Below are 56,090 nucleotides of genomic sequence, written 5' to 3'. Positions count from 1 at the left end.
GGACATCTTCGAGCTGGTGGTGGATGAACGGCCCAAACCGGGTGTGCGCTTCACCCACTGAATCACCAGGTGGCCGTGGAACCGCGCAAGTCGAGGGTACCGCGGTCGACGAAGCGCACGGTGCCGAACACTCCGCCGGCGAGCTTGCCCCTGAGCACATAGGGCAGGTTGTCCAGGCGCTGGGTCTGGCTCAGGCCCAGGGTCTGGCGCAGTACGGAAAACGCCGAGATGCTCACCGGCACGCTCACGATCGTTTCGGAAAACCGTGGGAGGGAGCCGCTCTGGTCGCTGACTCCCGAGGCCAGGGCCCGACCGTTGACCTCCAGGTCCAGCGCCACGCCGTTGTAGTCGATCGTGGTTTCGTTGGGGTTCTGCACCCGCAGCTTCACGGCAAAGCGCATCTCCAGCTCCTGGCTGGGAAGAGGCTCGATGCCCACCACGTTGATGTTCACCGGGTCGCGCTGCGGGAAAAGGGCACAGGCGCTCAGGCTGAGCAGCATCAGTAGGGCGGACAAGCCGAGGATCTTGCGCATGGTCAACTCTCGCGATGGCTATCAGGGGGAAGCACTACCGTAGTGAATGGGACAGGTAGCTGATCATGAAAATGCTGGGCTCCTGTCAATTTCTGACACCAGCCTCTGCTAATCTGCGGCAATTTATTTCCGGCGGATCCTCCATCGTGTCGCGTACTACCCGGCTGCTCACTTTGCTGCAAGTCTTGCGGGGCAAGCGTTGCCCGGTTACCGCCGCGACACTGGCCGTCGAGCTGAAGGTGTCCGAGCGCACCTTGTACCGCGACATTGCCGAGCTGACGGCCCTTGGCGCGCCGATCCAGGGCGAGGCGGGCATCGGTTATGTCTTGCGCAGTGGCCTGTTCTTGCCGCCGTTGATGTTCACCGCCGATGAAATCGAGGCCATCGTGTTGGGGCTGCGCTACGTGGACCAGCGTGGCGACGACGTGCTGGGCAAGGCCGCCGCCGACGCGCTGGCGAAAGTGGCCGCGGTGCTGGCCCCCGACGTGCGCGACGCCTTGCGCAATCCCACGGTGCTGCCGGGGCCGCCGGGCTACGGCTATCCGCAGAACACCGTGGAATTGAACGTGTATCGCCAGGCCATTCGCGCCCAATCCAAGCTGCACATCGATTACGCCGACGTCAACAAGACCCCCAGCCAACGGCTGATCTGGCCTCTGGCCCTGGGCTTTTTCAACGAAGCACGGGTGGTGGTGGCCTGGTGCGAATTGCGTGGCGCCTACCGGACCTTCCGCACCGACCGGATTGCCTCGGCCACCGCACAGGGCGAGCGCTATCCGGGCCGCCGCAGCGACCTGTTGCGCGCCTGGTTCGCGCTGATGCAACTGGATGAAACCGGGCGGTTCACTCCTGACAAAAACTGACACAACGCTGTTTTAGGATGAGGCCAGATCGATAAAACAAGGAGCCTTGCCAATGTCCAACCCCGTCTCTACCCTGGCCCCGGCCATCGCCGGCTACATTGCGGCCGCCAATGCCCGTGACAGCTCGGCGGCGACGCGTTTCTTCGCCGAAGACGCCAGCGTGTTCGATGAGGGCCACCACCGCCTCGGTGCCCAGGCCATCGCCCAATGGATGGAAGACACCGCCCAGCGTTACCAACCGCGGGTGGAGGTGCTCAACGTGCAGCAGCGCACCGGCAAGGTGCTGGTGCAGAACCTGATCTCCGGCACGTTCCCCGGCAGCCCGCTGGAGTTACGCTACACCTTCCGCCTTGATGCGCAAGGCAAGATCAGCCGGCTGGATATCTCGATCTAGCAGCTACCGGCGTTTGCGGTAGCCGTGCAACCCAGCACCAACAGGCCCCTCGCCACGGGGGGCTGCGTTGTTCATGAGGCCAGCGTGATCGCTGGCTCATCAACATGGCATACTCCCCACCTTCGTTTTCCGGACCTGGGCCGTATGACTTTCGACTCCCCCTTGAATGCCTGGCAGCACGCCATCGAACACCACGGCTTCGTCCAGGACGAGGCCCAGGAATTGGCGATCATGACCCTGGAGCAATGCCACCAGGCGTTGGGCGAGGGTCGCAAGTCGATCAAGGGCGTCTACCTCTGGGGCCCGGTGGGCCGTGGCAAGACCTGGCTGATGGACCGTTTCCATGAAAGCCTCAAAGTGCCGGCGCGCCGTCAGCACTTCCATCACTTCATGGCCTGGGTGCACCAGCGCTCGTTCCAACTGACCGGCACGCCGGACCCCTTGCAGGCCCTGGCCCGGGAATTGAGTGCCGAAGTGCGGGTGCTGTGCTTCGACGAGTTATTCGTCTCTGACATTGGCGATGCGATGATTCTCGGGCGGCTGTTCCAGGTGATGTTCGATCTAGGCATGGTGGTGGTGAGCACGTCCAACCTGCCGCCGGAAGAGCTCTATGCCAACGGACACAACCGTGACCGCTTCCTGCCGACCATTACCGCGATCAAGCAACACATGCAAGTGGTGCCGGTGAATGGATGGCAAGACCATCGCCAGCACCCGGGCGCGGTGCAGCAGCGCTACTGGGTACGTAACCCCGGGCAACCCGACCCGCTGGCCGCGGTCTTCGATCAGTTGGCCGCCGGGCAAGCCGTCGCCGCCGGGCCGATCGAAGTCGGCCATCGCCTGCTCGAACCGGTCCGGGCGAGCGACACGGTGCTCTGGAGCCGTTACGCCGACCTGTGTGAACAACCGTTCTCGGCGGTGGATTTCATGGCTTTGTGCGACCGCTTCGGCGTTATCCTGCTCGGCGACGTGCCGTGCCTGAGCGCCGAGCAGCGCGAAGGGCGCATCGCCCGTGGCACCGAGGACGGTGTCGAGCGGGTCGAGGCCGGTGACCGCGAACTGCCGCAATTGTCCGTCCATGACGACGGCGTGCGGCGCTTCATCGCCCTGGTGGACGAGTGCTATGACCGCAAGGTGCCGCTGTACCTGTGCGCCGAGGTGCCGATGGAGGGGTTGTACACCGAGGGCTACCTGCAGTTTCCGTTCCGGCGCACCCTCAGTCGCCTCCAGGAAATGCAGATGCAACGTTTTGGCCAGCCCGCCTGACCTGGATCCTGCCAGCGGGCTGCCAACCGTTTTCGATCACTTCTGGACGATTTCAGCCGCCGGTGCCTTGGGTTTTGGCTTGATCAGGCTGAAATCGATCAGGCCCTTGTGCTGGCCTTCGTAGGGATTGCCGATCATCAGCGGGCGCGCCTTGAACTGATCGCTGACCAGGCTCTTGCTGTGGTCCAGCTCGTCGAAGCTCAGGCCCGCCAGGTCGGCCCAGGTGTGGATCAGCTGAGAACTGCTGTAGGGCCGCGACAGGTCGCCGGCAAAGTTCCAATCATGGCTTTCGCGCCACTTGGGCGAGGCCCAGGCCATGAACGGGATGGTGTACATCGGCGCGGTGGGCTTGGCTTCGTTGCGACCCAGGGTGTCATGGCCCTGGGAATCGAAGACGTCCTCGCCGTGGTCCGACAGGTACAGCAGGAAGCCGTTGGGATCGCTCTTGGCGTAGTCCTTGATCAGGCTGGACACCACGAAGTCGTTGTACAGCACCGCGTTGTCGTAGCTGTTGTAGGTCGGCAACTGGTCGTCGCGTACACCGGCCGGCACGCCCTGGCGGTCGGTGAACTTGTCGAACGTTGGCGGATACCGGTACTGGTAGCTCATGTGGGTGCCGAGCAGGTGCACCACGATCAGCTTGCGCGGGGCGCTGTCGGCCAGGGCCTTGTTGAAGGGCTCGATCACGTCGCCGTCATACTGGGCGGCGTTCTGGTTGCGGTTGTTGTTGAGGTACACCTGCTCGTCGGCCTGCTGGGAAAAGGTCGTGAGCATGGTGTTGCGCTTGGTCATGGTCTGCTGGTTGGTGATCCAGAAGGTCTTGTAGCCGGCCTGCTTCATCATGCTCACCAGCGACGGCGTGCTCAGGTACAGGTCCGGGTTCTGCTCGTCGGCGAAGGTCAGCACCTGCTGCAACGCTTCGATGGTATAGGGGCGCGGGGTGATGACGTTGTCGAACACCGAGAGCTGGTCCTTGAGCTTGTCCAGTTCCGGGGTGGTTTCCCGCGGGTAGCCGTAGAGGCTCATGCGCTGGCGGTTGGTGGATTCACCGATCACCAGCACCAGGGTTGCCGGCTGGTTGGCCATGGCGTCCTTGAGGTTGTTCAGGGGCGCGATCTTGCTGGCGCTGTGCAACATGCCCTGCATGTTTTCCAGCTGTTCGCCATAGCGACGGTACGCCACGACCATCTGCCACGGCACGGCGGGCTCGATGCGGTCTTCGAATTTCTCCAGGCCACCGGCGAAGCTGCCGGTGCGCTGGGTCTGCTTGATCAGCGGATAGCCGACCACGGCTACCACGATGGCCGCCGCCGCGACCATGGCTTGCCCACGTGGCAAGTGCACCGGGCGCAGGCGGGTCCAGAGCAGGTAGCCGACGACGGTATGGGCGAGGAACGCCGGCACCATCCACCAGGCAAAGTACTGGGTCATGTATTCGCCGGCTTCGGCCACGTTCGATTCGAACATGATGAAGATGACGCTCTGGGAAAATTCCTGCTGGTAAATGAAGAAATACCCCAGGCTCGCCATGGAGCAAGCCCACAGCACGATCCCGATCAGTGCCGCGAGCAGGCGGGTGCGGTTGGGGAAGAGCAGCATGGGCGCCAGCCACAGGGCGCTCATCACGAAGGCCTGGCGAAACCCGGTGAAGCCGGACGTGTCGCTGAGCAGGATGAGCAGCTGGGTAATGCCCGAAAAATACCAGAAGAACAGGAACAGCCAGCCAAGCCCGGCCCAGTCGAAACCTTTCGCAGTCGTTGTGCTGCGTTTGAACACACTCATCAAGCGCTCCAGCCTGTTATCGACGAGCCTGCCGGTACCGGATTGGTGACCGCAGCGCCCGCCGAGCAACCCTAAAGGCGGGAAGTATCGCGAGCCGCTTGTGAAAACTTCGTGAGTTTTTTGCTTATAAAATGCTGACTTGGGCGCAGGCACACAGGAATTCGATGGGGGCGCCAAACCCGGCCCAGCACAAATCCCCTGTGGGAGCGGGCCTGCCCGCGAAGGCGTCGGGCCCAGGCGACATCAATGCAAGCTGACCTACCGCTTTCGCGAGCAAGCTCGCTCCCACACTGGATGTCGGTTGCTCACAAACCTGCGGCCCACCGCAAATCCCCTGTGGGAGCGGGCTTGCCCGCGAAGGCGGCGGTACAGGGGACATCGAGGCAAGCTGACCCACCGCCATCGCGAGCAAGCTCGCTCCCACACGGGATCTCGGTTGCTTACAAACCTGCGGCCCAGCACAAATCCCCTGTGGGAGCGGGCCTGCCCGCGAAGGCGTCGGCCCAGGCGGCATCGATGTAAGCTGACCCACCGCCATCGCGAGCAAGCTCGCTCCCACACGGGATGTCGGTTGCTCACAAACCTGCGGCCCACCGCAAATCCCCCTGTGGGAGCGGGCCTGCCCGCGAAGGCGTCGGCCCAGGCGACATCAATGCAAGCTGACCTACCGCTTTCGCGAGCAAGCTCGCTCCCACACTGGATGTCGGTTGCTCACAAACCTGCGGCCCACCGCAAATCCCCTGTGGGAGCGGGCTTGCCCGCGAAGGCGGCGGCACAGGCGATATCGATGCAAGCTGGCCCACCGCCATCGCGAGCAGGCTCGCTCCCACAGTGGATCTCGGTTGTTCACAAACCTGCGGCCCAGCACAAATCCCCCTGTGGGAGCGGGCTTGCCCGCGAAGGCGTCGGCCCAGGCGACATCAATGCAAACTGACCCACCGCCATCTTGAGCAGGCCCAGCGGATTCAGGTCATGGGGTCAGCAGGCGGATGGGGTTGCCGGCGGCCCAGGCCAGGAGGTCTTCGATCATCAGGGAGTAGAAGCGCTGGTAGTTCTGTCGGGTGACGTAGCCCACGTGCGGGGTGGCCAGTACGTTGTCCAGGCGGCGGAAGGGGTGGTCGGCGGGCAGGGGTTCTTGGGCGAAGACGTCGAGGGCGGCACCAGCCAGGCGCTTGTGTCGGAGGGCCTCGATCAGCGCGGCCTCATCGACGATCGGCCCACGGGCGGTATTGACCAGCAGCGCCGAGGGCTTCATCCAATCCAGGGCCTGCGCATCCACCAGGCCGCGGCTGCGCTCGCTGAGCACCAGGTGGATCGACAGGACGTCGGCCTGTTCGAACAACGCCTGCTTGCTCACATAGGTCACGCCCGCTTCGGCGGCGCGTTCCGCCGTGAGGTGTTGGCTCCAGGCAATCACCCGCATGCCGAACACCTGGCCGAACTGCGCCACCCGCGTGCCGATGCTGCCCAGGCCAAGGATCCCCAGGGTCTTGCCATGCAGATCGCCACCCAGGCCTTGCTGCCACGCGCCGGCGCGCAGGGCATTGGCTTCCTGTACCAGGTTGCGGGTCAGCGCCATGATCAGCGTCCAGGTCAGTTCGGGCGCGGCGTGCTTGTAGCTTTCCGTGCCACACACCTGGATGCCCAGCGCGGCGGCGGCTTCGAGGTCGAGGGCGGCGTTGCGCATGCCGCCGGTGAGCAACAGCTTGAGACGGGGCAGGCGTCGCAGCAGGGCTTCGTCGAAGAGGGTGCGCTCGCGCATCACGCAGATCACCTCGAAGGGCTGAAAGCGCTCGGCCAGGGTGTCGCGGTCGGCCGGGTAATCGTGGAGGAAGGTCACCTGGCCCACCTCGTCCAACAGCGACCAGTCGACCACGTCCCGGGCCACGTCTTGCCAATCGTCGATGACTGCTATCTGCACCGTCATGGAACACCTCGTCAGGGAATGGGTTTGTCCAGCCAGCCGAGCAAGGCCTGGTGGAAGCGCGCCGGCTCTTCCATCTGCGGCGCGTGCCCCAGGTTGGGGAACTCCACCAGGGTCGAGCGTGGAATCAGTTGCGCGACCTGCTTGCCCAGCACCTCATAGCGGCCCAGCCGGGCCTTCACCGCGGGCGGCGCGATGTCGCTGCCGATGGCCGTGGTGTCGGCGGTGCCGATCAGCAGCAGGGTCGGGACGCTCAGGTCCTTGAACTCGTAATAGACCGGCTGGGTGAAGATCATGTCGTAGATCAGCGCCGAGTTCCACGCCACTTGCGCGTGCCCGGGGCCCTTGTTCAAGCCGGCGAGCATGTCTACCCAGCGATCGAATTCAGGCTTCCAGCGGCCATCGTAATAAGTCTTGCGTTCGTACTCGCGGATGCCCTCGGCGCTGAGCTTGAGCTCGCGCTGGTACCACTGGTCGACGCTGCGGTAGGGCACGCCGAGGGCCTTCCAGTCTTCCAGGCCAATGGGGTTGACCAGCGCCAGGCGCTCGACCTGCTCGGGAAACTGCAAGGCATAGCGGGTGGCGAGCATGCCGCCGGTGGAGTGGCCCAGCACGCTGGCTTTCTGCACGCCGAGGGTCTTGAGCAGGGTCTGGGTGTTGCTCGCCAGCTGCTGGAAACTGTATTGGTAATGGTCGGGTTTGCTCGACGTGCAGAAGCCGATCTGGTCCGGCGCGATCACCCGGTAGCCGTGCTCGCTGAGGGCCTTGATCGAGTCGCCCCAGGTGGCGGCGCAGAAGTTCTTGCCGTGCATCAGCACCACCGTGTGGCCATTGACCTTGCCTTGGGCGGGCACGTCCATGTAGCCCATCTGCAAGGATTGGCCCTGGGACTGGAAGGCGAAGTGCTTGAGCGTATAGGGGTATTCGAACCCCTCCAGCTGCGCGCCGTAGGCGGGGCCTTCCGGCGGATTGGCCGCCTGGGCGAGCCCAGGCAGCGCGACGGTCAGCAGCAGGCTTGGCAGCCAGCGGGTGGGGGAACGCGGCATGGTCAATCTCCTTGGGGGCCAGCGCCGATCCTGGGGCGGCCCGATTATGGCGACATTAACCACAGGCAACCGAACCGTCCGAACGTTCCCCTGCGCCCTTATTGGGCCGGGTAGTCCGCCACCACGGTTTGCGTCCCGTCCTTCTTCAGGCCGATCACCTGATAGGCATCGCCCATGCCGTCCATTTCCATGCCGGGCGACCCCATGGGCATGCCGGGCGCGGCGACCCCGAGCAAATCATCACGCTTGCTCAGCGCCAGCACCTGGTCGGCCGGGACATGGCCCTCGACGAATTTGCCGTTGATCTCGGCGGTGTGGCAGGAGCGCAGGTTGGGCGCCACGCTCAGGCGTTGCTTGACCGAACTCATGTCGGCCTCGACGTGGTCGTTGACCTTGAAGCCGTTGTCTTGCAGGTGCGAGATCCACTTTTTGCAGCAACCACAATTGGCATCGCGGTGCACGTCGATGGTTATCGGTTCGGCGGCCTGGGCCAGGGTGGTCAGGAGCAAGGCGCTCAAGGCGAGCAGGTGCAGGGGCTTGGCCATGGGAGGGCTCTCATGTCGAACGAATGGCGGGAGGATAGCAGAGTAGCAAGGGGCAGCTGACAGGGGGCTGAGGGGCGGATGACAGAATTGTCAGCTTGGCGGGACGGGGAGGGTAGAAAGCCCTGGCGGGCATGAGCCCTTTGCGAAGCAAACCCAGTGGGAGCAGGCGCCCACTGGGTTCAACCGGGTAGACGCGCCTGTCAGCGCACCTTGAACCGGCCCATGATCGCATTCACCCGGCTGTTCGCATCCAGCAGTTGGCGGGTGTTGTTTTCGCTGGCCAGGCCGCTTTCCACCAGTTCCTCCACCATGTGGCGGATCTGCACCATGCTGCGGTTGATTTCCTCGGTCACCGCGCTTTGCTGTTCGGCGGCGGTGGCGATCTGGGTGCTCAGGCTGTTGATCTGGCTGACGGAGCCGGCCATTTCGTCCAGGCCGGAGTTGACCCGGGAGGTCGCATCGGCGGCCGACTGGCAACTGGCCTGGGTGTTTTCCATCGCCTGCACCGACGAACTCACGCCCTGGGTCAACCGGGTCAGCATTTCGTTGATCTCCGAGGTGCTGGCCTGGGTGCGGGCGGCGAGGGCGCGGACCTCGTCGGCCACCACCGCGAAGCCACGACCCTGCTCGCCGGCCCGGGCGGCCTCGATGGCCGCGTTCAGGGCCAGCAGGTTGGTCTGCCCGGCAATGGCGCCGATCACGCCGAGGATCTCGGTGATGCGCTGGGCGTCCTGCTGCATGCTCTCGACCTTGCGGGTCGCGCTGGACACTTCGTCGATCAGCGCCACGACGCTGTTGGACGCCTCGCCGACCACCACGCGGGAGCGATCGGCGTGCTCGTTGGCGCGCTGGGTGAAGGCGGCGGTCTCGGCGGCATTCTGTGCCACGCTGTCGGCCGTGGAGCTCATCTGGGTGATGGCGGTCACGGTCTGGTCGGTTTCCGAGGCGTGGCGCATCAGGATCTCGCTGGTATGGGCCGAGGTCCGTTGCAGGTTTTCCAGGCTCGAAGCCATGGCACCGGTGGCCTGGGTGACTTCGCCAATCATGTTCTGCAGGTAGGCGATGAAGCCGTTGACCGAGTGGCCGATGGCGCCCAGTTCATCTTCGGCGCGGATGGTGATGCGCCGGGTCAGGTCGGCATCGCCCGTGGACAAGGCGTCGATGTTGCCCTTGAGGATCTTCATGCGGTGGGTCAGTTGACGGATCGCGTACAACTGCATCAGCACCAGCAGGATCACCATCGGGATCTGCAGCAGGCTCAGGGTGTTCAACACGTCGTCGCGCTGGGCGGTGATCAGGCGGGTGGGCAATGCCGTCGCCAGGAACCACGGCGAACCTTCGATGGGGCGCATGAAAAAGGTGCTGGCCTCGCCGTTGTTGTCGAACTCGACCCGTTGCAGCGGCTGGTCACGATGGGCCAGGCCGGCCTGGACCTGGGCGGCGAATGGCGAGCTGGCGGCCAGTTCGCTGATGTTCTTCAGGACAATCGGCCCGTTGATACGCGTGCTGTTGCTGATGATCTTGCCGTCGCCTTCGACGATCAACATCTCGGCGCTCAGGTCGGCTTCCTTGCGCGCCACCAGGTCGTTGAAGAAGCCCAGGGTCACGTCGATGGTCGACACGCCGTAGGGCACGCCGTTCTTCTGGATGGCCATGGCGCAGTTGGTGCGCGGCTCGGCGCTGGCGTCGTCCTTGTAGGCCGCGGCCCAGGCACATTTGCCCGGTGGCGTGGCCATGCCGCCCTTGTGCCAGGGTTGCTCGTAGTAGTTCGGCGCGGCGTCGCTGTTCCAGAAGGTGTTGACCATCAGCTTGCCGGAGGCATCGCGGTGCCAGAACGTACTGAACTTGCTGCGCCCCTCGGCGCGCTGGTTCGGCAGCGGCCAGATCCCGCCGCCGAACACTTTCAGTTCGCCGTACTGGTCCACCAGCCCTGGCAGGACCTTGTCGATGGCATCGCTGTCGAGCAATGGAATGGTCTGGGTGATGCTGCGTTGCTGGGCCTGCACCTTGTTCAGTTCGCCCTGGATCTGCCCGGCGACTTCGCCAATGCGGTTGAGGACCACCTGTTCTTCGGTATGGCGCAACTTGGGCGCGACCAGGTAACTGATGCCCACGACCGTCAGGATGGACAGCACCAGGATGAATAGAACCAGGAACAGCGTGTAGCGAGCCTGAATCGTTCGGAATGCGGGCATGGGGGTGGTTCCTTGCACGGAGGCGTCTTTCTAGGACAATTGGTATGAACGTACCAGTTTGTATCGGCTGGCTGGTGCCAAGCTTGAATACCGCGCATCGGCGGGGCGGTGGGCCTGCGGGCAATGATCGCCACCGGTGGCATAGGCGAAGAGGCAGGTGGGGCTGTACCATGGGCCGCCCGTGCGCTGCCCATCGTCGCTCGATGCGGTGCCGGCCCGGCAGGCCCGGGCTACAGAACGGAAACATTCAGGAAATTGGCAATGACTCATTCACAACGCTTGAAATACTCGATTCTGATCGTCGTCGTGGTCCTGGCGATCATGCTGGGCCTGTCCTGGATGCAGGGCAAGGGCATGATCAGCGAGCAGCTGTTTCAGTACATCGCCATTGCCGTGGCGGTCATCGTGGTGGTGATCAACGGCGTGATGCGGCGCAAGGTCAAGCCCTGAGGCCAGGCGTCATTCGCCTGCCTCGATCACGGCCATGGCCTTGGGGTGCAGGCAATAGCTCTTGTCGGGATTGAGGACGATCACCCCCTCGCTGCACAGGCGCTTCAAGACCTCGCGCACGCTGAGGAAGGACAACGGAATGTCCAGCCCCAGCAATTGGCTGTGTACGCCCCGCACGCCCAGGCCTTGATTCTCGTCGGCCGCCTTGAGCAGCGCATCGATCACCTTGAGGCGAATCAGGCTGGTCCTGAGCCCGAAGCTCTTGAGCAGGCGCCGGATCTGTTCATTGCCGGCTCGCTCGGCGGGCCGGGCGAAGACGGGAGGGTGGGCGCCCAGCGAGACGCCGGTCGCTCGTGGCTTGCCCTCCATGGGCAGTTGCGCGTTACGCATGCAGAAACTCCTTACCAGCCTGTTCAGAAAAGGTCACGGATACTCTCCTGTAATAGGACGAACGAGGGCGGGCAATCATGAAGGTCGGGATGTGAAAAAATTGCCCAGGTTTCGTCAACGCTTGTGATCGGGCGCCGGTCGGGCGATTAATTTTTTTTCATCCGGTTCGTTTTCAGGGGAGGCACATTGCGCTGCAACGGGCGGTATGTGGGTGTTCCAGGCGGGCCGCCGGTGATCGTCGCGATTGCCGGTAGCCGCCTGGGTTTCTGAAGCAGGAATCTGGAGTGAACGTGAGAATGTCCGGGCAGTTATCGAGGATGGCCCTCGCGGGCGCGGTGATGGGCGTGGCCCTGGGGCTCAGCCCGGTGGTCGATGCGCAGGATGACCTGGCGCAGGCCAGCGCCGAGATCCGCCGTACCCAGTTTGGCGTGCCGCATATTCGCGCCCAGGATGAGCGGGGCCTGGGCTACGGCATCGGCTATGCGTACGCCCAGGACAATCTCTGCCTGCTGGCGAACGAGATCGTCACCGTCAATGCCCAGCGCTCGCGCTATTTCGGGCCCGAACAGCTCACGCTGGAGCAGCGGGAGAACCGCGTCAGCGATGTGTTCTTCAGTTGGCTCAACACGCCGCAGGCGGTGTCCGGCTTCTGGCAGGCCCAGACGCCGCCGGTCCAGCAACGGATCGAAGGCTACGTGGCGGGCTACAACCGGGCGCTGGCCGAACGCAAGGCCAAGGGCCTGCCCGAGCAGTGCGCCAGCGAGTGGGTACGGCCGATCACGGCGCTGGATCTGGTCAAGTTGACCCGGCGCTTGTTGGTGGAAGGCGGTGTCGGCCAGTTCGCCGAGGCCCTGGCCGGTGCACAGCCACCCCAGGCCACGGCACTCGAAGGTTCGGCCGCCAACGGTTTCGCCGGGGCCGCGGCGCGGCAGCAGCGCTTCGCCCTGGAACGCGGCAGCAATGCGCTGGCCATCGGCAGCGAGCGCTCGTTCAACGGTCGCGGCATGCTGCTGGCCAACCCGCATTTCCCCTGGATGGGCGGCATGCGTTTCTACCAGATGCACCTGACCATTCCCGGCAAGCTGGATGTGATGGGCGCGGCGCTGCCAGGCCTGCCGGTGATCAATATCGGCTTCAGCCAGCACCTGGCCTGGACCCACACCGTCGACACCTCCAAGCATTTCACCCTGTACCGCCTGCAACTCGACCCGAAGGACCCGACCCGCTACCTGATCGACGGGCAGTCGGTGCCGATGAGCCAGCAAACGGTCACGGTGGACGTCAAGCAGCCCGACGGCCAGGTGCGGACGGTGTCCCGGGTGGTCTACGCCTCGCAGTTTGGTCCGATCGTCCAATGGCCGGGCCGGCTGGATTGGGACAACCGCTTCGCCTTCAGCCTGCGGGACGCCAACCTGGACAATGATCGCGTGCTGGAGCAGTGGCGCGCCATGAACCAGGCGGTCACGCTCAAGGACCTGCAGGACGCCGTGCACCGGATCCAGGGCATCCCCTGGGTCAACACCCTGGCGGTGGACGACCAGGGGGAGAGCCTCTACATGAACCTGTCGGTGGTGCCGAACGTCGATGCCGCCAAGCTGGCGCGGTGCAGCGATCCCCGGGCCGGGCTGCAGCTGATCGTGCTGGACGGTTCGCGCAGTGAGTGTGCCTGGGACGTCGATCCGAAGGCCGCGCAGCCGGGTATCTATGCCGCTGATCGATTGCCGCAGCTGCTGCGGCGCGACTACGTGCAGAACTCCAACGATTCGGCCTGGATGGTCAACCCCGCGCAGCCACTGTCCGGCTACTCGCCGCTGATCAGCCAACAGGGCCAGCCGCTGGGCCTGCGGTCGCGGTTCGCCCTGGATCGCCTGGGCGCCCTGGCCAAGCAAGGCCCGGTGAAGGTGCAGGACCTGCAGCGCATGGTCATGGACGATCGGGTCTACCTGGCCGACCAGGTCGTGCCGGACTTGCTTGGCGCGTGCGCCGCCGAGGCCGGGGCGGGCGCGGCGGCATTGGCCGAGGCCTGCGCCAGCCTCAAGGCCTGGGACCGCACCGCCGGACTGCATAGCGGGCTGGGCTTCGTCCACTTTCAGCAGATCATGGCGCGGGTGCAGGCGATGCCTGACGCGTGGCGCGTCGCGTTCGATCCGAAAGACCCGCAACACACGCCGCGAGGCCTGGCAGTCGAGCGGCCGCCGGTGCTCAAGGCCGTGCGCGAAGCCATGCTCGCTTCGGTGGAAGCGGTGAAAGCGGCGCACTGGTCCAGGGATCACCAGTGGCAAGACATTCAAGTCGCCAGCAGCGGCGACCGGCAGACACCGATCCACGGCGGGCCGGGAGAGCTGGGCATCTACAACGCCATCCAGAGCGTGCCGGCGGCGAATGGCAAGCGCGAAGTGGTCAGCGGCACCAGCTACCTGCAAGTGGTGACGTTCGACGGCAAGGGCCCCCAGGCCCAGGGATTGCTGGCATTCTCCCTGTCCAGCGACCCGGCATCGCCGTACTCGGCCGACCAGACCCGGGCGTTTTCGCAGAAACAATGGAGCGTGCTGCCGTTCACCGAGCAACAGATCAAGGCCGATCCGCATTACCAGGCCCTGATCATTCGCGAGCGTGACGAGACAGGCCGGGTGGCCACGCACTAGTTCGCGAGCAAACTCGCTCCCACACTGGGCCGGTGTCGTGGTCACGACACCTGGGCCCACCCGCAGTGTCAATCGGGTGCCTTACGGCGCCGCGAAGGGCGGGGTCAACGCGTTGACCGCCTGCCTGGCCTTCGAAACGGCGGGACGCGGCATACGGGTCAACGCCACGGCGCCCGGCGGCACCGAGGCACCGCCGCGGTTGATTCCACGAAACGGCGCCGAGCAGAGCCCGGAGGAAAAAGTCTGGTACCAGCAGATCGTCGACCAGACCCTGGACAGCAGCTTGATGAAACGCTACGGCACCCTGGACGAACAGGCGGCGGCGATCCTGTTCCTGGCCTGCGATGAAGCCTCGTACATCACCGGCGTCACGTTGCCGGTGGGCGGTGGCGACCTGGGTTGAAAGCCGGTTCGGCCTATGCCTCAAGTCCTGAGGGCTGAGGCCTTTGAGCCGTCGTGTTACCCATACACCGTGACCCGATTGCGCCCGGTCTCCTTGGACGTGTACAACGCGTGGTCCGACCAGGCGATCAGGTCCGCATGGCTGTTGGCGGGCTGGCTGAGGTCGGCGACGCCGAGGCTGATGGTGAAGCGGATGCTCTGGTCGCCGTGCAGCACCTCCAGGCCTTCGATCGCCTTGCGCAGGCGCTCGGCAAACACTTGGGCGCCGGCCTTGTCGGTGTCGGACAGCACCACGCCGAATTCTTCGCCGCCGTAGCGCCCGGCCGCATCTGAGTCGCGCACGTGTTCGCGCAGGACCCGGGCGACCTGCTCGATCACCTTGTCGCCGGCCTGGTGACCGTAGGTGTCGTTGACCCGCTTGAAATGATCGATGTCGAACATCACCAGGCTCAGCGCGTTGCCATAGCGCAGGTGCCTGGCGTAGGCGGCCTTGAGGTTTTCCTCCCAGTGGCCGCGGTTGTACAGGCCGGTCAGGCGGTCGATGCTGGAGAGCTGCTGCAGTTGGGCATTGGCGGCCTGCAGTTGATGGCGATTGGTGGCGACGTCGGTGACGTCGTAGATCACCAGGCAGATGTGGTTGATCTTGCTGTCGGGGGAGTGCAGTGGCAGCAGCGTGGTGTTCTGGTACATGAACTCTTCTTCGCCGGTGATCGGCTGGTAGTTCATGAAGCGCACCAGGTACGGGCGCTGTTCCCAGATGGTGAACGCCGGCGTGCCCAGGGTGGCGACACTTTCCACCTTGCGGCTGAACCATTGCCGGTCGACTTCCGGAAACAGGCTGAAGAAGTGCTGGTTCTGGGCATCCTTGGGCTGTATGCCGGAACGGTTCTCCATGAAGGTGTTCCAGACCTGCACGCGGTAGTCGCGGTCGAGCACCACCACCCCGACGTCAATGCTCTGGACGACGGCCAACAACCAGTGGAATTCGTTCAGATCGATAGAATCGTTCATGGCTCAGTTCATCAAGTAGGCGAGTTTGTGGGTCAACCGGGGGATGGAATCCTCGGTGAACAGCAGCAACAGGTCGAAGCGGATATCGTGGCCCTCCAGGCTGTAGCTGATTTCCACGGCCAGGGTCTTTTTCCAGCGCTTGCGGTTGACCCGGATCAGCTCGTCGATGGCCGCGTGCTGGCCAAGAATCTGCGGGTGGCCCTGGGAAAAGCCCACGTCGACCTGTTCGGCGATGCTGCTCAGGCAGGCGCCGATCAGCACGCTGGAGAGGTCCAGCAGCATTTCCAGGTCGGAATAATCGGCACTTTCGCGCTGCATCAGCTGGGCGATGTCGGTGATCTCCGAGTCGTGGAACATCAGCAGCGCCTCGCCGGCAATGCCACCGCCGATGAAACCCTGGCAGATCGCGGTCAGTTGCTGGGAGTTGCTGGCATCGGCCAGGGCCATGTGCAGTTCGCCGACTTCGAGGATGTTCACGTTGGGTACCGGCAATTGCACGAACACTCCGAGCACCCTGGCGATGAGGGCGGCGGCGCGGCCGATGGCGACGTTGACCGTCTCGCGGAATGCATCGTGGAAACTGATCGCCGTGTTCGCTACCGCGCGCGGCGGCGGCAACTGCCCGGGTTTCGCCAGGAGCCCCAGCTTGCCCAGGGTGCGGCGCAATTCGGCTTCGTCGAAGGGTTTTTTCAGGAACGCCAGCGCGCCCAGTTCGTGCACGCGGCGCACCGCTTCTTCCTGGACGTCACCGGAGATCACGATGACCTGGGCCTTGAGGCCCTCATCGCGCAGGGCACCCAGGACCTGGTAGCCGTCCATTTCCGGCATGGTCAGGTCGAGCAGCACCACCTGTCCCAAGCCCTGGCGGATAGCCTCCATGGCCTGGCGGCCATTGGTTGCTTCGGTGATGGAAACCGGCCAATCCGCCGGCAGTGCCCGCAGTACCTGCTTGCGGGCCATGTTGGAGTCATCGCATACCACTAGGGGAATCACTGACACAGGAGACGCTCGCCAAGGGTTGGACATCAGGGAAAATCCTATGGGCATCATGCCACAGGCTTAACTGTTCCGACCGCGCTCGCGTTCACGAATTCAGCAAAGTTGCATCCTTGCCTGGGACGGGCCAGGCCTGCCGTCAGGGGGTGGGGGCCGATCAATCGATAACCCCGCCATCGCCTTTGAGCACCAACAGGTGATAGACGCCGTCCTCTGCCTCGATCCCGTGGGTGTCATGGGTGAAGCCGGGAAAGGACCGGTCGAAGGCTTCCAGCGCTTTCAGGTAGGCCAGCAGCGGTCCGTCCGCCGGGCCGGCATTTTCGCCCGGCATCAGTAGGGGAATCCCTGGTGGGTACGGCACGATCCCGGTGGCGGCGATGCGTCCGGCGGCGTGCTCCAGGGTGACCTTCTCGATGTCGTTGCGCACCAGTTTCTCGTAGGCCTCGACCGGGCTGTACTGGGCTTGGGGCAGCATGCCGAACGCCTGGGCCATGGAGGCGGTGGTCTTGTGTTTCTTCATGGCGGCGAAGATCTCATCGGCCAGGTCCTTGAGGCCCATGCCGGCGTAGCGCTGCTGGTTGGCGGCCAGCAGGTCCGGCAGGCACAGCTCCAGTTCGAGGTTTTCGTCATAGTCGCGCTTGAAGTCGAGCAGGGCGTTGACCAGGGTGCCCCATTTGCCTTTGGTGATGCCGATGGAGAACAGGAACAGGATGGTGAAATCGGTGGTTTTCTCCACCACGATGCCCTGGGTCCCGAGGTAGGCGGTGACGACGCAGGCCGGTATGCCGAAATCCTGCAGCTGGCCGTCATCACCCATGCCCGGGCTCAGCACCGACACCTTGATCGGGTCGAGCATGCAGTAGCCGTCCTCGATGTCGCCGAAGCCGTGCCAGACTTCGTTCGGGTGCAGCACCCAACAGTCCGGGTCGGTCCGCAGCATCGCCGGGTCGGCGGCATGGAACGGCACTTGGGCGCCGTCCACCCGCACCGATGGCGGCTGCCAGCAGGTGAAGAACCACTCGTCCTTGCCCTGCATCTCATTGTGCATGCGCGACAGGACCTGGCGGAACGCGACGGCTTCCTCGATGGATTCGCTGGTGAGGATCCGCCCGTTCGGCGCTTCCATCATGGCCGAACTGACGTCGCAGGACGCCATGATCGCGTAGTTGGGCGAGGTCGAGGCGTGCATCATGAACGACTCGTTGAAACGTCCGTGCTCGATCGGGTTGCGACCATTGCGCACGTGGATCATCGAGGCCTGGGACAGGGCGGCCAGCAGCTTGTGCGTCGACTGGGTGGCGAACACGGTCGGCTTGGAATCATCGTGGTCGTCGGGGCTGCCGTGCATGGCGAAGCGCTCGCGATACAGCGGGTTGAAACGCGCATAGCCGTACCAGGCTTCATCGAAATGCAGGCGGTCGACGCTCTGCCCGAGCAGTTCTTCGACGCGGGTGACGTTGTAGGTCAGGCCGTCGTAGGTGGAGTTGGTGATGATCGCGTGCACCGGCGTCGGGTCGATGCCGGCCTTGACCATCGGGTTGTTCGCGATGGCCGCCTTGACCCCTTCGGCACTCAGCGTCTGCGGCAGGATCGGGCCGATGATGCCGTAGCGGTTGCGGGTCGGCACCAGGTAGGTGGGCAGGGCGCCGGACAGGGTCATCGCATGCTCGGCGGACTTGTGGCAGTTGCGGTCGCAAAGGGCGATCTGGTTGCGTGTGACGCTGGCCATCAGGATCACCCGGTTGGACATCGACGAACCGTTGGTGACGTAGTAGGTGCGGTGGGCACCGAACACCTTGGCGGCGTAGCGCTCGCCCTGGCCGATGGGGCCGCTGTGGTCCAGCAGCGACCCCAGCTCGCCGACCGAGATGGACAGGTCCGAACGCAGCAGGTTTTCCCCGAAGAACTCGTAGAACGCTCGCCCGGCGGTACTTTTCAGGAACGCCGTGCCGCCGGCATGCCCGGGCGTGTGCCAGGAATACTCGTAGGACCGGGCGAACTTGACCAGGGCACCGAACATCGGTGGCAGGGCCGCCTTGCGGTAGCGTTCGATGGCCGCCAGGATCCGCCCGCTGAGGAACCGGCTGGTGTCCTCCGGCAGCCAGATGAAGTCGTCGGCGTGCTGCATCACCACCAGCGGGATGCTGGACGCGGTGCTGCGATCGCTGATCAGGAACACCGGTACCCGGGTATTGCGTTCGCGCAGGTTGGTCAGCAGCTTGATGCACTCCTCGTGGCTTTCGCTGGTGTCCATTTCCCAACTGAGCAGGACGCATTGGATGGCCGGGTCGGAATTGAGGATCGATGTCGCATCGGCCAGGGACTCCGACACCAGCACGCTGATGGCGCGCTGCTCGACGTCGCTGATCAACTGGTTCAGGGCACGGCCGAACACCGTGCGCTTGTCCGGCGGGCTGCTGACCAGCAGGGTGAGCATCCCGAGGGTGTGGGTACTTTCCGTCATGATTGAGCCTCCAGGATGCCTTTGTTCAGATGGTTCACCGGTACGGGGTCACCCACCAGGTGCTGCGCGCTGACGGTTTGCGTCGGAACGCTGTTGTTGAGGGCTTCAAGGCGAATGAGCCGGTTGTTGACGAAGCCGAACAGGGTGTAGCCGAAGATGGTCGCCACGCCGCCGAGCATCAGCGCCTGCTCGCCTGAGCTGTACAGCGCGAGGTAGCTGTAGGCGGCCGCGACCCAGGCAATGATGTTGGTGACCAGGGCCTTGCCAGGCGGCACGTTGGAAACCTTCTGCAAGGTCATCAGGGCCGCCATGGACAGGATGTAGGGCACCAGGTTGGTGACCACCGCGAGGTTGACGAGGGTGTCGAACTGCTTGCTCAGGTCCGGGCTGATGGTCAGCAGCCCCAGGGCCGTCTGCGCGGCGAGCAACACCAGCATGCCGACGATCGGCGTACCGGCCTTGTTGGCCTTGGCGAAGATCGCCAGGAAATACCCGGTGTCCGCCGAGCTCTTGTAGACCTGGGCAATGGTGAACTGCCAACCAAGCAGCGAGCCGACGCACGCCAGCACCATCAGCCCCATCACGACGTTGCCCACCATTGGGTTGAACATCTTGGCGAACGCCAACCCAAATGGCGCCGTGGACGCCGCCAGTTCGGCGTTGTCGACGATGCCCGCGATCACGTTGGTGGACACGATATAGAGCACGGCCGCCCCCAGGGTCCCGCCCAGCACGGCGATCGGCACGTTCCTTTCGGGGTTTTCCACCGCATCGGTGTTGGCGCAGGCCGACTCCAGCCCGAGGAACGCCCACAAGGTGATCGCCACCGACGCGCCGGCCGCTTCGTACCAGCTCTTGTCGTGGGGGTTCCAACCGGCGGCGTAGACACTGCTGTCGAACCAGAACCAACCGATGGTCGAGACCAGCACCACCGGCGCGATCACCCCCCACACGGTGACGGCGCCGATCCGCCCGGTGATCCGCGCACCGCCGAAGTTGGCGAAGGTGGTGATCCACAGCAGCGCAATGGTCGCCAGCCCCACTTGCAATGAGTCGAGCTTGAGCTGGAACAGCTCCTGGATGTAGCCGACGGCGGTGATGCTGATCGCCACGTTGGCAATCAACAGCGACAGGCCGTAGGTGTAGTTGGTGATGTAGTTGCCGGCCTTGCCGAAGGTGTATTCGGCATAGCCCCCCATGCCGCCTGTCTTGCGACTGAGCATCCCACAGCGGGCGAACGCGTAGGCCAGCGCCAGGGAACCGGTGGCGGTGACGAGCCATGACAGGATGGAAATGGCGCCCACTTCGGCCAGTTTGGTCGGTAACAGCACAATGCCCGAGCCCAGCATGTTGACGGCGGTCAATAGGGTCAACTGCGCCACCGTCATTTTCTTAGCGACTGACATTCCATGCCTCACTCGATCCCGGAGTAAAGGTTTAGCTATAGCTAATTATCCGGATGTCGCAATGTTCTCGGCGTTGGCACGGTGTTACTTGGCTACCGTGCTGCACACTCAAGAGGCAGGCCTGAGCCATTCGGTAGCACCTCGCGGCCAAATAGAATCCGTCCTCTGTTCCCTGCCAGCGATGAGCTTTTCAAGCAAATCAGTCATTTACCTAGAGGGGTGGGTAGATTGGCACGCATTCTGCTTTTTTGAATCCATGGATAATTGGATACAAAAATACAGAGGGTGCCGCCATGCAATTCGCTCCGACGTTCGCCGAGCGTCCACCGATGACCGCCGAGGAAGAGGCGTACAACTTCCTGTTGGAAGCCATTTGCGGCGGGCGCTTTCGCAAGGGTGACCGGTTGATCGCCGAGGACATCGCCAGCGAGATCGGCATGAGCCGGATGCCGGTGCGCGAGGCGTTTCGCCGCCTCGATGCCCAGGGCCTGGTGACGCTGCGGCCCAATCGCGGGGCGGTCGTCAGTGGCCTGGACATCGACGAACTGCAGGAAGTCTTCGAAATGCGCAGCGCCCTCGAAGGCCTGGCGATGCGTGTCGCGGTCGGGCGCATTGGGCCCCGGCAACTGGCGGCCCTGGAGCGCCTGCTGGATGAAATGGATGACTACCGCGACGAAAGCGCCGAGTGGGTCAGCCGGCATCGCGCGTTCCATGAATACCTGTGCAGCCTCAGCGGTCGCCCTCGATTGCTGAAGCAGATCAGTGCCCTCTACGCGCTGGTGGAGGCGCCCATGCGCCTGTGGCTGCAGCATGTCGACAAGCCCTTGAGCGCGCGCCAGGAACACGCGGTGATCCTGGAGGCGATCCGCGCCGGCGATGCAGAAAAGGCCGAGGCGGTCGTGCGTGCGCACATCGAAGGCACAGTTCCTGAACTGATCCGTTTCCTGCAATCGAAAAAATAACCAGAGCAGGCCCGAGCCTGCCGTGTTTTGACGCTGAGTACTGCCCGTTACCCACCGAACTGGAGTGTCTGGTCATGCATAAGCCTCGCCTGTTGATCGCCGCAATATCCTTGGGATTCTGTACTCAGTGGGCGCAGGCCGCCCCGGTTGTGCCGGAGCGTTTGCTCCAGGTCGACAAACTGGTCTATTGCTCCGGTATGGATTCACCGCCGCTGGTGGCCTTCGATGAGGCGCAGAAGCCCAGGGGGCTGACGGTCGACCTGGGCCTGGAAATCGCCAAGCGCCTGGGGAACAAGAAGGTGGAATGGCGGGTGATTCCGTTCTCCGGGTTGCTCCCGGCGCTGTTGGCCAAGCAATGCGACATGATCGTCGACCAGCTGTTCGACAAGCCCGAGCGCCGCGAAGTCATCGACATCGTCAACTACATGTACTCCAGCCAGGCGGTGGTGGTGCCCAAGGGCAACCCGAAGGGCATCAAGACGCTGGCGGACCTGTCCACCCGCAAGGTCGCGGTACTCAATGGCTCTACCATCAAGACCCTGCTCGACGCCGAGAACGAGACGCTCGCCAAGGCCGGCAAGCCGCCGATGAAGCTGGTGGTCTACAACACCGACACCGATGCGTTCCAGGCGCTGCGCATCAGCCAGGTCGATGCCTACGGCACCACCGTGGAAACCGCCGGTTACTACGCCGCCATGGCCCCCGACCTGTTCGAGGAGGGTGTCCCGGCCTTCAGCCGGATCCTCACCGGCCTCGGCATCCGCAAGGACGACCCGCAATTGAGCGCCGCGGTGCAGCAGGTGATCAACGACATGCGCAGCGACGGCAGCTACCGCCAATTGCTCGATCATTGGCACGTCGCCAGTGACACACTCGATTGAGGGAAGGCGTCGATGAATTTCAATTGGGATGTGTTCTGGCAGTATCTGCTGCAGCCCAGTGGGGTCTACCTCACCGGGCTCTGGCTGACCTGCGTGATCAGCGTGCTGGCGATGCTGCTGGGCTGCGTGCTCGGGTTGGCGGCAGCGCTGCTGCGGTTGTCGAAGAACCCGTTGCTGCACATGCCGGTGCGCTTCTACGTGTGGCTGATGCGTGGCACGCCATTGCTGGTGCAGATCGTCTTTCTCTACACCGCACTGGCCGCCGGCGGGGTCTTCCGTTTCGAAGACATCGAGCTGTTCGGCCTGGTGATCCCCGGCAATATCCAGGCCGCGATCATTGCTCTGGGCCTCAATGAAGGCGCCTACATGGCCGAGATCATCCGGGCCGGCATCGGTGCGGTCGACAAGGGCCAGTATGAGGCCGGGCGTTCACTGGGCATGACGTTCGCCAAGCTGATGCGCCGGGTCATCCTGCCCCAGGCGTTCCGGGTCATCGTTCCGCCGCTGGGCAACGAGTTCAACGTGATGCTCAAGAACACCACGCTGGTCAGCGTGATCGGTGTGCAAGAGCTGCTGCTCAGTACCCAGATGGTGACTTCCGCGACGTTCCGGGTGTTCGAGTTGTACCTGGTGGTGGCGATTTATTTCCTGTTGCTGACGACCCTCTGGGGCTTCTTCCAGCGCTGGCTGGAGGCCCGTTTCGGTCAATCCGACCGACCGTCGTCACCGCCACCCGCCGCGACCCGGATGTTCGGGCGCAGCAGCCTGAAATTGCTGAGGGAACGTTAACCATGGCGCACAAGAGCGAAGAACTGATCATCGAGGCGCTGGACGTGCACAAGTCCTTCGGCGACCTACAGATTCTCAAGGGCATCTCCCTGCAGGTGCGACGTGGCGAGGTGGTGGTGCTGATCGGGGCGTCCGGCTCCGGCAAGACCACCTTCATCCGTTGCATCAACCTGCTGGAAGACATCCAGGCCGGACGCATCCGCGTCAACGGCCGGGCCATGGGCTACCGCGAGCGTGCCGATGGCAGCCTGGTGCGGGATTCGGAACGCAACATCGCCCGCCAGCGCCGGGACATCGGCATGGTGTTCCAGCGCTTCAACCTGTTCCCCCACATGACCGCCCTGGAGAACATCATCGAAGCGCCGATCCAGGTGCTCGGCACGCCACGCGGCGCGGCCCTGGAGCAGGCCCGCGGCCTGCTGGAACGGGTCGGCCTGGCGGACAAGGCCGACCACTACCCGTCGATGCTCTCCGGCGGCCAACAGCAGCGCGTGGCGATCGCCCGGGCCTTGGCGATGAAGCCCCAGGCGATGCTGTTCGATGAGCCCACCAGTGCCCTCGACCCGGAAACCGTGGGCGAAGTCCTGGAGGTGATGAAGGAGCTGGCGGAGGAGGGCATGACCATGGTGGTGGTTACCCACGAAATGGGCTTTGCCCGCGAAGTGGCCGACCGCGTGGTGGTGCTGGATCAGGGCGAACTGATCGAGCAGGGACCGCCCGAGCAGATCTTCAGCCATCCCAGCCATCCGCGTACCCGGGCTTTTCTCAGTCGCGTGCTTTGACTCATTTCGTTGGTGAAGAGATTTTGTCATGTTGAAATTTTCGGCTCATGAATACCCTTACCCCTCGCAACGCCAGAGCGTCTTTGCCCGTCGCGGCATGGTGGCGGCCTCCCAGCCCCTGGCCGCCCAGGCCGGTATCGAGATCTTGCAGAAGGGCGGCAACGCCATCGATGCGGCCATCGCCACGGCGGCGGCGCTGACGGTGGTCGAGCCCACCGGCTGCGGCCTTGGCGGCGACGCCTTCGCCCTGGTCTGGTGCAAGGGGCAACTGCACGGCCTCAATGGCAACGGCCACGCGCCGGCGGCCCTGGATATCGACGCGGTCAAGGCCGCCGGCCATGGGCAGATGCCGCTCTATGGCTGGACGCCGGTGACCGTGCCGGGGTGTCCGTCGGCCTGGGCCGAGCTGTCGCAGCGCTTCGGCAAGTTGCCCTTTGCCGAGTTGCTGCAACCGGCGATCAGCCTGGCGCGGGACGGCTTTGCGCTGTCGCCGGTGGTTGCCCGGCAATGGCAAGCGGCCCTGGACGAGTTCACGCCCCATCGCGACTCCGTGCTGGAGGCGTGGTTCGAAACCTTCCTGATTGACGGCCGGGCGCCTCGGGCCGGGGAGGTGTTCTGCAACCCGGCCCAGGCCCGCACCCTGGAAGAACTTGCCGCCAGCCGCTGCGAAAGCTTCTATCGCGGAGCCCTGGCCGAGCGCCTGGACGCCCATTCGCGCGCCAGCGGCGGCTATTTGCGCAGCGCCGACCTCAAGGATTATCGCGCCCAGTGGGTCGAGCCGATCCACGTCAACTATCGGGGCGTGGATGTCTGGGAGATCCCGCCGAGCGGGCAAGGCCTCGTGGCCTTGATGGCGCTGAAGTTGCTCGAAGGTTTTCGCTTCGATCACCGTGACAGCCAGCAGACCTGGCATCGCCAGCTCGAAGCGATGAAGTTGGCCTACAGCGACGGCCTGCACTACATCACCGACCCCTTGCACATGCGCGTGGCCGTGGCCGACCTGCTCAGCGACGACTACAGCGCCCGGCGCCGCCAGGAGATTGGCGAGCAGGCCCAGCCCCCCACGCCTGGCGACCCCCACGCCAGCGGCACGGTGTACCTGGCGACCGCCGACGCGCAAGGCAACATGGTCTCGTTCATCCAGAGCAACTACCACGGCTTCGGCTCCGGCGTGGTGCTGCCCGACAGTGGCATCGCCCTGCAGAATCGCGGGCAGGAATTCAGCCTCGATCCGGCCCACGCCAACAGCCTGGCGCCGGGCAAGAAAACCTTCCACACCATCATCCCCGGTTTTCTCACCCAAAACGGCCAGGCCCTTGGGCCCTTTGGCGTGATGGGCGGCTACATGCAGCCCCAGGGGCACGTGCAAATGGTCATGAACTTGGTGGATTTCGGCTTGAATCCCCAGGCTGCCCTGGACGCACCACGCTGGCAATGGCTGGGCGGGATGAACGTCGGCATCGAGCACGGCGCGTCGCCGGACCTGGTCAACGCCCTGGCCCGGCGCGGGCACCAGGTGCAGGTCAGCAGCGACCTGACCCACTACGGTCGCGGCCAGATCATCCTCCGCGACCCGGTCAGTGGCGTGCTGTGTGGCGGGACCGAGCCACGGGCGGATTCGCACATTGCGGTATGGTGATCCAGGCCGCGACCGGATCTGGCAGGGCCAGCCGGTTCAGCGCACGCGCTCGCGGCTCTGCACCGCCAGGTCCAGCGCCTTTTGCATGTCCAACCGTGCCGAACGGCCAACGTCCCGGTCGTTGAGCTGGTAACGGCGCTCCGACGGCAGGATGGGCGCGGTGAGGTCCTCCGCATCCATCCTTTCGAAGTCGTGATTGTCGCCGATGGTCATGGCGCTGCGACGCAGCAGCATGCGCAATTGCTCGGGTTGCAGCTGCGGGTTGATGGACAGCATCGCCGCCAGCAGGCCGGCGACCATCGGCGTGGCGTAGGAGGTGCCGCAATGCACGGCGCCGGTCTCGCCGGCGCGGCTGGTCGAGGCGTGGGCACAGGCGGCCGCCGTGATGTCGACGCGCATGTCGATGTTCGAGGAGCTGCGCTTGACCGCATAGCCGGGGTCATCCACGGCGACGTCGGCGCGCTCGCTGCGTTGGTGCCCGCCGACTACCAACAGTTGTTCGGTGATGAAGGAGGACGGCAGGCGATACTCATCGGTGCCCGAGAACGAGGCGCCATTGCCAGCGGAGTTCACCACGACCACATCGGGGTGTTCCTTGCGCAGCCAGAGGAAAAACTCTTCCAGCAGTTCCTCGTAGCCGCCCATGGCGATGCCCGAGCGCAGCAGGGAGTCCACCTCATCGCCCTTGACGTCCTTGGCGCCGACGCGGTGGATGCCCCAGCTCCAGTTGAGCACGCGCACGCCGTCTTCCACCAGGTTGACCGAGGCGGCGATGTTGGCAGTGATGCCAGCATCGGAATCGCGTTCGACGATGACCTCGAAGCCTCCGCTGGCCTTGTCCAGGCCGCGCAGCAAACCGCTGTTGCCGCCGTCGTTCCAGCCCGCCGCGAGAATCCCGGCGACGGTGGTGCCGTGGTTGTCCGGCTTGTCCGCGTCGCGGGCATACACGCAGGTGCGTGGCAGCGTGCAAGGCCCGAGGTAATCGGCGAAATCGGCGGTATCGAAATCGACGTTCCGTTCGATCAGGCCGATGCGCACCGGTTGCACGGGGACGGGCGCCTGGCGCCCGGGGATGCGCCGCCGGTAGTAGTTCACCGCATCGAGGAAGCGGTTGGCGGCCCATTCGTCCGAGTCCGGGGACGGCTTGCGCGGTTCCTCGGTACGGGCGGGCGCCTGTTCGCTCTCTTCGGCCGCGGACTCCTCGACCACCACCGCATCGACACTGGTCTCGCTGCCCAGGCGCAGCACCAGCGCATCACGCTGGACCAGGTCCTTGGCTGGCAGGCGGAGCTGGTACAGGTTCAGCGGGGCGATGCTGCCAACCACCTGCGCCCCGTACTTGCGGGCAAGGCGCTCGGCTTCCTGGCGGCCGTCGTGATCTTCTTCGATCAACAGGCTGACCAGGTCGACGTAGGTGGACAGTCCGTCCATATTGTCCGCCACTTCACCGGGCCCTGCGGCCAGCACATGGCTGTTGCGCAGGCTCAACCAGGCGGCGTTGCTCTGGCGCGACCCGTCCCGCAGCCATAGCGGGCCGCTCTGGTAGCGAGCGCTGGCCAGGCTGAGCCGCAAGGTGTTCCCGTCGCGCCGGACAGCGTCCGCCGGCAGCGCCTTGGCGCCCAATTGCAGCGTCGGCACCGCCTCGCCCAGACCGCGCACGGCCAAGCACCACTCCTGGTGCTGGCTGTCCAGCAGATCGCCGCAACGCTTGAGACCCTCCAGGCGCAACGGTTCCTGTGCAGCGATCGCGGGATGGGTTGCCAACGCAAGCAGGGCGGCGAGGGCGGCGGAACGCAGGGACATGGGGTGGTTTCCTCGGGAAGGGGCCTGATTGCTCCGACTGCCGGATCGACCGTTACGTTCCAGGGCGTGCGCGCGCCGAAACTCCTCCGCTCGCTTGGTTGTCCATCGACTATCACGCCGCTGCCGCGTATTTCTCAAGGATCGAAAAATGTTGATCGCGTGTCTTGGATGGGGTTCGTTGATCTGGAAGCCAGACGCCTTGCCGCTCGCCAGTGAATGGTTCATGGACGGTCCCACGCTGCCTATCGAGTTTTCGAGGGTCGGCGACGGTGGAGAGCTCGCCACCGTGGTTTGTGCGAATGCGCCCCTATGCAAGGTTCTCTGGGCTGTCTTGGATGCTCAGACATTGGAAGACGCTTGTGCGGCGCTACGCAGGCGCGAGCAGATCCCCGAAGACCGGCGGGATGGCATCGGGGTATTGCGCACCTCGAAGATGGCGGTCGGCACGATCGCTGAATGGGCCCGCGCCCGGCAATTGGATGCCGTTATATGGACAGCCCTGCCACCGCGCTTCAACGGCATGGAAGGCCAGGTTCCTTCTGCCGACGAAGCCATCGCCTACCTTGCCAACCTGACTGGCGAGGCCCGTGATCATGCCCGTGAGTACATACGGATGACCCCCGAACAGATCGATACGCCGTACCGTCGCGAGTTGGTCAGAAGGTTAGGTTGGCACTGATGCCCCCTTCGCGAGCAGGCTCGCTCCCACACGGGATGGGTGATGGGCTCAGAACCTGAAATGACCCCGGATCAAATTGTGGGAGTGAGCCTACTCGCGATAGCGGTCTGGCGGGGCCGGTGATGTTAAGGGTGCCGGTGTCATCGCGCCGACGGCGGCTGGACGGCTTGCCTGACGCCTGGCGCAATTCAACGAGGTCAAATGGCAGAACTGGCCGGATGACCTCTAGGTCATCCCCCGGGTCACCGTCTCGGCATGCTGCCGGGCCAGGCCCTGGAGGTCCGGCGCATAGGGGCTGAACGAGCCAAATACCTCCTTGAACAGCGCGCCGGCGATCAACGGGCCCAACACGGAAAACGCGTAGAGGGTCGGGTCGCCGGGGCGAACTTCACCGCGCTGTTGCGCTTCGCCAATGACGCCTGTCAGCAACTTCAGCAGGTGGGCCACGACGTTGTCGTGCCAGATCGTCGCGAGGTCGGGGAAGGTCCGGCTTTCGCCGATCACCAGCCGGGCGAGGGCCGGGACGCGGCGGTCGCCCAGGCGTCCGGCAGCGGCATCGAGCATCAGGGGCACCCGTTCGCGCAGCGTTCCTTGATCGCCTGCCGATGCTTGCTCGATGCCTTGCAGGTTGATTGCGACAGCGTGCTGCACCACGGCACGAAACAGGTCTTCCTTGGTGTCGAAGTAGCGATAAAGCGTGCCCTTGACTACGCCAGCGCGCTGCGCCACGTCGCCCAGCTTGGCCGCCGCGAAGCCACATTCGGCAAACACATCCAGCGCCGCCTCGATGATCTCGGCGGGGCGAGCGTCCTTGCGCCGGCTCCATTTGGGTTTGCTCTGGGTAACGTCCATTGCCTGGCCTGACTGTTTCAAACCGGCAGTATAAAGCCGCGCTCACTGAAATAGCGGCTCAGCGTCGCGGGATCGGCATGGGGGTCGGCCAGCGCCACGTAGGTGTCCGGGCGCAACAGGTACGCCGCGTCCCTGGCCAAGCCGGCCTTGCGGTGCCCAGGCTGCCAGGCGAAGACATGCAGCGGCAGGCCGTGCGCCTTGCACCCATCCACCAGCTCTGCCTTGGCTTCACCGTAGACATGAACCTGCCACTGGATGGCCCGCAGGGGCTCGTAGTTGTCCGACCCGGGCACCGGCACCCATGGCAGCCGGTCACCGGCCTGGACTTCACCGGCCTTGCCCTCGCTCAACGGGCTCTCGTGGTAGTTGAGCGTGGTCTGCGAGATCATGCGGAACAAATACTCGCGCACGTTTTCGCTCTTGTAGGCGACGCTCGCGAAGACCGGTGCGATGCGGGTTCGCACGAAATCGGCAAACCCGCCTTGCGCGGTCGCGAAGGTGAACAGTTTGTCCGTGGTCTCGACCAGCTTGCGGGCAAAGGCCTGGCGTTCGACCGGGTAGCTGTCGAGCAAGGCATCGCCGGCCTTGCCCTTCAAGACGGCCGCCAGTTTCCACGCCAGGTTGATCGCATCCAGGATCCCCGTGTTCATGCCTTGGCCACCCGCCGGGCTGTGGACGTGGGCGGCGTCTCCGAGCAGGAACGACCGGCCATGCCGGAACCGGTCGGTGACGCGATGATGGACGCGATAGGTCGAGAACCAGTTGACTGCGCTGACCTTGATGCCCAGGCCATCGATCGCCTCGTGGCCGACGTCCGCAAACGTCAGGGTGTGTGCCGGCTCGGTACGTTCGTCCAGGGCGGTGCCGATCAGGCGGTAGCGATCCGCCTCGCCGTAGGACAGCACGAGCACGAACTCGGACTTGTCGAACGCCACATGCGCCTCCCCAGCGGGCTCGACGCCGCTGGCGGTGACATCGGCGACATAGAAAAGCTGCTTGTAGGTCCCGCCTTCGAAGCCACTGCCGATCCCGTGACGCACGAGGGAGCGGGCACCGTCGCATCCGGCCAGGTAAGCCGCCGTGAACGTTTCCTCCTGCCCATCGGCATGGCGCAAGCGGGCCGTGACCTGGTCTGCTGCGTCCTCGAAAGACGCCAGTTCAGTCTGGCGCTCGACCTCGATGCCCAGTGACTGGAGACGCTCGATCAGCAGCCGCTCATGGCGATCCTGGGGGTAGATCAGGACAAACGGGTAGGGCGAAATCGCCTCGCCCGCATCGATCAACGGGATCCGCGCCTTGCGATTGCCCCGGGCCCACATGTTCATGGCGGGCGTCTTGTAGCCGGCGTCCACGACCGCTTCGGCCATGTCGAGCTGGCGGTAGAACTCCAACGTACGTGCCTGCAGCGCCATGGCACGGGATGTTTCGCCCGGGCCACTGCTCTTGTCCACGATCCTTACGGCAACGCCTTGCTGGTGGAGCCAGAGCGCCAGCGTCAATCCGGTAGGGCCGGCTCCGACAATCAGGACCTGAGTCTGTGGCATGGGCTGGGCCTCGCGAATACTAAATGACTTTTGGGTCATTAGTATTCTTGAAGGCTTGGGATGTCAACGATTCGATTGGGGGAAGTGTCGCTACAGGGACGGTCGTTGCAGCTTGACCCATTCTTGCACCGTCGGACGCTGCCACTGGCGCCGCGCGTAATCCTCCAATCGAGTCGGTACCGTGTCGCCATTGAGTATCAACCGGTTAAGCATCAATGCGAGATCGACATCGGCGATCGACCACTCACCGAAGAGACAGTCAGGACTGTCGGCCAGCAGCTGTTGAGCGACCTCGATCAACTTTTGCGTGGCCGCTTGCGCCGAGGCAGACAAAGGCCCGTACTTGACGCCGTAGAACACCACCAGGGTCGAGCGCTCCTGGCGGATGGGGAGCAAATCACTGCGCAGCCACGCCTGGACTTGCCTCGCCTTGGCACGCATCCGTGGCTGTCGTGGGTAAACCGGTACCTGGGGGAATACGTCTTCCAGGTACTCGGTGATTGCCGATGATTCCGACAACGCAAAGTCGCCATGGACGAGGCTGGGGACTCTCTGGGTCTGGGAAAGACGGGCATAGTCGCCCGACTGGTTTTCCAGCTTGTCCAGGTTCACGGTGACCATCTCGAACTCGATGCCCTTTTCCCGAAGGGCCACGAAGCAGGACAGCGCGTAGGGGCTGGTGAATTGCGCGTCGACGTAGAGGCGCAGGCTGGGGGCGTTCATAGCGTTATCTCCATAGGCAGGAAGGACCACGCTAGGGGAGGTGGTGGTTCAAGTAAAATTCATGTTTTTCATGGGGGCATTCCTGGCGGGAATGGGGAAATGCCGTCTTCAGCGGGGGACTTCTGTTCTCAACCAGCATTTGCCGCCATCGGCCCGAGAAGTTCGCCTGATGGAAACCTATTTCGCCACAGTCAGTTTCTCGGAGAGGCCCATCTCGCTAACGCGTCACGGTATTGCGGATATACCGAGCCGGCGATGCCCCCAATGTCTTGCGAAACATGCTGATGAACGAACTGACCGATTCGTACCCCAGGGCCTCGGCGGTGCGTTGCACGGACTCGCCTTCGGCCAGGCTTTGCAAGGCCACGATGATTTGCCATTGCTTGCGCCATTGGCCAAATGTCAGCCCGGTTTCATGCTTGACCAGGCGTGCCAGGGATCGCTCGCTCATGGCGACCTGGCGGGCCCATTGGGCCATGGTGCAACGATTCGCCGGGTCCTGGGCCAGGCCGCGGGCGATGAAGCGCAGTTGCGTCGAGGCGGGAAGCGGCAGGTACAACTGTTCCGAGGGGGCCAGTTCCAGTTGTTCAAGAAGCACGCTCGCCAACCGCGCGTGGCGACTGGTTGGCGGGTAGTCCTGGGGCTGGGCGCTCAGGTGCAGGATCATTTCCAGGACCAGCGGGGAAAGCACCAGCGTGCAGCACTTCTGCGGTAGCGCAGCGGCGCCGGGCTCGATGAACAGATAGCCGATCTTGCCGTTGGCGGTCACCCGGTTGCTGTGGGCGACGCCACCCGGAATCCACACGCCGAACCCCGATGGCACCATCCAGACACCATCCTCCACGGTGCATACGATGCCCCCGTGATAAGCCACCACCAGTTGGCCTTTGCGGTGGCTGTGCACGGGGAACTCGGTGTCGTGGCGCTGGCTCCCGAGCATCAGCGCGACGGCAGGCTGTTGGAAACGGTCCAGTTCGAATTGATCCACCGCAGAGAGATTCGCCTCGCCCATGCCGTTGCACTCGGATTGTCTGAAATTGATCATAAGTTGGCAGCATACTCAATATCGGCAGCACCGTGCAGCTCCTAACATCGTCATCGAGGCGATCGAGGTGATTGCCGACTGCGAGATACGACCGATGCTGAGTGAAGTCACGATTGCCCACCTCTACCTGCCGCCCTTGTTGCTCTATGTTGGCGTTGCAGCCCTGGTGTACGGGTTGCTGGCGCGCGTGCTGCGGCGCTGGCTGGATTGGGCCTGGCACCCGGAGCTGGCGCGCTTTTTCGTGTCGCTGATTGTGCTCTCGGTCCTGGTCCTGAAGGGGTGAGGGCAGCGGCATGACCATCGAACAATTCCTCAAGACCCTCGTCACCCTGGTTCTCGGCCTGATCGCCGTGGTGTTCTGCACGCAGTTGTGGCGCGCCTACGAGCTGGCCCCCTGGACGCGGGACGGGCGTGTGAGCGCCCACGTTATCCGCATTGCCCCGCAGGTGTCCGGCCAGGTCGAACAACTGCTGGTGGGGGACAACCAGTGGGTCGCCAAAGGGGACTTGCTGTATCAGATCGACCGCAGCGCCTACCTGCTTGCCCAACAACAGCGAACGGCCGAGCTGGCCGAGGCACGCAGTGTCTTCGAGCAGCGCAGCGCCCAGTTCAAGCGGCGCAGCCAGTTGGGCGAGGCCATCGCCCGGGAGGAAATCGACAACGCGGCGCGGGACCTGGCGGTGGCCCGTTCGCGCCTGGATGCCGCCCAGAGCCAATTGGCCCAGGCGCGGCTCGACCTGGATCGCACGACTGTTCGTTCACCGGTCGACGGGTACGTGACCCAGTTGCGGTTGCAGCCGGGCGACTACGCTTCGGCGGGCGAGACCAATATCTTCGTGGTCGATAGCCATAGTTTCTGGGTCACCGGTTACTTCGAAGAGACCAAGCTGTCCAGCATCCGGGTGGGCGCCACGGCGTCGATCAAGCTGATGGGGTTTGCCGCGTTGCTCGAAGGGCATGTCGCAAGCATTGGCCGGGGCATTGCCGATGGCAACGAACTGCGCAGCAACGACGGCTTGCCTCAGGTGGCTCCGACATTCAGCTGGATACGCCTGGCCCAGCGCGTGCCGGTGCGCATCGAACTGGACAAGGTCCCGCCGGACGTGGAACTGGCGGCTGGGATGACCGCCAGCATCGAGGTCTCCGAGGCAGGGGCGGCACCACGCTGGAGGCTGGTGCAATGGCTCCAGGCGTTCCTCTGATGACCCGGGCGTTGGGAAGGCTCGGTGCACTGGCCGGGTCATGGAGCCCCCACGTCGCGGGCTACGTGCTGCGCAGCCTTGCGGCGGCCGCGCTGGCACTGTGGCTGGGTTTCCAACTGCACCTGGAGGCGCCGTTCTCGGCGGCTTCGACGGTGTTGTTGCTGATCCACCCGCTCCAGGGCGCGGTGGTGGGCAAGGGGTTGCACCGGGTGTTGGGGACCGTGGTGGGGCTGGCCGTCGCCTTGCTCCTGACCGGCTTGTTCGCCCAGAAAATGCTGCTGTTCATTGTCGGGATCGGGGTATGGCTCGGCCTCTGTGTCGGCGCCATGACCGTGCTTCGGCACTACCACGCCACGGCGGCAGTCGTCGCCGGCTACACCGTTTGCCTGGCCCTGGGCCCGGCCATCGTCGCGCCGCAACTGGGTTTCGATCACATCGTGGCGCGGTGCACGGCGGTGGTACTTGGGGTATTGAGCCTGAACCTGGTGGCCACGCTGTTCAGCCGCAAGACCGTCGAGCCCAAGCTGAACCTGGCCCTCCAGGACCTCTGTTGCCGCACCCTGCGGTTGCTGTCGGCACGGTTCAACGATGCGCACGGCGCGGAGCCGGCGATTGCACCGCGCACACTCGCCCTCGACATCAGCAAGGTGGACGAGCTGCTCGGGATCGGGCGAGGCGAGTCGTTCCTGATCCGTTCCAGGCTCGCGTCCTTGCAGGCAGGGCTGGCGTACCTGCACGCCGTGGTCCTGGACGAGCGCGCAACCGATGGGATTGCTTGGCCTGCCTTTGCCCAAGCCGGCTCGGACCTGCAGCAGTTGGCCGGGGCAATGCCTGGCTTCTCCAGGACGGCTGAACGTCTCCAGGAAGTGCGCCGCCGTCTCGCGCAAGCGCCTGGAGGCGGCGTAAGCCAGCAGCGCTTGCAGGAACAGTTGGCCGACTTGGTCAGCGCCTTGCTGAGCTTCGCCAGCCTGGAACAGGGGACCCAGGCACCCGCTCGGCCGGTGGCATTCCACCGACACTATGCCGACGCGCTGCGCAACGGCCTGCGCGCGTTGTTGGCCACGCTGGCAACGGCGGCTTTCTGGTACCTGACGGCCTGGGACCAAGGGCCCACGTTGCTGGCGGTACTGGGGCCGTGCTGCACGTTGCTGGCCACCAGCCCAGCGCCCGTCCAGGGCCTGGCGCGCTTTTTCGAGGGAACCCTCTACGGGATAGTAGCGGCAGCGGGGTGCAAGTTCCTGGTGCTGCCACACCTCAGTGGGTTCGCCTTGCTCACGGTGGTGCTGATGGCTTTCTGGGCCGTGGGGATTCATGCCACGACCCGCCCGCGCCATGCCCTGCAAGGCATCGCCTACCTGATTGCCTTCAATACGCTGGTCGGCACGGGCGCGGCGGCCCGGTACGACTTCGCCGATTTCGCCAACCAGGCCCTCGCCTGGCTCGTGGCGCTTGCCCTGTGCCTGTTGGTCTTCCAACTACTGCCCGGAAAACCCGAGCGCCACCCGCACGCGTTGAGCAAGGCGATTCACCAGGACACCCGGCGATTGCTTCGCCATGGGCGTCGCATGAACCCTCTGAAGTGGCAGGCCAGGCAGCAGCACCGGTGGGTTGCCTTGCAAGCGCTGCTGGGTGCCGATCACCCGCAGGTGACGCGGGCCGGCTCGGTGTCCCTGCAACTGAGCCGACAGTGGCTCTGGCTGCAACACAAGGCCCGCGACCTGGCACCCGGATCATCGCTTGGCCAATGCGCGCGGCAGGGCGAGCGGCGAATTGCCCGGCACGCCTCCCAGCCGGCGCTCGGCGCGGCCCAGGCCCGTCGGACATCTCGCGCTCTGGCCCGGCTCGGCGCCCATGAACTGGCGGCGGGCTACCTGGAGCTGGCAAGCCTGCTGGAAGAGTACGCACGCGTCACGACGGCGGATACCCGCACAAGCTTTCGCTAACCAACCGAGGTGAACTGAAATGAAACCACTGCTGATCTGGACGCTGTTCGGCTTATTCGTGGCTGCCCCCTGGGTCGCCCAGGCATCGGATGGCGCTGATGCGCTGGAACGCCGGCAACAGGCTTCCAGGCAAGCGCCGACATACCTGAGTGGACACCCGGCGGGTGGCCATGGCACCAAGGCCGGCGCGCCCGCAGCCGGGAAGGGAAAAGCGGCTTCGTCCAGCTGACCATGGCGCAAACGTCGGCAAAGCATGCGGACAACGGGCCTTGGTTTTTCTGCATACGAACTATATGCTAAGCATATACGAAACGTATTTAGGAGAAGCCATTGGGCATTGTGAACATCGACGACGAACTGCATGACCAACTGCGGCGGGCCACCAAGGTGTCCTGCCGCTCCATCAACGCGCAGGCGGCTTTCTGGATCAAGGTCGGCCTGCTGTGCGAAATGAATCCCGATCTGACTTTCAATGAGGTCATGCGTCGCGAGCTCGACAGCGTGGGCGTGCGTGCCCAGCCGCTGGTGGTGGGTTGAGCATGATCAAGAGTCCGGAGCAGGTTGCCCTGCTGGCAGAGTCTGGCCGACTCCTGGCCTCGGTGTTCGAATTGTTGGACAAGACCCCACTGGCGGGGATGTCGACCCTTCAAGTCGATGCCAGGGTGGAGCGGTTCATCGTCGACGATCTCAAGGCCCGACCGGCGAGCAAGGGCCAGTATGGTTTTGGGTTCGTGCTCAATTGCTCGGTGAACGAGGAGGTCTGCCACGGGGTGCCGTCACCTTCCAGGATTTTGCGCGAGGGCGATATCGTCAATTTCGACATCACCCTGGAAAAGAACGGCTATATCGCCGACTCCAGCAAGACTTACCTGATCGGCAATGTCAGCGCCACTGCCCGGCGCCTGGTCCGGGTTACGTACGAGGCGATGTGGCAAGGTATCCGCACCGTACGACCGGGCGCGCGCCTGGGGGATGTGGGGGCGGCCATCGAGCGCCATGCCAGGGAAAATGGGTACTGCGTGGTGCGTGAATACTGCGGCCATGGAATCGGCCAGCAGATGCACGAGGAGCCCCAGGTCTTGCATTTCGGCAAGCCCGGCACCGGCCTGGTGCTGCGCGAGGGGATGGTGTTCACCATCGAACCGATGCTCAACCAGGGCGCCCGCCATGTCAGGACCCAGGCTGATGGCTGGACGGTCGTGACCCAGGACGGGACGCTCTCGGCGCAATTCGAGCACACCGTTGCGGTGACGTCATCGGGAGTCTCGGTGCTGACGCTGCGTGCGGATGAATCGGACAGGGTCTGAAGGGGCCCGGATAGGCACCGCAGATCGGGCGGGCTGATGCCTAGGCTCTGTCTGAAATGTGTCTGCACTCGCCCATACTGCGTTGAAACGGGGTTCGGAATGCTCATGTACTCCAGTACACTGCGCTTCCTCGCCCCGTTTCGCCTTGTCTGGCCTTCGAGCAGACACATTTCAGACAGAGCCTAGCGAACCGGCAGCAGCGCCCCGAACGCAACGAAAAACCCACCGCAAATGCGATTGAAGCGCCGGCCCATGCGTGCCAGCCATGGCCGGACCCGGTTCGCCGCGCTCGCCACGCCGAACTCCACGGTGAATTCGACGAATGCGTAGGTCAGCGCCATGATCGCCGCCTGCAGGAGCAGGTTGCGCTGGGCGTCGATGAAAGGCGTGATGAAGGCGGTGAACAGCAGCAGCGCCTTGGGATTGGAGACCGCCGACAGCAGCCCCTGGCGAAACAGCGACCAGTCGGCGGATGGCGTCGCCCCATCGACTGCGAGGGTCATCGCCTCCGAGCGCCAAAGCCCCAATCCGAGCCAGATCAGGTAGAGCCCGCCGATGATCTTCAGTGCGGTCAGCCAGTGCAGCGACGCTTGGAGCAGGGCGCCAAGGCCCAGGACGCACAAGGCAATGACGACGGCGAAGCCGAGGACACCGCCGGTGATGGTGAACAGGGTCTTGCGGTGGCCATGGATCGCCCCGTGGGTCAACACCAGCAGGGCGTTGGGGCCCGGCACCAGGGCGATGCCGCAACAGGTCAACAGGTAGAACAGCCAGGCGTCGAGGGACATGGGGGCTCCGGGGCGTGATCACTGGGGCTGATGTTGGCGCGAGAAGGCCTGGACGAAAAGCGCATATTGTGGCACTCAGGTATTCGATTATCGAATGCAGGGATTTCCACCATGACCCCCAGGGATCTTCAGATCGATTGGCTCAAGTGCTTCGTCGCCGCCGTCGATACCGGCTCGCTGTCGAGCGCCGCCCTCGAGATCAATAAGTCGCAGTCGGCCGTCAGCATGCAGCTCAAGAAACTCGAGTCGGCCCTTGGTCGCCAGGTCTTGAGCCGCGGCCCGCGACACTTCCAGCTCACCAGCGACGGCGAAGCGCTGCTCGGCTATGCCCGGCGCATGCTGGCCTTGCACGCGGAAACACTGGGGGCGTTCTGGGGCGAGCAGTTGAGCGGGCGGATCCGCCTCGGGGTGGCGGAGGACTATGCCGGGCCCTACCTGACACCGGTGTTGAAACGGTTTTCGGCGCGCTACGCCAGCGTCGATATCGAGTTGACCTGCGAACAATCCACCGCGCTCATTCCCCGGGTGGCCAGCGGCGAGCTGGACCTGGCCCTGGTCTCGCGCGACAGCCCGCGGCGCGGCGCCTTCCTGTTCCATGAACCGATGGTCTGGGTCGGCTCGCCGCAATTCGAACTCTGGCGCCGCGACCCGCTGCCCATCGCGGTCTACGACGAAGAGAGCCTGGCCCGCCGCACCGCGGTCGAAACACTGGCCCGGCAAGGACGCCGCTACAAGGTCGTGTACAACAGTTCGAGCCTGGCCGGGCAGATCGCCGCGGTGGAAAGCGGGGTGGCGGTGGCGGTGCTGACCCGCTGCTGCACCCCGGCCAATTTGCAGGTGCTGGGCCAGGAACATGGCCTGGGCGCCCTGGAGTCCATGAGCGTGGCGGTCTATCGCAGCCGCGCCTCGCAAGGATCCATCGCCGTGGACGGGCTGCGCAGCTTTTTGATCAAGACCCTGGGCTCGCCCGCGCAGGTTTAGCTGGCAAACGATTCACCCGGCAGCGCTCGCCAAAGTGTAACGCCCAGTCACGCGATTTCTGCGGCTATAAGCGTCATCCCGGCACGGTAATCAAATATTACGAGCACGAGCGACGCAGCCCCTGTAAATTCGCGAAACGACTGGCAAAACTATTTCTGATGGCCAGGGTCATTCAATTCGCACCGGCCGTCCCTGGTTACCGGTCCCCCTACGTTGAGGAGCAACGCATACATGGCAGCACTGCAGAACACCACCCTCGAGGCGATCAAAGACAAACAGGCACAGCTGCTGGGCGAATGGACCAATGGGTTGGAAACCAGCGGTGCGACCCGTAACCTCAAGAACCAGGACCTGCAACAACAGACCAGCGAATTCCTGCAACTGGTGATCAGCGGCCTGCAGAACAACAACGGCAGCAACATCAATGCGCCGGGCTGGGAGTCCACCCGCCAGTTCCTGGAGAAACTGTCCCACAGCCGCGCCCAGCTCGGACACGATTCCCAGCAAACCGCCAGTTTCATCTTCGCCCTCAAGGGGCCGCTGTTTGCCCTGCTGCAAACGCATTACCGCGAGCAACCGGCGTTGCTCGCCGAACAACTCTGGGAGATCTCCGAGCTGTTCGACGCGTTCGGCCTGCACACCATCCGCACCTTCCAGAAATCCCGCGAGGCGGTGATCAAGCGTCAGCAGGAAGAACTGCTGGAACTGTCCACCCCGGTCGTCAAGCTGTGGGACGGCGTGCTGGCGCTGCCGATGATCGGCACCCTCGATTCGCAACGCACCCAGGTCGTGATGGAATCGCTGCTGCAGCGTATCGTCGACACCGGTTCGGAAATCGCCATCATCGACATCACCGGCGTACCGACCGTCGACACCCTGGTGGCCCAGCACCTGCTCAAAACCGTGACCGCCATCCGCCTGATGGGCGCCGACTGCATCATCAGCGGCGTGCGCCCGCAAATCGCCCAGACCATCGTGCACCTGGGCCTCGACCTGCAAGGCGTGGTGACCAAGGCCAACCTGGCCGATGCGCTCAAGCTGGCCCTGACGCGCCTGGGCGTCAGCCTCGGCAAGACGGCCTGAGCCGATGGAACGTATCCCGATTCTACAGATGGGCGAGTTCCTGCTCGTCACCATTCAGGTCGACATGCATGACCAACTGGCCCTGACCCTGCAGGACGACCTGTCCGAGCGCATCAGCAAGACATCGGCGCGCGGGGTGTTGATCGACATTTCCGCATTGGACATGGTCGATTCGTTCATCGGCCGGATGATCGCGACCATCTCCGGCCTGTCGAAGATCATGGACGCCGAAACCATGCTGGTCGGCATGCAACCGGCGGTGGCGATCACCTTGGTCGAGCTCGGCCTGACGCTGCCCGGCGTCAGCACCGCGCTGAACGTCGAGCGCGGAATGAAACTGCTGCAGGAACGAGTACGCCACCAATGACCGTGCGCAGCAGCGGCACTCAACCGATCAACATCGAGCAGGATGTGGTGCTCGCCCGGCAAACGGCGCGCAAGCTGGCCACCGAATGCGGCATGCGCCTGATCGACCTGACCAAACTGGTGACCGCCGTCAGCGAGCTGGCGCGCAATACCATGGTCTATGGCGGTGGCGGCGACATGGACTGGGAGATCCTCGACGAGGGCGGCCGTGTCGGCCTGCGCTTGGTCTTTCGCGACGAAGGGCCGGGCATTGCCGACATCAAGCTGGCGATGACCGACGGCTGGACCTCGGGCGGTGGCCTGGGGCTGGGGCTGACCGGTGCCAAGCGCCTGGTCGATGAGTTCGAGCTCGACACCGAGCCTGGCAAGGGCACCCGCATCACGATCACCCGATGGACATGACGATCGCCGGGTCGCTGACCCAGGTGCTGCTGATCGAAGACATCAGCCAGATCGGCTATGCCCGGCGCACCACGCAAAGGCTCGCCGAGCTGCACGGCTTCGATGAGACCGATGCCGGACGTGTGGCGCTGGTCACCACCGAGCTGGCCAGCAACGTGCTCAAGCACGCCACCCGCGGCGAGCTCCATGTGCGCGTGCTTGCGTGTCCCGGCGGGTTTGGCATCGAGCTGCTCGCGGTGGACCGCGCCCAGGGCTTTGACCTGGATGCCTGCCTGACCGATGGGTTTTCCACGGGGGGTACCCAGGGTATCGGCCTTGGCGCCGTGGCGCGCCAGGCCGAAGTGTTCGATGTCTACGCCGATGCCCGTGGCGCGGTGTTGCTGGCGCGTCTGTACCCGCGCGGCAACCGCCAGGCGGACCTGCGCTACGGCGTCAGCCAGCACTCGCTCAACGATGATCCGGCCTGTGGCGACACCTGGCACCTGGCGTACAACGGCAGCAGCGTCAGCGCGCTGGTGATCGACGGCCTCGGCCACGGTGAGGACGCCGAACGCGCGGCCAAGGCGGGGGAGCGGACATTCGCCCGCGGCCCCTTCGCCACGCCGGTGCTGTTGATGGAAGACATGCACCGCGACATGATCGGCACGCGCGGCGGCGCGGCGGCCATCGCCCAGTTCAATGCGCCGCGCGATGGCCTGACCTTCACCGGCGTTGGCAATATTGGCGCCACCCTGGTCACCGCGGACAAGTCGCGGGGCCTGGCGTCGAACCCGGGCATCGTCGGCGGCCAATACCGCAAAGCCCAGCCCTTTGACTATGCTCACGTAAACGGACACCTATTGATCATGTACAGCGACGGTTTGCAGTCCCGTTGGAATCTTCAAGACTACCCCGGCCTGGTGCACCGCCATCCCGCCGTGATAGCCACGGTCCTGCATCGTGACTTCTGCCGTGGACGGGACGATGTGACGGTGCTGGTCGTTGCCTTGGAGGCCGCCCATGGCTGAGTCGCCTACCCTGAACCCGGCCGAACAGGCCGCGCTGATCGCCCAGTTGCAAAGCGAGACCGCCGCCTTGCGCGAGGAACTCGATGAAACCAACCAGGGCGTGCTGGCGCTCTACGCCGAACTCGACACCCAGGCCGAGCAACTGCGCCAGGCCTCGGACTTGAAAAGCCGCTTCCTGTCGTACATGAGCCACGAGTTCCGCACGCCGCTGGGCTCGATCCTGAGCATCAACAGCTTGCTCGCCGACGAACTCGACGGCCCCCTCAGCCTCGAGCAGCACAAGCAGGTGGCGTTCGTCAGCAGCGCCGCCCGCGAACTCAGCGACATGGTCGATGACTTGCTCGACCTGGCGAAAATCGAAGCCGGGCGGATCAGCATTTCCCCGGCGTGGTTCGACATGTTCGACCTGTTCTCGGCCTTGCGAGGCATGTTCCGGCCCATCGTCGACGCGTCGGCGGTGGACCTGATCTTCGAAGAACCAGTCGGCCTTCCGCGCCTGTACACCGACGACAAGAAGCTCGCGCAGATCCTGCGCAACTTCATTTCCAACTCGCTGAAGTTCACCACCCGTGGTGAAGTGCGGGTCTCGGCGCGTCTCGAGGGGCAGGATCGGGTGCGCTTCGCCGTCAGCGACACCGGCATCGGGATCGCGCCGGAGCTGCACGGTGCCTTGTTCGAAGACTTCTCCCAGGTCGACTCGCCGTTGCAGAAACGCCTGCGGGGTACCGGCCTCGGCCTGTCGTTGTGCAAACGCTTCGCCGAATTGCTCGGTGGCGAGGTCGGGATGGACAGTACCCCGGGGATCGGTTCGAACTTCTTCGTGATCATTCCACTGGCGCTCGCCCTGGAGAACGCCGATGAATCGTGACACTCGTCTACTGATCGTCGACGACAACATTGCCACCCGCTACGCCTTGCGCCGGCGCCTGGAGCGCCATGGCTACAAGGTGCTGGAGGCCGGCACCGGCAGCGAGGGCCTGGCGCAGATCGACAGCGAGCCGCTGGATGCGCTCATCCTCGATGTCAACCTGCCGGACATGAGCGGCTTCGACATCGTGCGCATCCTGCGCGCCGACCCGCGTACCGCGCTGCTGCCGGTGATCCATGTCTCCGCCGCGTCGATCCAGACCGGCGACATCATCACCGGCCTCAACGCCGGCGCCGACGCCTACCTGATCCACCCGGTGGACCCGGACGTGCTGCTGGCGACCCTGCGCACCTTGCTGCGGGTGCGCGACACCGAGAACGCGCTGCGCGAGAGCGAGGCCCGGTTCCGCGAGATCTTCGTCAACGTCTCGGCGCCGATCGCCGTGCTCGATGCCCAACTGAAAGTGCACGAGTGCAATCATGCCTTCGCGCAGATGATCCAGGACAACCACGCCGAGGACACCCTCAGCGAATGCTTCGACGACGGCCAGGATGCGATCCTCGACGAGCTGCGCCGCCGGCTGGTGGACGGCGAGCGCTGGAAAGGCACCTTGAACCTGCGGGTGCAGGGCGAGATTCGCGAAACCGAGTGGCAGCTTTCACCGTACCGCACGCCCCAGCTGAGCCTGGTGTTCATCGAGGACGTCACCGAGCACCGCCACCGCGAGCGTTCCCACCTGGCGCGGCTGGACGACACCACCACGCAACTGGCCAAGGAAGTCGCCGAGCGGGTGCGCGCCGAAACGCAGTTGCTGCAAGTGCAGAAGATGGACGCCCTGGGCAAGCTCACCGGCGGCATCGCCCATGACTTCAACAACCTGTTGACCGGCATCATTACCAGCCTCGAATTGATCCAGAAACGCATGGCCGATGCGCGCCCGGACAAGGTCCAGTTCTACGCCGAAGCGGCCTTGAGTTCGGCGATGAGCGCGGCGTCCCTCACGCATCGCCTGCTGGCTTTCGCACGCCAGCAGCCCCTCGATACGCGTCCGGTGGACATCAACGAGCAGGCGCGCTCACTGGAAGAATTGCTGGTGCGCACCATTGGCGAACGCATCAACCTCAAGCTTGAACTGACCACCAAGCCGGCCGTTGCGCTGGTCGATCCGGTGCAGCTGGAAAGCGCGGTGCTGAACCTGGTGATCAACGCCAGGGACGCATTGCCCAATGGCGGCAACATCTGGGTCAAGACCTATGCGGCCTATTCCCATGGCGATCCGAACCTGGCCGATGGCCCGTATGTGGCGTTGTCGGTGCGCGACGACGGCATCGGCATCGAGCACAGTGTGATCGACAAGGTCTTCGACCCGTTCTTCACCACCAAGCCGCTGGGGCAGGGCACCGGCCTGGGTCTGTCGATGATCTACGGTTTCGCCCGCCAGTCCGGCGGCGATGCGCACATCCGCAGCGTGCTGCGGCGCGGGACTGAAGTGACGATCATGCTGCCGGCCAGCAATGGTCCGATGCAGACGGGTGCCGCGACGCTGGTGGTGGACGCACAGGGTTCCGGCGAGCATGTGCTGATTGTCGAAGACATGCCGGCGGTGCGCCTGTTCGTGACCGAAGTGCTGGAGGACGCGGGCTATCGCTGCACCCAGGCGGCGGACATCGAAACCGCCCTGGAGCGTCTGCAGAACGATCCGACGATTCACTTGCTGCTGACCGACGTCGGCCTGCCGCGCATGAGCGGCCGGGAGCTGGCGGATGCGGCGCGAAGCTGGCGTAAAGACTTGCCGATCCTGTTCATGACCGGCTATGCCGAGACGGCGATCAACCGCCAGGTGTTCCTGGGCAGCGGCATGGACATGCTGGTCAAGCCCTTCCAGGTCAACGAACTGCTTGAAAAGGTTCGCCGCGCCCTGGATTTCCAACCTGGCTAGGGCCGCAGGCCAACGCACCACGGGCGTGTCGCGGCAGCCGGGACGTTTGCGAAAGACCTGTTCAGGTTTGCGCCAATCGGTCGATACCCTGGCAGGTACCTCGTGCATAACAGCCGGTGCCGACGTCCGGGGCTTGTCACCCAGACAATCGCCCGATCGTTTTCCCGTGGAATTGGCATGTCCCCAAAAAACTCCCTGTTCGTGCTGCTGTTGCTGTTCGCTTGCCCTGGCGGATGGGCGGCTGCCGCCAAGCTCGATGTCGAGATCCATGAGGCCTCGGGCACGCCATTGACCGACGCCGTCGTTACCTTGCAAGGCCCCCTCGGCGGACCGCCGGCCAAACTGGCCGCGAGCATGGACCAGCGCAACCAGCAGTTTGCGCCCCACGTGCTGGCGGTGCACACCGGCAGCCTGATCAAGTTTCCCAATAGCGACAACATCCGCCATCAGGTCTATTCGTTTTCCCCGGCCAAACGCTTCGAGTTGCGTCTGTACGAGGGCACTCCCTCTGAACCGGTGTTGTTCGACAAGCCGGGCGTGGTGGTCCTGGGCTGCAACATCCACGACCGGATGCTCGGCTACGTGTTCGTCACCGACGATCCCCTGTTTGCCGTCAGTGACGAGCAGGGCCGCGTATCGCTGGGCGATCTGGCGATGGGTGAATACCGGGTGACCCTGTGGCACCCCCAGCTCAAGGGCATGCTGGCGGTCGATGGCGGTTCGTTGAAGATCCCCGCGAGCGGGCTCAAGCACACCTACACGCTGGCGCTGGAACCGTTACCCGAGCAGACCGCACCCGCCAGCAGTGCGTTCGGCGATGCCTTCAAGCGAGCCGCCCGTGAAACTGCGCAATAGTTTCCAGGCACAAGTCGCCGCAGTGATGATCCTGTTGTCGCTGCTGGTGATCGGCTTGCTGTATTTCAGCGTCAACGCGGCGACGAGTACGGCGGTGCGCAGCCAGGCCGACGGGCAACTGGACGTCGGCACGCGGATCTTCGAGCGGCTGCTGGAAGCGCAGGGACGGCGCCTGGCCGATGGCGTGCAGTTACTGGCGGCCGACTTCGGCTTTCGCGAAGCGGTGGCCAGCCGCGACGCTGCCACCATCCGCTCGGTGCTGATCAACCACGGCAAGCGGATCAACGCCAGCGACATGATCCTGCTGAGCATGGACGGCACCGTACTCGCCAGTACCCTCGACCACATGCCCGCAGGCTCGCCGTTCCAGTACGACGGCGCGCTGCGCCTGGCCCAGCGTGCACGCCAGTCCATGGTCATCGTGCCGCTGCAGGGCAAGCCGCATTTGCTGGTGGAAACCCCCGTGCTCACGCCGTTGCCCGTCGCCAGGGTGGTGATGGGGTTCAGCATGGACAAGGCCTTCGCCAATGAACTGCGCTCGCTCACCAACCTGGAGGTTTCGTTTCTTGCCGTCGATCAACAGCAGCCGGGGGAACTGGTCAGCACTCAACCCGACGCGTTGCACGGGTCGATTTCCAGCCTGATGCTCGGATCCTCCCTGCGCGGCGAGGCCATGCTGACGGAGCACCTGAATCACAATTACCTCAGCCAGCTCCTGACGCTGGCCGACGGCTCGGGCGGATACAACGGGCAGGTGATCGCCCTGTTGCAAAGCCCCCTCGACGTGGCCATGCAGGCCTTCGCTCCGCTGGATGAAAAGATCCTGGCGATCACCCTGGTTGCGCTGATCGCCTCGCTGGTCGGCGCCTTGCTCCTGGCGCGCGGGGTGTCGCGGCCGGTGAAATCGCTGGCCTTGGCGGCGGAACGCATCGGCCAGGGCGATTACCAGACCCCGGTGATATTGCAACGAGAGGACGAGCTCGGCCTGCTGGCCAACGCCGTCAACACCATGCAAAGGGGCATTGCCGAACGTGAGCAACAATTGGCTCACAACGCCCTGCATGACCCCGTCACCGATTTGCCCAACCGGGCACTGGCCATGGAGCGCCTGGGCAGCGCGATTGCGGCAAGACGGCCGATGACCCTGATCTTCATGGGCCTCGATAACCTGCGCGCGATCAATGAAACGGTCGATCCCGAGACCGTCGACCGGTTGCTTCGCCAGACCGGCCAACGCATCCAGGCGCTGTTGAGCCCGGGTGACACCGTGGCGCATCTGATCGCCGAGGAATTCCTGCTCCTGCTCGATGGGATGGACAGTGATGCGGCGGTGGCGGTCGCCGACCAGTTGCAGCAGTTCCTGCTCAAGCCCCAGCGCATCAACGGACATGACCTGGCGCTGGACTGCAGGCTCGGGATCGCGGCCTATCCGGCCGATGGAGAGAGTGCCCAGAGCCTGCTGGAGCGCGCCTCGATCGCGATGAAAGACGCGGCGCAGATGCCGGGTCATTTGCAGGTCTACCAGCACGGGCGTGACTTGGCGCATCGGCGCCAGATCACCTTGATTCGCGACCTGCGCCACGCGGCGGACAACGGCGAGCTGCTCTTGCATTACCAACCCAAGCTGAACCTTCTCAACCAGCATGTCCGCCAGGCCGAAGCGCTGTTGCGCTGGCACCATCCGCAACTGGGCCCGATCTCTCCCGGCGAGTTCATCCCGTTGGCGGAGCGCACCGCAAGCATCCAGACGCTGACCCAGTGGGTGATCAACGAGGGCATGCGTCAGCTCTCGGAGTGGAATGACCGTGGCCTGCGCCTGGAGCTGTCGTTGAACATCTCCGCCGAAGACCTCATCAGCGATGACTTGCCCAAGCGGGTCGTGGCGTTGTTGCGCACCCACCGGCTGCCGGCCGAGCAATTGGTTTTCGAGGTCACTGAAAGCGCGGTCATGCGCGAGCCCGAGCGGGCCTTGAAGAACCTTCACCTGTTGCGCGATTGCGGCATCAGCCTGTCGGTGGATGACTTCGGCACGGGCTATTCTTCCCTGGCGCACCTCAAGCGGCTGCCGGTGCAGGAGTTGAAAATCGACCAGTCGTTTGTCCGCGACCTGGACGAGGCCAGTGAAGACGCAGTGATTGTCCGCTCGACGATCGAAATGAGCCATAACCTGGGGCTCAAGGTGGTGGCCGAGGGCGTCGAATACGCCCACAGCCTGAGCCTGCTCGAACGTTGGCATTGCGATACCGCCCAGGGTTACCTGATCAGCCGGCCGCTGACCGCCGCGGCGTTCGAGGCCTGGGTGGCGCTGCCCCTGAATTTCCGTACAGCGCTGGTTCATTGAAGATGATGGCTTCCCGTTTTTTCCTGTCGATCGGCTGCTGCATGGCCTTGGCCTTCCAACCTGTGTATGCCGATGCCGGGCGTCTGATCGCCACGGGCGGCGCCAGCAGCCTGGAAGGCGCGGCGGGCGGCGGGATCACGCCCTGGGCGATGCTTACCGGCTACGGTGAGCAGGGGGAGTGGGGCGCTACCGCGTTCGCGACGTCGGTCAAATTGCCGGACTACCGGCTGGATGTCGCCGGGTTGGCCGTGGCCTATGACAACCGGGTCGAACTGTCCTTCGCCCGCCAGCGCTTCGACCTGGGGTCGCTGGTGAACAAGCTGAGCCTGCCCGAAGACAGCCTGGGCCAGGACATCTACGCCATGAAGGTGCGCCTGTTCGGTGACGTGATCTATGACGCCTTGCCGCAGGTTTCCCTAGGCCTGGAATACAAGCACCAGAACAATTTCCTCATCCCCGGCCTGGTGGGCGCCCGGCGCGACAGCGACACCGAAGGTTACCTGGCGGCGAGCCGCTTATTCATGGGCGCCGCGTTCGGCTACAACCTGCTGGTCAACGGCGGCCTGCGCTACAGCCGCGCCAATGAACTGGGGTTGCTGGGTTTTGGCGGCGATCGTCGCGACACCCGCAGTGTGTTGAAGGAAGGCTCGCTGGCGGTGTTGCTCAATCCACGCTGGGCGTTGGGCGCCGAATATCGGCAGAAGCCGGACAACCTGTCCTTCAGCGGGGAGAGCGACTGGTCCGATCTGTTCGTGGGTTACTTCCCCAACAAGCATGTTTCCATGGTGCTGGCCTACGCGCGGCTGGGTGAAATCGCGACCCTCGACAGTCAGAATGGCCTGTATCTCTCTATCCAGGGGAGTTTCTGATGCGAGTCCTCCTGCCGATCCTCATCGTGCTCCTGGGGGCCTGCGCGCAGCCCTTGCCCAAGGACGACAGCCTCTACCGCGACCTGGGCGGCCAGCCGGGGATTACCGCGATCGTCGAGGGCATGCTGCTGCACATTGCCCGTGATGAGCGCATCGTGGAGCGCTTTCGCAAGATTGATATCCAGCGCTTGCGTGACAAGCTGATCGAGCAGTTTTGCGTGGAAGCGGGCGGTCCCTGCACCTACACCGGCGACACCATGGCCGAGAGTCACAAGGGGCAGCGCATCAGCCGCAGCGATTTCAACGCCCTGGTGGAGGACTTGATCGCCGCCATGGATGACCAGCGCGTGCCGGTGCCGGTGCAGAATCGCCTGATCAAGCGGCTGGCGCCGATGCGCGGCGACGTCATCGAAAAGTGAGGGGCGCCGTCCGGGCATCGGGCCCCGACACAGGCAAGCGCCCATTCGATCTTTTGATGGCCGGGTGCATGGGCAGCCCGCCCGGCAACCGCTATAGTGCGCGCTCTACGCCGCTCAGGCACTGACACGGCAGTCACAGGAACCTCTCCACATGTCCCATGGCGAAATCGCAACCCGCCCTGAAATCACCCACTTCCCACTTTCCCCCAGCGTCGAACAGGCGCGCCAGCTGATACCGCCCGCCGAAGCACGGCTGGCGCAGCGCAAGCACGTGGTGCTCAAGCCGTTCATGATCGTCCAGGGGCTGGTCTGCGGATATTTCCTGATCAAATGGGTGGCCCAGGGGCACTACATCGGCGGCCCGATTCTCGCGGGATTGCTGTGGTGTGTAACCTGGGTCTTCAGCCTGCCGCTGGCGTTGTTCTGGCGCAAGGAAAGCCGCGAACTCAAGCGCGTTCAAGATAACGTCGGTATCGTGCTGCACAAGGCATGCACGGACTTTCTCGCCGAGCAGGCCCTGGGGCACTACCGCTGGATCTCCCGTGGGCAGGACATGCTCGGGCTGTTTCCGGAAACCGCCGTGCTCTATCTGTATTCGCAAGAGTCCGGCTACCAGCATGCGCTGATCGATGCGGCGCGGGTGGTTCGCCAAGTGCGGGTGGATGAGAAAGTCCAGACCGTGCACACCTCCAACACCCACACCACCCACAGCGAGCGACAGGTCCGCAACACCTACTTGGGCGGCGAGATCGGCAAGGGCACTTCCAGCTCCACCACCCATACCTCCAGTACGACGCACCACAGCTACACCTTGCAGATCCAGTTCCAGATCGGCTCCGGTACGCCTGGCTGGACCACCTGGTCGTTTGGCAATGACTGGCAGGAAGCGGAAAACTGGCGGTTGCAGATCGCGCAGGCGGCGGGGTTGCAAGTGGCCTGAGTGGGGCAGAGCTACAAGGATGCCGTCCTCAACCCGCTCACCACGATGCGCAGCGCTGGCCTTGAATCAAGGCCGTGAAAACAACAACTTCAGGCCCGCGCTACCAAATACCCATGCCAGGGTGCCTTCGATCCATCGCCGCGCCTTGCGATAACCCTGGGTCATCGCAGCCGTGGAGAAAACGATCGCATAGCCGCAGAAAATGGTAATGCTCAATACCCCACAGCCCGCCAGGATGATCGCCACCGTTGCGGGCGTTGCCTGCGGTCCCAGCCCCAGTGTCATCGTCGCCATCCACCCCAGCAGCGCCTTCGGGTTTGTCAGGTGCATCAGCAAGCCGCGTCGATAGAGGCCAAGGCCCGATACGGTGGGTGCTGCCGCCAGCTCCTTTTTCAGGCGCTCATCAGGCGTCAGGGCGGAGCGCCCGGCCTTGAAGGCCAGGAACAGCAGGTAAAGCCCGCCAGCGATCTTGAGGGCGAAGAGTGCTTGTGCGTACTGGGCCAGGATGGCCGACACGCCGGTGGCCGCCATCGATCCCCAGAAAAACGAACCACTGATGACGCCAGCGGCGAGCATCAGCGCAGGCTGCCTGCCCTGATGCATCGCCACGCCCATGATGCGCATGTTGCTCGGGCCGGGGCTGGCCGCGCCGACAATGTAGACGGTGAAGACCAGTAGAAGGTGGTGCCAATCAACTGACATGGGCAATTCCTTGAGCGCCGTGTGTCAGGCAGCTTAGGCGCTCACACGGCAATCGTCACGTCTTGAATCGCAGCACCAGGTTGTTCAGGTTCACCGCCAGGTGCGACAGCTCGTTGCTGGCAATGAGCGTTTGACGGGTTCCCTCGCTGCTTTGCGTGGCCAGGTCGCGAATGCTGACCAGGCTTCGATCGACGTCCCGTGCCACATGGGCCTGCTGCTCGGACGCCGTCGCGATCTGCAGGTTGCGCTCATTGATCTCCAGGACGGCATGGGTGATTTGTTGCAGGGATTGCCCGGCGTCTTCCGCGGTTTTCCGGGTGCTGTGCACCTCCTGGGTGCTTTTTTGCATCGACTCGACCGTGGCAGAGGAGCCTGCCTGTATCGCCGAGATCATCTGTTCGATTTCCTGGGTCGACGTTTGCGTACGATGTGCCAAGGCGCGGACTTCGTCGGCCACCACGGCGAAACCTCGACCTTGTTCGCCGGCCCGTGCCGCTTCGATGGCGGCATTGAGGGCCAAAAGATTGGTCTGCTCGGCAATGCCCCGGATGACGCTCAGCACTTTGCTGATGTCCTGGGCCTGGCCGGCCAGCGCCAGGACTTGCGCCGAGGAACCCTCCACCAGGCTCGTCAGGTTGCGCATGGCTGTCAGGGTTTCGGCGACGCGTTCATTGCCCAGGTCTGCCGACAGGCTCGATTGCTGGGCGGCCTGGGAAGTGGACGTCGCGTTGCGCGCCACTTCTTCAACGGCTGCGCTCATCTCGTTGACGGCCGTCGCGGCTTGCTCGATCTCGCTGTTCTGCTGTTGCAAGGTACGGTCGGCGTCTTCGGTGATGGAGGTCATCTCGACGGCGGCCGTGCTCAGTTGAGTCGACGCCCCGGCGATTTCCAGGACCGTGCGCCGCAGCTTCTGCGACATGACGTTGAGCGCCTGCATCAGGCGGGACGCCTCATCCTGTCCGGTCACTTCCAACTGCCGGGTCAGATCGCCTTCGGCGATGTCTTCGGCCAGCTTCAGCGAGGTATTGATCGGATCGACGATGCTGCGGGTCAAGGCGATCGCGAGGAAGACCGTGAGCAGCAGCGCGACGACCACGACAATCATCAGGATGTTGACGCTGTGGTTATACACGGCGGTGGCGATGGCGCCCGACTTCTCGGTCTCTCGTTTATTCAGCTCGCGCATGGCCGTGAGCTTTTCCTGGTAAGCGCTGGCGCGGTTTGCCTGTTCCGAGTTGGCGAAGGCCACGGCCTTGTCATGCTCGGTCGTGTCCATCGTAATGACTTGCTTCAGCCCGTCGATGTAGGTGTTCATCGCGTTGTGCGCGTCATCGAGCTGCGCGCGGTCCTTGTCGCTGGTAATCAGGTTCTGCCGATAGAATTCGCTGCGCGACTGCAGGGTTTCCATGGCTTCTCGTACTTTGGCTTGCGACGCGCTCTTGACCGAGGGGTCGGTGCTGGCCAGCATCCGGATGCTCTCGAGGCGGGCGTGCAGGAGCGCGATCTGAATGTCATCGACCGTTTGAATGCTGGGCAGTGATTTTTCTTCTATGTCTTGTTCCGCGGCGCGCAGATGGTCGATCTGGACATAGGAGAACCCTCCCAGCCCGATCAACAGCAGCGTAATGGCACCGAAGCAGAATGCAGCTCTGCGCGCGATATTGAGGGATCTCAGGTTCATGCTTGGCTCCAGTGGCGTGCCACGTACGCCGGGTGGGAGCTGGCTCTTTGCCAGCCACTACAGGGTTGGTCAGATCCGATGAAAATTCTGTGAGCTGCGCGTGGTTTTTTTGAGAAGAGTGATTAAAAGCTGCGCATGGCTTCCAGGTCCGCAAGCGCCATTGGGCCCACCCGTCTGCAGGCCACTGGAGGGAAGGTAGTGCGCTCGACGGGCATACCTGCCAACCGGCTGACTTCATCCATCGCGAGCAGGCTCGCTTCCACAGCGGATCTCGGCTGCTCACAAACCTGCGGTCAACCACAAATCCCCGTGGGAGCGGGCCTGCCCGCGAAGGCGTCGGCAGCCGCTGCGGGTGAGCTGGCCATCGCAGGCCAGCGCTGCGGATTCAGAGGGGGCGAGGGCACAAATGGTGGCTGGCAATGGTCCTACCCAAGAGGAACAAGAACCGCAGCGCAAGTAACCCGCTCATCCATGGAGAGGCATCATGCACGACACCTTCGATCTTTCCCGCTTCGTCGAGGCCCAGCGCCCGGTGTTCGATCGAGTCCTGGACGAACTGCGCGCCGGACGCAAGACCAGCCACTGGATGTGGTTCATATTCCCGCAGATCCAGGGGCTGGGCCGCAGCGAAATGGCAGAACGCTTCGCCATCTCCGGTGCCGCCGAGGCCGAGGCGTACCTGCGGCACGACCTGCTCGGGCCGCGCCTGGAAGCGTGCGTGGAAATGCTCATGCAACACCGCGACAAGAGCGCCAGGCAGATATTCGGCTCGCCGGATGATCTCAAGCTGCGTTCCTGCCTGACATTGTTCGCCAGTGTCCGGCCCGAAACTCCGTCGTATCGACAGGCGCTCGATCAGTTCTATTCCGGGGAGCTCGATACCAAGACCTTGAGTCTCCTGGAGCCCGGGACGTGAACACGATTCAATGCTGATCGCATCGCGATGACTACTGCCCACGCTCCGCAGTCTCCCGCGTATCGATACTGACGACGACCGATAAACCCGGCCGCAAACGCCGGGCTTCGGGCTGGTCGGGGTCGACACTGATACGCACGGGGATGCGTTGCGCAATCTTGACGAAGTTGCCGGTTGCATTGTCCGACTGCAGCAGGGCGAATTCGGAGCCGGTGGCCGGTGAGATTCGCTGTACATGCCCGCGCAGCTTCAAGTGGTTGAGCGCATCGACGGTAAACGTCACCGGCTGGCCGATCCGTACCTTGTCCATCTGGGTTTCCTTCATGTTGGCGATCACCCACAAGGTGTCGGGCACCAGGGCCATCAATTGTGCGCCGGAATTGACATAGGCCCCCAGGCGCACGCCGATCTGTCCCAATTGGCCGTCGCGCGGCGCGGTGATCCGGGTGTTGTCCAGATCGATTCGCGCCAGCTCCAGGGCCGCCTTGGCGTTCTCGACCGACGCCTCCAGCGAGGCGCGATTGACAATCACTGTCTGTAGATCCTGGCGGGCGATTTCCAGCGCGGCCTTGGCCTGGGCGAGGGCGGCCGCAGCCCGGGCATCCGCGGCGCGGGTGACGTCCAGTTCGCTGCGGGACACCGAGCCATCGCTGATCAGCTTCTCGTTGCGCTGCAGGTCGGCGCGGCTCTTGCTCGCTTGCGCCTGGTTATCGGCAATGGCCGCCTGGCGCTGGAGGATGGTCGCCTCGGCGCTCTTGCGTTGTTGCAGGTTGTTGGCCAACGCCGCCTTCTGTTGCTCCAGTTGCGCCTCGGCCTGATGCAGGCGCTGCTTGTAGATGCGGTCGTCCAGGCGCACCAGCAGGTCACCGGCCTTGACGAACTGGAAGTCCTGCACCGGCACTTCGAACACATAACCGCTCAGTTGCGGGCCGATGATCGTCACCTGCCCACGCACCAGGGCGTTCTCGGTGCTTTCGATCGCGCTGCTGAACGGCGGCAACTGCCAGGCGTAGAGCACCACCAGCACGCCAACGATGGCGACGCTGCCAAAGATCAGGAAGGACAGCACGCGCCGGCGCAACGAGCGTTGTCCACTGGCCGCGCTGGCAGGCGGGGTGACCCCTTCGGGGGTTTCGGCGATGGCGGTGGTCGTGGTCGTCGTCGGTTGGGTCATTGCGCTGGGGTACCACGGCTAGGGTCGAGGGTTGCAACCGCACTGGCCGTGCGGGTGGTGTGCCACAGCCACAGGCTGCGGAAGAAAATCCAGATCATGGTCAATACGGCAATGCTGCCGATCAGCATGAAGACATCGTTATAGGCCAGGATGTTCGCCTCGCGGGTCGCCGCGTTAGCCAACAGCCGGTTGCCTATCGACGTGCGCAGGGCAGGGTCACTGATGACCCCGGCGTAGGACGCCGCACCGCCCTGCACCCGGCTCAGTACCTGCGGGTTGAGCAAAGTCAACTGCTCGACCAGGTAGCTGGAATGGAATTTCTCCCGGACGATCTGGAAGGTACCCAGCAACGCGGCACCCATCAGGCCCCCCAGGTTGTTGCAGATGCCGAACATCACCGAAAAGCTGACCAGGTTGCGCGGGTTGGTGACGATGTGGCTGATACCCAGTGCCAAGGTCGGGCCGAGGAAGAAGGTTCCGCCAAAGGCGAGCAGGAACTGGCTGACGTACATCTGGGCCGGGCGCGTCAGGTTGCTCGACGAGCTGTCCATGAACGAGCCGGTGGCCATCAGCGCCAGCGAGATGAACAGCGGCAGTACCAGGTGCTGCGAATTGATCGTCAGGGCGCTGACCGCCAGTCCCGACACCGCGCCCAACAGCATCACCAGGTAAAGGCCGCGCATCTGCTCGCTGCCCAGGTTCAGCGCCTGCAGAAACCCCACGGCGCCGGTGGATTGTTCAGCGGTCACCATGCGGATGAGGATCACACAGAACGCCAGGCGCAAGGCCACGCCGCTGCCCAGCCAACGCGTCATCAGCAGCGGGTTGCTGCGGTTATGCTCGATGGCAACGCCCGTGACCATCAGGACAATCGAGGCGGCGAGGGCGACGCCGATCCACGGCGTTTCAAGCCACCAGTCGATGCGTCCCAGCGACAGCACCGCGCAAAGCAGGGCGACGCCGCTGGACATGATCACGAAGGTCAGGAAGTCCAGCGGCTCGAACGTCTTGAAACGGTCGCCGGGCGGCAACTTGAGCAGCAGCACGCAGCCCAGCGCCGTCAGCGCCAGGCCCAGCTCGAACAGGTACAGGCCGCGCCATTCGGCGATCTGCAACAGGTCCTCGGAGAAGATCCGGGCCAGCGGCAACGCCAATTGTGACGCCCCCAGCCCAAGTACCAACGCTTTCAGGCGCCACTTGGCCGGGAAAGCCTGGATCATGTAGTACAAGCCCAGGGAACTCAGCGCCGCACCCACCATGCCATGGGCGGCGCGCACGGCGATGGCCGAATTGAGGTCGTTGACGAACAAGTGAGCGAACGTCACCAGGGCGTACAGCATCAGGAAAATTTCAGTGAAGGCGCGCAGGCCGAACTCCTGGCGAAACTTCACCAGCAGCAGGTTCATCGACACATTGGTCATCACGTAGGCGGCGGGAAGCCAGGCCATCTCGGCGGTAGTCGCGCCCAACGCCCCTTGCAGAAACTGCAGGTTGGCGGTGACCAGGGCATTGCCCAGGCCGCCGGTGATCGCCACCAGCAGGCCCACCAGGCCGAAGGCCAGGCGTTTGAGGGGCGGGTGCAGTGGCGTCGACGGCGAGCCCGGCATCGAAGGCTTTTCATGGGGCAACCACTGGCGGGGAGCGTATTTATCCATTCATGGTGGTGTGTAGTCGGTGCGTTAGCCGTGCGGTCGCATGGCAATCAGGATGCCTATGCATGCTCGGATGCGACCGGTGGCGAGGAGTTCATCAGGGGCGTGATGTTTTTGAAGATGGCGGAAAAAATGGTTGCTTATCAAGCCTCCAAGTGACGCTCAGCGAACCGGGCCAAGGCTAGCTTAGCATTGGCTGAACGCTGGGTTTTCTCGTGGGCCGTGGCCGTCGATACATTTCTGACAAGAATGTCAGGAAGCGGTCAGTCTCCAGACACCTTTGCTGTCTAGACTCTGTAGGTTGCCCCCGTTCCCACAAAGGAATTACTTGATGCGTCTGCTCATTATCGAGGACGAAGAAAAGACGTTCTCCTACGTCCATCGGGGTCTGAGCGAGCTTGGCTACATCGTCGATGTCGCGACCAATGGCATCGATGGCCTGCACTATGCGCTGGAAATGGATTACGACGTGGTGATCCTCGATGTCATGCTGCCAGGCAAGGACGGCTACGGCGTGTTGCAGGGCCTGCGCCTGCACAAGAAAACTCCGGTGATCATGTTATCGGCCAGGGGCACGGTGGATGATCGGGTCCGGGGGCTGCGAGAGGGCGCCGATGACTACCTGGCCAAACCGTTTTCCTTTG

52 protein-coding genes and 3 pseudogenes (2 of these 55 cut by a window edge) are annotated in these 56,090 nt (G+C 64.1%); 33 read left to right on the top strand and 22 right to left on the bottom strand.

Translation table 11 applies throughout. The annotated features are described in order from the left end of the window. On the top strand, window positions 1-61 hold the end of the coding sequence (locus Q6A48_RS08625) for a carbon-nitrogen hydrolase family protein (RefSeq protein ID WP_304553471.1). 863 nt of this gene lie to the left of the window's left edge; the window shows 61 of its 924 coding nt (coding positions 864-924); its start codon lies off the left edge, out of view; its stop codon occupies window positions 59-61. A gap of 1 nt (window position 62) precedes the next feature. Here Q6A48_RS08625 and Q6A48_RS08620 read toward each other — a convergent pair whose 3' ends face one another. Further along, entirely contained in the window at window positions 63-533 is a 471-nt protein-coding gene (locus tag Q6A48_RS08620) for an LEA/WHy family protein (RefSeq protein ID WP_304553470.1), read from the bottom strand. 146 nt (window positions 534-679) lie between these two features. On the opposite strand from Q6A48_RS08620, the gene Q6A48_RS08615 reads away from it, so the two are divergent. The 3 genes from Q6A48_RS08615 to zapE all read left to right on the top strand — a co-directional run bounded on the left by Q6A48_RS08615 (window position 680) and on the right by zapE (window position 3,056). Continuing rightward, the gene (locus tag Q6A48_RS08615) at window positions 680-1,396 is read left to right on the top strand and encodes a helix-turn-helix transcriptional regulator (protein WP_304553468.1); all 717 of its coding nucleotides are present in this window, start codon (window positions 680-682) and stop codon (window positions 1,394-1,396) included. A gap of 52 nt (window positions 1,397-1,448) precedes the next feature. Beyond that, window positions 1,449-1,790, top strand: a complete 342-nt coding sequence (locus Q6A48_RS08610) for a nuclear transport factor 2 family protein (RefSeq protein ID WP_304553467.1) — start codon at window positions 1,449-1,451, stop codon at window positions 1,788-1,790. Between the two features lie 144 nt (window positions 1,791-1,934). Continuing rightward, window positions 1,935-3,056 carry a cell division protein ZapE gene (gene zapE / locus Q6A48_RS08605; RefSeq protein ID WP_304553465.1) on the top strand — a complete coding sequence of 374 codons (1,122 nt, stop codon included), beginning with the start codon at window positions 1,935-1,937 and terminating at the stop codon, window positions 3,054-3,056. A gap of 36 nt (window positions 3,057-3,092) precedes the next feature. Here zapE and Q6A48_RS08600 read toward each other — a convergent pair whose 3' ends face one another. From Q6A48_RS08600 to Q6A48_RS26200, 6 genes and pseudogenes are all read right to left on the bottom strand, one after another. Beyond that, complete coding sequence (locus Q6A48_RS08600) at window positions 3,093-4,838, bottom strand: phosphoethanolamine transferase CptA (protein ID WP_304553463.1); 1,746 nt, start codon at window positions 4,836-4,838, stop codon at window positions 3,093-3,095. Window positions 4,839-5,808: 970 nt separating this feature from the next. Continuing rightward, the gene (locus Q6A48_RS08595) at window positions 5,809-6,765 is read right to left on the bottom strand and encodes a D-2-hydroxyacid dehydrogenase family protein (RefSeq protein WP_304553461.1); all 957 of its coding nucleotides are present in this window, start codon (window positions 6,763-6,765) and stop codon (window positions 5,809-5,811) included. A gap of 11 nt (window positions 6,766-6,776) precedes the next feature. Continuing rightward, window positions 6,777-7,808 (bottom strand): alpha/beta fold hydrolase, encoded by a 1,032-nt coding sequence (locus Q6A48_RS08590; RefSeq protein WP_304553459.1) that lies wholly within the window; start codon window positions 7,806-7,808, stop codon window positions 6,777-6,779. 98 nt (window positions 7,809-7,906) lie between these two features. Then, a complete protein-coding gene (locus Q6A48_RS08585) occupies window positions 7,907-8,353 on the bottom strand; it encodes a DUF411 domain-containing protein (protein ID WP_304553457.1) in 447 nt (148 codons plus the stop codon). Window positions 8,354-8,553: 200 nt separating this feature from the next. Then, a pseudogene (locus Q6A48_RS26010) lies at window positions 8,554-9,081 on the bottom strand (methyl-accepting chemotaxis protein); the annotation flags it as partial. A 333-nt stretch (window positions 9,082-9,414) separates the two neighbouring features. Next, window positions 9,415-10,548: pseudogene (locus tag Q6A48_RS26200) on the bottom strand (cache domain-containing protein); the annotation flags it as partial. A 261-nt stretch (window positions 10,549-10,809) separates the two neighbouring features. Here Q6A48_RS26200 and Q6A48_RS08575 point away from each other — a divergent pair. Beyond that, complete coding sequence (locus Q6A48_RS08575) at window positions 10,810-10,998, top strand: hypothetical protein (RefSeq protein ID WP_304553453.1); 189 nt, start codon at window positions 10,810-10,812, stop codon at window positions 10,996-10,998. Window positions 10,999-11,007: 9 nt separating this feature from the next. On the opposite strand, the gene Q6A48_RS08570 is transcribed toward Q6A48_RS08575, so the two are convergent. After that, window positions 11,008-11,388, bottom strand: coding sequence for a fe2+ zn2+ uptake regulation protein (locus Q6A48_RS08570; protein WP_304553452.1), 381 nt, complete (start codon window positions 11,386-11,388; stop codon window positions 11,008-11,010). Between the two features lie 296 nt (window positions 11,389-11,684). On the opposite strand from Q6A48_RS08570, the gene pvdQ reads away from it, so the two are divergent. Together pvdQ and Q6A48_RS08560 are read left to right on the top strand one after the other, a co-directional pair. Then, window positions 11,685-14,033, top strand: a complete 2,349-nt coding sequence (gene pvdQ, locus Q6A48_RS08565; protein WP_304553512.1) for a bifunctional acylase PvdQ — start codon at window positions 11,685-11,687, stop codon at window positions 14,031-14,033. A gap of 58 nt (window positions 14,034-14,091) precedes the next feature. Then, window positions 14,092-14,436: pseudogene (locus Q6A48_RS08560) on the top strand (SDR family oxidoreductase); the annotation flags it as partial. Window positions 14,437-14,492: 56 nt separating this feature from the next. Here Q6A48_RS08560 and Q6A48_RS08555 read toward each other — a convergent pair. The 4 genes from Q6A48_RS08555 to potE all read right to left on the bottom strand — a co-directional run bounded on the left by Q6A48_RS08555 (window position 14,493) and on the right by potE (window position 20,312). Then, window positions 14,493-15,446 (bottom strand): sensor domain-containing diguanylate cyclase, encoded by a 954-nt coding sequence (locus Q6A48_RS08555; RefSeq protein ID WP_304553450.1) that lies wholly within the window; start codon window positions 15,444-15,446, stop codon window positions 14,493-14,495. A gap of 3 nt (window positions 15,447-15,449) precedes the next feature. Next, window positions 15,450-16,472, bottom strand: a complete 1,023-nt coding sequence (locus Q6A48_RS08550) for a response regulator (RefSeq protein WP_304553448.1) — start codon at window positions 16,470-16,472, stop codon at window positions 15,450-15,452. Window positions 16,473-16,599: 127 nt separating this feature from the next. Beyond that, a complete protein-coding gene (locus Q6A48_RS08545) occupies window positions 16,600-18,906 on the bottom strand; it encodes an Orn/Lys/Arg family decarboxylase (protein ID WP_304553446.1) in 2,307 nt (768 codons plus the stop codon). Continuing rightward, window positions 18,903-20,312: a putrescine-ornithine antiporter gene (potE, locus tag Q6A48_RS08540; RefSeq protein WP_304553444.1), complete on the bottom strand. Its 1,410-nt coding sequence runs from the start codon at window positions 20,310-20,312 to the stop codon at window positions 18,903-18,905. The genes Q6A48_RS08545 and potE overlap by 4 nt, the downstream gene beginning before the upstream one ends. A 293-nt stretch (window positions 20,313-20,605) precedes the next feature. Between potE and Q6A48_RS08535 the strand changes: the two genes are divergently transcribed. The 5 genes from Q6A48_RS08535 to Q6A48_RS08515 all read left to right on the top strand — a co-directional run bounded on the left by Q6A48_RS08535 (window position 20,606) and on the right by Q6A48_RS08515 (window position 25,365). Next, window positions 20,606-21,274, top strand: a complete 669-nt coding sequence (locus Q6A48_RS08535) for a GntR family transcriptional regulator (RefSeq protein WP_304553442.1) — start codon at window positions 20,606-20,608, stop codon at window positions 21,272-21,274. 74 nt (window positions 21,275-21,348) lie between these two features. After that, window positions 21,349-22,155, top strand: a complete 807-nt coding sequence (locus Q6A48_RS08530) for an ABC transporter substrate-binding protein (RefSeq protein ID WP_304553440.1) — start codon at window positions 21,349-21,351, stop codon at window positions 22,153-22,155. 12 nt (window positions 22,156-22,167) lie between these two features. After that, complete coding sequence (locus Q6A48_RS08525) at window positions 22,168-22,944, top strand: amino acid ABC transporter permease (protein ID WP_304553438.1); 777 nt, start codon at window positions 22,168-22,170, stop codon at window positions 22,942-22,944. 2 nt (window positions 22,945-22,946) lie between these two features. Then, window positions 22,947-23,726, top strand: a complete 780-nt coding sequence (locus Q6A48_RS08520) for an amino acid ABC transporter ATP-binding protein (RefSeq protein WP_304553437.1) — start codon at window positions 22,947-22,949, stop codon at window positions 23,724-23,726. Between the two features lie 28 nt (window positions 23,727-23,754). Beyond that, a complete protein-coding gene (locus tag Q6A48_RS08515; protein ID WP_304553435.1) occupies window positions 23,755-25,365 on the top strand; it encodes a gamma-glutamyltransferase family protein in 1,611 nt (536 codons plus the stop codon). 36 nt (window positions 25,366-25,401) lie between these two features. Here Q6A48_RS08515 and Q6A48_RS08510 read toward each other — a convergent pair whose 3' ends face one another. Next, window positions 25,402-27,168 carry a S8/S53 family peptidase gene (locus tag Q6A48_RS08510; protein ID WP_304553433.1) on the bottom strand — a complete coding sequence of 589 codons (1,767 nt, stop codon included), beginning with the start codon at window positions 27,166-27,168 and terminating at the stop codon, window positions 25,402-25,404. 346 nt (window positions 27,169-27,514) lie between these two features. Between Q6A48_RS08510 and Q6A48_RS08505 the strand changes: the two genes are divergently transcribed. Further along, entirely contained in the window at window positions 27,515-27,847 is a 333-nt protein-coding gene (locus Q6A48_RS08505; RefSeq protein ID WP_304553431.1) for a hypothetical protein, read from the top strand. Window positions 27,848-28,072: 225 nt separating this feature from the next. Here Q6A48_RS08505 and Q6A48_RS08500 read toward each other — a convergent pair whose 3' ends face one another. From Q6A48_RS08500 to Q6A48_RS08485, 4 genes are all read right to left on the bottom strand, one after another. Next, entirely contained in the window at window positions 28,073-28,699 is a 627-nt protein-coding gene (locus Q6A48_RS08500; RefSeq protein ID WP_304553429.1) for a TetR family transcriptional regulator, read from the bottom strand. Window positions 28,700-28,716: 17 nt separating this feature from the next. Further along, window positions 28,717-30,243: an FAD-dependent monooxygenase gene (locus tag Q6A48_RS08495; protein ID WP_304553427.1), complete on the bottom strand. Its 1,527-nt coding sequence runs from the start codon at window positions 30,241-30,243 to the stop codon at window positions 28,717-28,719. Window positions 30,244-30,333: 90 nt separating this feature from the next. Continuing rightward, window positions 30,334-30,966: a glutathione transferase gene (yfcF, locus tag Q6A48_RS08490; protein WP_304553426.1), complete on the bottom strand. Its 633-nt coding sequence runs from the start codon at window positions 30,964-30,966 to the stop codon at window positions 30,334-30,336. Window positions 30,967-31,183: 217 nt separating this feature from the next. After that, complete coding sequence (locus tag Q6A48_RS08485; protein ID WP_304553510.1) at window positions 31,184-31,978, bottom strand: AraC family transcriptional regulator; 795 nt, start codon at window positions 31,976-31,978, stop codon at window positions 31,184-31,186. A 127-nt stretch (window positions 31,979-32,105) separates the two neighbouring features. Between Q6A48_RS08485 and Q6A48_RS08480 the strand changes: the two genes are divergently transcribed. From Q6A48_RS08480 to map, 6 genes are all read left to right on the top strand, one after another. Beyond that, window positions 32,106-32,294: a DUF1656 domain-containing protein gene (locus Q6A48_RS08480; protein WP_304553425.1), complete on the top strand. Its 189-nt coding sequence runs from the start codon at window positions 32,106-32,108 to the stop codon at window positions 32,292-32,294. Between the two features lie 10 nt (window positions 32,295-32,304). Continuing rightward, window positions 32,305-33,213, top strand: coding sequence for an efflux RND transporter periplasmic adaptor subunit (locus Q6A48_RS08475; RefSeq protein ID WP_304553423.1), 909 nt, complete (start codon window positions 32,305-32,307; stop codon window positions 33,211-33,213). Beyond that, window positions 33,213-35,156: an FUSC family protein gene (locus Q6A48_RS08470; RefSeq protein ID WP_304553421.1), complete on the top strand. Its 1,944-nt coding sequence runs from the start codon at window positions 33,213-33,215 to the stop codon at window positions 35,154-35,156. Before Q6A48_RS08475 ends, Q6A48_RS08470 begins: the two co-directional genes overlap by 1 nt. A 19-nt stretch (window positions 35,157-35,175) precedes the next feature. Beyond that, a complete protein-coding gene (locus Q6A48_RS08465; RefSeq protein ID WP_304553420.1) occupies window positions 35,176-35,385 on the top strand; it encodes a hypothetical protein in 210 nt (69 codons plus the stop codon). 101 nt (window positions 35,386-35,486) lie between these two features. Continuing rightward, window positions 35,487-35,693 carry a ParD-like family protein gene (locus Q6A48_RS08460; RefSeq protein ID WP_304553418.1) on the top strand — a complete coding sequence of 69 codons (207 nt, stop codon included), beginning with the start codon at window positions 35,487-35,489 and terminating at the stop codon, window positions 35,691-35,693. Window positions 35,694-35,695: 2 nt separating this feature from the next. Continuing rightward, on the top strand, window positions 35,696-36,463 hold the full coding sequence (map, locus tag Q6A48_RS08455) for a type I methionyl aminopeptidase (protein WP_304553416.1): 768 nt from the start codon (window positions 35,696-35,698) through the stop codon (window positions 36,461-36,463). Between the two features lie 182 nt (window positions 36,464-36,645). On the opposite strand, the gene Q6A48_RS08450 is transcribed toward map, so the two are convergent. Beyond that, window positions 36,646-37,251 carry a LysE family translocator gene (locus Q6A48_RS08450; protein ID WP_304553415.1) on the bottom strand — a complete coding sequence of 202 codons (606 nt, stop codon included), beginning with the start codon at window positions 37,249-37,251 and terminating at the stop codon, window positions 36,646-36,648. Window positions 37,252-37,362: 111 nt separating this feature from the next. On the opposite strand from Q6A48_RS08450, the gene Q6A48_RS08445 reads away from it, so the two are divergent. From Q6A48_RS08445 to Q6A48_RS08390, 12 genes are all read left to right on the top strand, one after another. Continuing rightward, entirely contained in the window at window positions 37,363-38,232 is an 870-nt protein-coding gene (locus Q6A48_RS08445; RefSeq protein WP_304553413.1) for a LysR family transcriptional regulator, read from the top strand. A 231-nt stretch (window positions 38,233-38,463) separates the two neighbouring features. After that, window positions 38,464-39,315 carry an STAS domain-containing protein gene (locus Q6A48_RS08440; RefSeq protein ID WP_304553412.1) on the top strand — a complete coding sequence of 284 codons (852 nt, stop codon included), beginning with the start codon at window positions 38,464-38,466 and terminating at the stop codon, window positions 39,313-39,315. Window positions 39,316-39,319: 4 nt separating this feature from the next. After that, a complete protein-coding gene (locus Q6A48_RS08435; protein WP_304553411.1) occupies window positions 39,320-39,682 on the top strand; it encodes an STAS domain-containing protein in 363 nt (120 codons plus the stop codon). After that, entirely contained in the window at window positions 39,679-40,083 is a 405-nt protein-coding gene (locus Q6A48_RS08430) for an anti-sigma regulatory factor (protein ID WP_304553409.1), read from the top strand. Before Q6A48_RS08435 ends, Q6A48_RS08430 begins: the two co-directional genes overlap by 4 nt. Further along, window positions 40,080-41,090, top strand: a complete 1,011-nt coding sequence (locus tag Q6A48_RS08425) for an ATP-binding protein (protein ID WP_304553509.1) — start codon at window positions 40,080-40,082, stop codon at window positions 41,088-41,090. The genes Q6A48_RS08430 and Q6A48_RS08425 overlap by 4 nt, the downstream gene beginning before the upstream one ends. Beyond that, window positions 41,083-41,958 (top strand): sensor histidine kinase, encoded by an 876-nt coding sequence (locus Q6A48_RS08420; protein WP_304553408.1) that lies wholly within the window; start codon window positions 41,083-41,085, stop codon window positions 41,956-41,958. Before Q6A48_RS08425 ends, Q6A48_RS08420 begins: the two co-directional genes overlap by 8 nt. After that, window positions 41,948-43,897, top strand: a complete 1,950-nt coding sequence (locus tag Q6A48_RS08415) for a PAS domain-containing hybrid sensor histidine kinase/response regulator (RefSeq protein ID WP_304553407.1) — start codon at window positions 41,948-41,950, stop codon at window positions 43,895-43,897. Before Q6A48_RS08420 ends, Q6A48_RS08415 begins: the two co-directional genes overlap by 11 nt. A gap of 177 nt (window positions 43,898-44,074) precedes the next feature. Then, on the top strand, window positions 44,075-44,752 hold the full coding sequence (locus tag Q6A48_RS08410; protein ID WP_304553405.1) for a methylamine utilization protein: 678 nt from the start codon (window positions 44,075-44,077) through the stop codon (window positions 44,750-44,752). Then, on the top strand, window positions 44,736-47,093 hold the full coding sequence (locus Q6A48_RS08405; protein WP_304553404.1) for a putative bifunctional diguanylate cyclase/phosphodiesterase: 2,358 nt from the start codon (window positions 44,736-44,738) through the stop codon (window positions 47,091-47,093). The genes Q6A48_RS08410 and Q6A48_RS08405 overlap by 17 nt, the downstream gene beginning before the upstream one ends. Before the next feature lie 5 nt (window positions 47,094-47,098). Continuing rightward, complete coding sequence (locus Q6A48_RS08400) at window positions 47,099-47,962, top strand: DUF3034 family protein (RefSeq protein WP_304553507.1); 864 nt, start codon at window positions 47,099-47,101, stop codon at window positions 47,960-47,962. After that, window positions 47,962-48,381, top strand: a complete 420-nt coding sequence (locus Q6A48_RS08395; RefSeq protein ID WP_369811673.1) for a group I truncated hemoglobin — start codon at window positions 47,962-47,964, stop codon at window positions 48,379-48,381. Before Q6A48_RS08400 ends, Q6A48_RS08395 begins: the two co-directional genes overlap by 1 nt. Before the next feature lie 151 nt (window positions 48,382-48,532). After that, entirely contained in the window at window positions 48,533-49,321 is a 789-nt protein-coding gene (locus Q6A48_RS08390) for a hypothetical protein (RefSeq protein WP_304553403.1), read from the top strand. A 66-nt stretch (window positions 49,322-49,387) separates the two neighbouring features. Here Q6A48_RS08390 and Q6A48_RS08385 read toward each other — a convergent pair whose 3' ends face one another. Together Q6A48_RS08385 and Q6A48_RS08380 are read right to left on the bottom strand one after the other, a co-directional pair. Continuing rightward, window positions 49,388-50,023 carry a LysE family translocator gene (locus Q6A48_RS08385; protein WP_304553401.1) on the bottom strand — a complete coding sequence of 212 codons (636 nt, stop codon included), beginning with the start codon at window positions 50,021-50,023 and terminating at the stop codon, window positions 49,388-49,390. 55 nt (window positions 50,024-50,078) lie between these two features. Continuing rightward, window positions 50,079-51,704 carry a methyl-accepting chemotaxis protein gene (locus Q6A48_RS08380; protein WP_304553398.1) on the bottom strand — a complete coding sequence of 542 codons (1,626 nt, stop codon included), beginning with the start codon at window positions 51,702-51,704 and terminating at the stop codon, window positions 50,079-50,081. A 484-nt stretch (window positions 51,705-52,188) separates the two neighbouring features. Between Q6A48_RS08380 and Q6A48_RS08375 the strand changes: the two genes are divergently transcribed. Continuing rightward, on the top strand, window positions 52,189-52,620 hold the full coding sequence (locus Q6A48_RS08375) for a DUF1810 domain-containing protein (RefSeq protein WP_304553397.1): 432 nt from the start codon (window positions 52,189-52,191) through the stop codon (window positions 52,618-52,620). A gap of 31 nt (window positions 52,621-52,651) precedes the next feature. Here Q6A48_RS08375 and Q6A48_RS08370 read toward each other — a convergent pair whose 3' ends face one another. Then, complete coding sequence (locus Q6A48_RS08370) at window positions 52,652-53,794, bottom strand: HlyD family secretion protein (protein ID WP_304553396.1); 1,143 nt, start codon at window positions 53,792-53,794, stop codon at window positions 52,652-52,654. Next, window positions 53,791-55,449, bottom strand: a complete 1,659-nt coding sequence (locus Q6A48_RS08365; RefSeq protein WP_304553395.1) for an MFS transporter — start codon at window positions 55,447-55,449, stop codon at window positions 53,791-53,793. Before Q6A48_RS08365 ends, Q6A48_RS08370 begins: the two co-directional genes overlap by 4 nt. 328 nt (window positions 55,450-55,777) lie before the next feature. Between Q6A48_RS08365 and Q6A48_RS08360 the strand changes: the two genes are divergently transcribed. After that, window positions 55,778-56,090: the 5' end (the start) of a heavy metal response regulator transcription factor gene (locus Q6A48_RS08360; protein WP_304553394.1), read on the top strand. The gene runs 392 nt beyond the window's last position; the window shows 313 of its 705 coding nt (coding positions 1-313); the start codon lies at window positions 55,778-55,780; the stop codon falls past the right edge of the window.

The organism is Pseudomonas citrullilanati (assembly GCF_030580855.1).
GTDB lineage: Bacteria > Pseudomonadota > Gammaproteobacteria > Pseudomonadales > Pseudomonadaceae > Aquipseudomonas > Aquipseudomonas citrulli.
This window is presented reverse-complemented; position numbering and strand designations above follow the sequence as displayed.

What these genes read in the sequence shown, in the direction of transcription:
- Q6A48_RS08620 (WP_304553470.1), bottom strand. Translation starts at nt 533, where the DNA reads ATGCGCAAGATCCTCGGCTTGTCCGCCCTACTGATGCTGCTCAGCCTG.
- Q6A48_RS08610 (WP_304553467.1), top strand. Translation starts at nt 1,449, where the DNA reads ATGTCCAACCCCGTCTCTACCCTGGCCCCGGCCATCGCCGGCTACATT.
- zapE (WP_304553465.1), top strand. Translation starts at nt 1,935, where the DNA reads ATGACTTTCGACTCCCCCTTGAATGCCTGGCAGCACGCCATCGAACAC.
- Q6A48_RS08600 (WP_304553463.1), bottom strand. Translation starts at nt 4,838, where the DNA reads ATGAGTGTGTTCAAACGCAGCACAACGACTGCGAAAGGTTTCGACTGG.
- Q6A48_RS08595 (WP_304553461.1), bottom strand. Translation starts at nt 6,765, where the DNA reads ATGACGGTGCAGATAGCAGTCATCGACGATTGGCAAGACGTGGCCCGG.
- Q6A48_RS08590 (WP_304553459.1), bottom strand. Translation starts at nt 7,808, where the DNA reads ATGCCGCGTTCCCCCACCCGCTGGCTGCCAAGCCTGCTGCTGACCGTC.
- Q6A48_RS08585 (WP_304553457.1), bottom strand. Translation starts at nt 8,353, where the DNA reads ATGGCCAAGCCCCTGCACCTGCTCGCCTTGAGCGCCTTGCTCCTGACC.
- Q6A48_RS08575 (WP_304553453.1), top strand. Translation starts at nt 10,810, where the DNA reads ATGACTCATTCACAACGCTTGAAATACTCGATTCTGATCGTCGTCGTG.
- Q6A48_RS08570 (WP_304553452.1), bottom strand. Translation starts at nt 11,388, where the DNA reads ATGCGTAACGCGCAACTGCCCATGGAGGGCAAGCCACGAGCGACCGGC.
- pvdQ (WP_304553512.1), top strand. Translation starts at nt 11,685, where the DNA reads ATGTCCGGGCAGTTATCGAGGATGGCCCTCGCGGGCGCGGTGATGGGC.
- Q6A48_RS08555 (WP_304553450.1), bottom strand. Translation starts at nt 15,446, where the DNA reads ATGAACGATTCTATCGATCTGAACGAATTCCACTGGTTGTTGGCCGTC.
- Q6A48_RS08550 (WP_304553448.1), bottom strand. Translation starts at nt 16,472, where the DNA reads ATGTCCAACCCTTGGCGAGCGTCTCCTGTGTCAGTGATTCCCCTAGTG.
- Q6A48_RS08545 (WP_304553446.1), bottom strand. Translation starts at nt 18,906, where the DNA reads ATGACGGAAAGTACCCACACCCTCGGGATGCTCACCCTGCTGGTCAGC.
- potE (WP_304553444.1), bottom strand. Translation starts at nt 20,312, where the DNA reads ATGTCAGTCGCTAAGAAAATGACGGTGGCGCAGTTGACCCTATTGACC.
- Q6A48_RS08535 (WP_304553442.1), top strand. Translation starts at nt 20,606, where the DNA reads ATGCAATTCGCTCCGACGTTCGCCGAGCGTCCACCGATGACCGCCGAG.
- Q6A48_RS08530 (WP_304553440.1), top strand. Translation starts at nt 21,349, where the DNA reads ATGCATAAGCCTCGCCTGTTGATCGCCGCAATATCCTTGGGATTCTGT.
- Q6A48_RS08525 (WP_304553438.1), top strand. Translation starts at nt 22,168, where the DNA reads ATGAATTTCAATTGGGATGTGTTCTGGCAGTATCTGCTGCAGCCCAGT.
- Q6A48_RS08520 (WP_304553437.1), top strand. Translation starts at nt 22,947, where the DNA reads ATGGCGCACAAGAGCGAAGAACTGATCATCGAGGCGCTGGACGTGCAC.
- Q6A48_RS08515 (WP_304553435.1), top strand. Translation starts at nt 23,755, where the DNA reads ATGTTGAAATTTTCGGCTCATGAATACCCTTACCCCTCGCAACGCCAG.
- Q6A48_RS08510 (WP_304553433.1), bottom strand. Translation starts at nt 27,168, where the DNA reads ATGTCCCTGCGTTCCGCCGCCCTCGCCGCCCTGCTTGCGTTGGCAACC.
- Q6A48_RS08500 (WP_304553429.1), bottom strand. Translation starts at nt 28,699, where the DNA reads ATGGACGTTACCCAGAGCAAACCCAAATGGAGCCGGCGCAAGGACGCT.
- Q6A48_RS08495 (WP_304553427.1), bottom strand. Translation starts at nt 30,243, where the DNA reads ATGCCACAGACTCAGGTCCTGATTGTCGGAGCCGGCCCTACCGGATTG.
- yfcF (WP_304553426.1), bottom strand. Translation starts at nt 30,966, where the DNA reads ATGAACGCCCCCAGCCTGCGCCTCTACGTCGACGCGCAATTCACCAGC.
- Q6A48_RS08485 (WP_304553510.1), bottom strand. Translation starts at nt 31,978, where the DNA reads ATGGGCGAGGCGAATCTCTCTGCGGTGGATCAATTCGAACTGGACCGT.
- Q6A48_RS08480 (WP_304553425.1), top strand. Translation starts at nt 32,106, where the DNA reads ATGCTGAGTGAAGTCACGATTGCCCACCTCTACCTGCCGCCCTTGTTG.
- Q6A48_RS08475 (WP_304553423.1), top strand. Translation starts at nt 32,305, where the DNA reads ATGACCATCGAACAATTCCTCAAGACCCTCGTCACCCTGGTTCTCGGC.
- Q6A48_RS08470 (WP_304553421.1), top strand. Translation starts at nt 33,213, where the DNA reads ATGACCCGGGCGTTGGGAAGGCTCGGTGCACTGGCCGGGTCATGGAGC.
- Q6A48_RS08465 (WP_304553420.1), top strand. Translation starts at nt 35,176, where the DNA reads ATGAAACCACTGCTGATCTGGACGCTGTTCGGCTTATTCGTGGCTGCC.
- map (WP_304553416.1), top strand. Translation starts at nt 35,696, where the DNA reads ATGATCAAGAGTCCGGAGCAGGTTGCCCTGCTGGCAGAGTCTGGCCGA.
- Q6A48_RS08450 (WP_304553415.1), bottom strand. Translation starts at nt 37,251, where the DNA reads ATGTCCCTCGACGCCTGGCTGTTCTACCTGTTGACCTGTTGCGGCATC.
- Q6A48_RS08445 (WP_304553413.1), top strand. Translation starts at nt 37,363, where the DNA reads ATGACCCCCAGGGATCTTCAGATCGATTGGCTCAAGTGCTTCGTCGCC.
- Q6A48_RS08440 (WP_304553412.1), top strand. Translation starts at nt 38,464, where the DNA reads ATGGCAGCACTGCAGAACACCACCCTCGAGGCGATCAAAGACAAACAG.
- Q6A48_RS08435 (WP_304553411.1), top strand. Translation starts at nt 39,320, where the DNA reads ATGGAACGTATCCCGATTCTACAGATGGGCGAGTTCCTGCTCGTCACC.
- Q6A48_RS08430 (WP_304553409.1), top strand. Translation starts at nt 39,679, where the DNA reads ATGACCGTGCGCAGCAGCGGCACTCAACCGATCAACATCGAGCAGGAT.
- Q6A48_RS08425 (WP_304553509.1), top strand. Translation starts at nt 40,080, where the DNA reads ATGACGATCGCCGGGTCGCTGACCCAGGTGCTGCTGATCGAAGACATC.
- Q6A48_RS08420 (WP_304553408.1), top strand. Translation starts at nt 41,083, where the DNA reads ATGGCTGAGTCGCCTACCCTGAACCCGGCCGAACAGGCCGCGCTGATC.
- Q6A48_RS08415 (WP_304553407.1), top strand. Translation starts at nt 41,948, where the DNA reads ATGAATCGTGACACTCGTCTACTGATCGTCGACGACAACATTGCCACC.
- Q6A48_RS08410 (WP_304553405.1), top strand. Translation starts at nt 44,075, where the DNA reads ATGTCCCCAAAAAACTCCCTGTTCGTGCTGCTGTTGCTGTTCGCTTGC.
- Q6A48_RS08400 (WP_304553507.1), top strand. Translation starts at nt 47,099, where the DNA reads ATGGCTTCCCGTTTTTTCCTGTCGATCGGCTGCTGCATGGCCTTGGCC.
- Q6A48_RS08395 (WP_369811673.1), top strand. Translation starts at nt 47,962, where the DNA reads ATGCGAGTCCTCCTGCCGATCCTCATCGTGCTCCTGGGGGCCTGCGCG.
- Q6A48_RS08390 (WP_304553403.1), top strand. Translation starts at nt 48,533, where the DNA reads ATGTCCCATGGCGAAATCGCAACCCGCCCTGAAATCACCCACTTCCCA.
- Q6A48_RS08385 (WP_304553401.1), bottom strand. Translation starts at nt 50,023, where the DNA reads ATGTCAGTTGATTGGCACCACCTTCTACTGGTCTTCACCGTCTACATT.
- Q6A48_RS08380 (WP_304553398.1), bottom strand. Translation starts at nt 51,704, where the DNA reads ATGAACCTGAGATCCCTCAATATCGCGCGCAGAGCTGCATTCTGCTTC.
- Q6A48_RS08375 (WP_304553397.1), top strand. Translation starts at nt 52,189, where the DNA reads ATGCACGACACCTTCGATCTTTCCCGCTTCGTCGAGGCCCAGCGCCCG.
- Q6A48_RS08370 (WP_304553396.1), bottom strand. Translation starts at nt 53,794, where the DNA reads ATGACCCAACCGACGACGACCACGACCACCGCCATCGCCGAAACCCCC.
- Q6A48_RS08365 (WP_304553395.1), bottom strand. Translation starts at nt 55,449, where the DNA reads ATGGATAAATACGCTCCCCGCCAGTGGTTGCCCCATGAAAAGCCTTCG.